Consider the following 57,671-nt stretch of genomic DNA (forward strand, 5'->3'; position numbering starts at 1 on the left):
TTCTTGGCGAGACAAGAAAAGTGAGCGGCTGCCGGGCCGCTCCCGGCGCGTTCTTCCGACCGGAGAGAGAAAATAATTAAGCTAGAGCGCAGGAAGAAATTCCGTGCAGACTACCCCAAACCGTAAAACCAACACCAAAAAAAATACCGCCCAAGGAGAAAACCCAAGGGCGGCACAGAATAATTCCAAAAAAGAATAAATCAGCGCTCCGAAAATGGATGCGTCTTCTTCCAGTGTTCAGCGATATCGATACGCCGGCAGATCCAGACTTTGTCGTGTGACTGCACATAATCCAGGAAGCGCTGCAGGGCACGGAACCGTCCAGGCCGTCCGAGCAAGCGGCAATGCATCCCGATGGACAGCATCTTCGGCGCGTCTTCACCCTCTTCATAGAGCACGTCGAAACTATCCTTGAGGTACTGGTAGAAGTGCTCGCTGGTATTGAACCCCTGAGGCGTAGCAAACCGCATGTCATTGGAATCCAGCGTATAAGGCACCACCAGATGTGGTGCCTTCACGCCACCGCTGGTCTCGACTTCAGTCCAGAACGGCAGATCATCCCCGTAGTAATCGGAGTCATAGGCAAAGCCCCCGTGCTCCACCACCAGCTGCCGCGTATTGGGCGAATCCCGCCCCGTATACCAGCCCAGCGGCGCGCTCCCGGTGAGCTCACGGAAGATCTGCACCGCCTCCTGCATGTGCGCCCGCTCGGTCTCGATATCCATGTTCTGATAATGAATCCACTTCAAGCCATGGCAAGCAATCTCATGCCCCAGCTCCTGGAACGCCTGAGTCACATCAGGCGAACGCTGCAAGGCCGTGGCCACGCCAAAGATCGTCATCGGCAGACCGCGCTTCTCGAACTCGCGCAGGATGCGCCACACCCCCACCCGCGACCCATATTCGTAAATCGATTCCATCGACATGTGCCGCGCCGGATAAGCCGCCGCCCCCACGATCTCGGACAGGAATTGCTCCGACGCCGGATCGCCATGCAAGACGCAGTTCTCGCCGCCTTCTTCATAATTCAGCACGAATTGCAAAGCCACCCGCGCCTGGCCGGGCCAGCGCGCGTGCGGCGGGTTGCGGCCGTAGCCGGCCAGGTCGCGAGGGTAAGTTTGTTGCTGTGACATAAGTTCTTCGTTTGGCTGTCAAGAAAGGAAATCGCAGCGCCCGACCACAGCGCCGCAGGAAAAATCACACACGTGCAAAACCGCTGAGCAATCCATGATAAGCCTTGGGCAAGGGCCGCGCCCACTCACCACCCTTGGCCGTGCCCAGCCCCAGCGCCACCAGCGACTCCGCCAGCTTGACCGCTGCGGTCACGCCGTCGATCACCGGTGCACCAATGTCACGGCCAATGGCCGCACACAGGTCGGCCATGCCGGCACACCCCAGCACGATGGCCTCGGCCCCGTCTTCAGCCAGCGCACGCCGGCACTCGTCGGTAATGCGCGCCCGCGCATCGGAAGCCGGATTCTCCAACTCCAGCACCGCAATCTCGCAGGCGCGCACGTTACGGCAAAAACGCTGCATGCCGTAACGCTCGGCCAGATGCCAGGCCATGCCGCTGGTGCGCGCCAGCGTGGTCACCACCGAGAAGGACGGGGCGACCAGACTGGCCATGTGCATCGCCGCTTCGGCAATCCCGATCACCGGTCCCCGCGCCAGCTCGCGCGCGGCCGACAAGCCAGGGTCGCCGAAACAGGCAATCACGTAGGCATCCACACCCTCGCGCTCGCCCTGCTCGATTTCCTGCAGCAGGCCCGGCACGGCCAACGCCTCGTCGTAGTGGCTCTCGATCGAGGCCGGCCCCATCTGCGGACTCACGCCCGTGATCTCGGTGCCGGGTGCCGCCACCTGACGCGCGCAGGCAGTCATGGCCTCGGTCATGCTCATGGTGGTGTTGGGATTGATCAGCTTGATGCGCATGCTTGTTCCTTGATGCAATGAAGTCCAGGTCGGCGACGCTCAACGCTTGCGCGCGAACATCAGGTAGAACACCGCGCCCAGCGCCGCACCGATGAACCAGGAGAAGTCCGCCGCTTTGCGCAGCTGCGGCAGCATCACGCAGGCCACGCACACGGCAGCAGCCAGCACCAGCGCCTTGACCGCATCACGGTTCACGCCATTGGTGTACCAGTAACGGCCTTCGGGACGCATGGTGTAGAGATCCTCGACCTTCACCTGGCGTTGCTTGACCAGGTAGTAGTCCGACAGCAGGATGCCGTACAGCGGGCCGATGAAGCCGCCCAGTACATCCAGCGTGTAGTGGATCACTTCCGGATTGCCGAACAGGTTCCAGGGCGTGATGAAGATCGAGGCCGTGGCGGCGATCATGCCGCCGGCGCGCCAACTGATGCGGCTGGGCGAGAGGTTGGAAAAGTCGAACGCGGCCGAGACGAAATTGGCCACGATGTTGATGCCGATGGTGGCCGTCAGGAAGGTCAGCGCGCCGATCACGGCAGCAGTCGTGCTGTCGATGCGCGAGACGGTTTCCACCGGGTCGGTGATCAGTTCGCCAAACACGGCAATGGTGGCCGAAGTAGTCACCACCGTGACTATCGAGAAGGCCAGGAAGTTGACCGGCAGGCCCCAGAAGTTGCCACGCTTCACATCGGCGAAAGTATGGCAGTAGCGGGAGAAGTCGCCGAAGTTGAGCATCGGCCCCGAGAAGTAGGACACCACCAGCGAGATCGCCGTGATCATCACCGAGACCGCCGCCCAGCCGCTGTACTTGATCTCGCCCAGGTTCAGGCCGACATTCTGCCAGCCGGCCTTGTAGATCATCCAGCCCGCCAGGATGAACATGACCACATAGACCGCCGGACCGGCAAAGTCGATGAACTTCTTGATGGTCTCCATGCCGTTCCAGAACACCAGCGCCTGCAGCACCCACAGCAGCAGGAAACCGCCCCAGCCCAGCGTGGAGAGGCCGGCGAAGGAGTGCACATGAACATCGGCATAAGGCTTCAGTTCCGGGAAGAACTTCAGCACCACCACCACGAAGGCGGCCGAGGCCAGGTAGGTCTGGATGCCGTACCAGGCCACCGCGATCAGGCCGCGGATCATCGCGGGGACGTTGGCACCCAGCACGCCAAAGGACAGGCGGCTCATCACCGGATAGGGCACGCCATGCGCCTGGCTGGGACGCGCCACCAGGTTGCACAGCAGGTAGACGATGCTGATGCCGATCAGCAGCGAGATCAGCACCTGCCAGCTGGTGAGGCCCAGGGCGAACAGGCTGCCGGCAAACACGTAGCCGCCCACGCTGTGCACGTCGGACATCCAGAAGGCAAAGATGTTGTAGGAACCCCAGGTCTGTTTCTTCAGGGGGGCAAGGTCTTCATTGGTCAGGCGCGCATCGTCGGCGCCGGCGAGATAGGCGCCGGGTGCAGCGGAGGGGGAAGCGTCGGTAGTCATGGCCGGTCTCCATCAGAGAGAAAGGTTGGGTGAAACGAATCACGCCCGGCCGCAGCCGGGCTGTTCAACGGACTTCCTGCATGCTCTTGTCGGCATGGTGGTGGTCACACGGTCGGTATTGCATTCGGCCGCGCGACGTGGCCCTGTTTGTTTCTCACTTCCTTCTTCCATCTTCCTGATCCTCCCTGGCGGGAAAATCAGGGTGTGCGCGCCGGCCCGTGGGTCACAGTCCCTTGCCGAGCACGGCACGCAGATCGAACTGATCATCCGCATCCGGCCGTACCCGGTCCTCGCACAAATGCAAGTGATGTGCCATATGCGACTGGGCTGCGGCAACATCGCCTTTTTCCAGCGCTTCCAGCACGGTCTCGTGTTCATCGAAGGAGCAGGCGTTGTGGCCCGGCGCCTCCGTCTTGGCAATCATCAGTGTGGTGCGCGAGACCAGCTTGCGCAGCGTCTCCACCAGCAGCGCATTGCCGGTCAGCTCCGCCAGCGCCAGGTGGAACTGGGCGGAAAGCCGGATCCAGCGCGGCCGGTCACCGTTCAGATAGCAATCCCGCTCTTCCTCCACCATGCGCCGCAAACCGGCGATCTGGCGCGTGCCCGCCTCGCGCCCCACCTTCTCCAGCACCGCATGTTCGAGGATGTTGCGCAACTCGAACATGTCGCGCACCTCCGCATGCGAAGGGCTGGCGATGAAAGCGCCCCGGTTGGCTTCCAGATCCACCATGCCCTCCGAGGCCAGGCGCGAGAGCACCTTGCGCACCGTGTGGCGGGCCGTGTCGTAGATCTGGCACAGGGTCTGCTCGGTCAGCTTGGTACGCGGCGGCAGGCGGTGTTCCATGATCGCGTCATAGATGTCCTGGTACATCCTTTCCTCGACCGCTCCCGTGCTTTCGCGCTCGCGCGCACTGGCGCGGGCCGGGGCGGCAGGGGGGCGTGCGGTTTTGCTGGCTTTGTTCATGATGCTCATGCTCTGGCTGGAATGACTGTCTGGAAGGTCTTGCCGGTCAACAACGAGGCGCATGGATCGTCAACAATCTGAAAATGGATTTGCAACAAAACGGGGCTCATTCTGCACCAAAAAGAATGCCCTGTGACCCTCTTTGGGTCACCGCCGACGCGACTTTCGATGCTGCGGCGCAGCGCCGATGGGGCAAACTTCCCTTGTGAACAATGGCGTACCGCATGCTGCATGGCGTAATCTTGATTTCAAAAATTGTTGTCAATTCGTGCGTTCGATTGCGGCAAAAACGGGTGGTCAATGGTGCCGGTGGCGCGCTGCAAAAGACGGGCCGGACCGTCGCCAATCCCCTGTAACTCCTATGCAAGAAGCGTGCTTGACCGCAAGGGATATGAAAACGCCCGGCACATGGCCGGGCGCGATGTTGCGAGCTGCGGCAGGTCTAGTGGCTGGCGGCGTACTGTTCCAGCTCCTGGTGCAGGGTGGCCTTGTCTTCTTCGGACAGGAAGCAGGCGTCGATGCCATTGCGGGCCAGCTGCAGCACCTGCTCGCGCGAGAGGTTCAGCGAGCGGGCGACAGCGTGGTAGTTGGCGTTCATGTAGCCGCCGAAATAGGCCGGGTCGTCGGAGTTGACGGTGACGGCCAGGCCGGCATCGAGCAGGCGCGCCAGGTTGTGCTCGGCCATGTCCTTGACCACGCACAGCTTCAGGTTGGACAGCGGGCACACCGTCAGCGGGGTGCGCTGTTGCGCCAGGCGCTGCATCAGGGCCGGGTCTTCCTCGCTGCGCACGCCGTGGTCGATGCGTTCGACGTGCAGCACGTCCAGCGCGCCGATCACGTAGGCGGCCGGACCTTCTTCACCGGCGTGGGCCACCAGGCGGAAGCCGAGTTCACGGCAGCGGGCGTAGACGCGTTCGAACTTCTCCGGCGGATTGCCGCGTTCGGAGGAATCCAGGCCGATGCCCAGCCACAGGTCGGCGTACTGCTCGCGCAGCGGCAGTGCCGCTTCCAGCGTGGCGAAGGCATCTTCTTCGGAAAGATGGCGCAGGAAAGACATGATCATCACGCTGCCGAAGCCGTCGCGACGGCGCGCATCGCGCAGGGCGGCGGCGATGCCGGCGAACACGGTAGCGATCGGAATGCCGCGCTCGGTGTGGGTTTGCGGATCGAAGAAGATCTCGGCATGGCGCACGTTGTCGGCTTGCGCCCGGGCAATGTAGGCGGCGGTCATGTCGTAGAAGTCCTGCTCGGTGCGCAGCACGTTGGCGCCGGCGTAGTAGAGATCGAGGAAGGACTGCAGGTCGCTGAAGTTGTAGGCCGCGCGCAGGTCCTCGACCGAAGCGTAGGGCAGGGCGACGTTGTTGCGCTGGGCCAGGGCGAACATCAGCTCGGGTTCCAGCGTGCCTTCGATGTGCAGGTGCAGTTCGGTTTTCGGCAGGCCGGCGATGAAACCGTCCAGCGCGGCGCCGGTAGCGGAGGAAGAAATGACAGCTGAGCTCATGGAAACGACCCTTCAAAAATGGCAGAAACAGGGAAGGCGGGCGCGGGAACAGACCCGTGGGCGCCGCGCGACACTTCGCCGCGCCAGCATAGCCGCCTTCCGGACCCCGCATTATCACGCAAATCGCAGCCCTGGCTCCACAAAGGTAAAAGCCGGTATGCCGCTGAACCAAAGAGGCTGCGTGAGTTCTGAGCAGCAGTGCTGCGGCCTCTCGCCGGGCGGGACTTTGGCAGGGATGCAACTAAATCTCGCCAGCATCGGGCAAGCCATGTTTAAATGCTAAGCTTCTTGGGGGAAACGAATGCGCAAGTCGATCAGGGAAAGCATGCAGTGGATCGTGGGTGGCACCGTACTGGTGGCCATGTCGGGGTGTTCCATGATGCCGTGGACGGAAGCCGAGGATCCGACGGTGGTACCGTACAAGACGGTCCTGAGCGGTTCCTACCAGGGTTTCCTGAAGAACTGGGATGAGCAGCGCCAGCCGGTTTTCTGTGCCCTGATCCGCAGCCGAGCCGAGTGGGACCGCTGGATGCAGCCGGCTCCGGTGATGAACGACAAGCGTCCCTTCGGTCCTTCGGCCGATCATTTTGAACGCAAGCAATATCTGGTGGTGGCGCGCAGCATGTCCGCGCCGGATGCGGCGGAACGTCCCCATGTCTTCACGCCCTTGTCGCTGCGTCTGCGCGACGGCACCCTGCGTCTGAACTATCTCTATCGCGCACCGGCTTCCGGCGCTTCGTATCGCATCAAGGATTACCTGATGGTGGCCATTCCCAAGGAACGGTTCACGACGGGGCCGGTGGTGTTTTATGAGAATGACCGGAAGGTGTGTGAAGTGGAGCGGTAACGCCCAGGCTGGCCCAATGGTCAGCCACATCCGTGCAGGACCTGAACGAAAAAAAGCCGAAGGCGAGAGCACCTTCGGCTTTTTCATTTCTGACTCCGTCTGACATATGGCGGCTTCAAGCCCCCTGCGTCATCCCGATGAACTGCTGCAATTCCGGCGTCTTCGGATTGCCGAACAATTCCTCCGGCGGTCCGATCTCATGCACCTTGCCCTGGTGCATGAACACCAGCCGGTTGCAGACCTCACGCGCAAAGCGCATCTCGTGCGTCACCATCAACAGCGTCATGCCTTCCTTGGCCAGGCCGCGCATGACGGTCAGCACTTCGTTGACCAGTTCCGGATCCAGCGCCGAGGTGATCTCGTCGCACAGCAGCGCCTGCGGATTCATCGACAGCGCGCGCGCAATCGCCACGCGCTGCTGCTGGCCGCCGGAGAGTTGGTCCGGAAATGCATCAAACTTGTGACCCAGCCCGACCTTCTCCAGATTGGCCTTGGCCGTGGCCATCGCCTCGGCTTCGCTCGTGCCCTTCACGATCATCGGCGCAATCATCACGTTGCGGCCCACCGAGAGATGCGGGAACAGGTTGAACTGCTGGAAGATCATGCCGACCTTCAGCCGCAGGTTGCGCAGCTCCAGTTCGCTCGCCCCCAGCTTGGCACCGGCCACGCTGATGTTGCCCTCGTCGATGCTCTCCAGGCCGTTGATACAGCGCAGCAGCGTGGACTTGCCCGAACCGCTCTTGCCGATGATGGCGATCACTTCACCGGGCTCGACGTCCAGGCTGATACCCTTGAGGACTTCGTTGTCGCCGAAGCGTTTCTTGACGTTGTCAATGGCGATGAGCGGCATTGTATTTCCTTTCTAAAGACTGGCTGTACTTGGACAGCGGCCAGCAAAGCACGAAGTAGAAGGCACCCACGATGGCAAACACCGTGAAGGGGCGGAAGGTGGCATTGGTGATGACGGTGCCGGCCTTGGACAATTCGATGAAGCCGATGATGGAGGTCACCGCCGTCGACTTGATGATCTGCACGCCAAATCCCACCGTCGGTGCAATCGCGATACGGAAAGCCTGCGGCAGCACGATGTAGCGCATCTGCTGGAAGTAGCCCATGGCCAGCACCGATGAGGCTTCCCACTGCCCCTTGGGAATGGCTTCCACGCAGCCGCGCCAGATCTCGGCGAGATACGACGCGCTCCAGCACATCAGCGCCAGTCCCGCCGCCAGCCAGGCCGGCACTTCGATGCCGAACAGCGCAATGCCGAAGAAGACCAGGAACAACTGCATCAGCAGCGGCGTGCCCTGGAACAGTTCGATGTAGAGCCGGGCGACTTGTCGCAGCCAGTTCTGGCGCGAAGTGCGCATGAACAGGATGATCAGGCCCAGCGCGCCGCCGAGTACGAAGGTGACCAGCGACAGGACGATGGTCCAGCGCCACGCCAGCATCAGGTTGCGGACGATGTCCCAGGTGGTGAACGTGATCATGCGGTCCTCCGGGCAGTGATGAAGTGGTTGCCGATCAGGCGCAGCAACTGGCGCAGCAGGATCGCCAGCACCAGGTAGATGGCGGTGGCGACGATGTAGGCTTCGAAGGCGCGGAAGTTGCGGCCCTGGATGTAGTTGGCCGCGAAGGACAATTCTTCCACCGCGATCTGCGAACACACCGCCGAGCCCAGCATGACGATGACCACCTGCGACGACAGAGCCGGCCAGATCTTCTGCAGCGCCGGACGCAGGATGATGTGGCGGAAGATCTGCCCGCGCGACATCGACAGCGATTGCGCCGCCTCGATCTGCCCACGCGGAATCGCTTGTACGCCGGCGCGGATGATCTCGGTGCTGTAGGCCCCCAGGTTGATCACCATGGCCAGGATGGCAGCGGTGATTTCACTGATGTGGATGTTCAGCGAAGGCAGGCCGAAGAAGATGAAGAACAGCTGCACCAGGAAGGGCGTGTTGCGGATGATCTCCACATAGCCGCTGACGATGGGTTTGAGCCAGCCCGGCCCCTGCGTGCGTGCCCAGGCACCGAAGATGCCCACGGCCACGCCCAGCACGCCGCCGATGGCGATGAGCTCGGCGGTGGTCGCCACACCCTTGACGATGACGTCGGTGTAGTCGAGCGTGGAAAGAAAATCGAATTGATAAGCCATGATGTCGTGTCTGCCCTGCCTCGAAAATGCTGCGTTTGCCGGGTTGTCCGCCTGCCTGCTGCCGGGGTAAAACTCGTTTGCTGCTGTACTGCTGCTGTACTGCTGCTGTATTGGTGCTCTCTGGCGACCGTACTGCCATCGCCTTGCTACTGTACTGGTGGATTCCCGCAACTGTCATGCCGCACACCATGAAGGTGTGCGGTCACTCCAGCAAATTACAGGCCAGCCGGCAGCGGCAGGCCCAGCCACTTCTGGGAGATGGCGTTGAGGCTGCCGTCCTTCTTGGCATCGGCCAGGATGGCGTCGACCTTGTCCTGCAGCTTCTTCTCACCCTTGTTCAGGCCGATGAAGCAGGGCGAATCCTTGATCAGGAACTTGGTCTCGGGCTTCTTGGGCGGATTCTTGGCGATGATGGCGGCGGCCACCACGTTGCCGGTAGCCACCAGCTGCACCTGGCCGGAGAGGAAGGAGCTGATGGTGCTGTTGTTGTCTTCGTAGCGCTTCACGGTGGCCGAGGCCGGCACGATCTTGGTCAGTTCCAGGTCTTCCACCGAGCCACGGGTGACGGCAATGGTCTTGCCGGCCAGGTCGGCGGCGCTCTTGACCGGCAGGTCGGCGGGGCCGAACACGCCATTGAAGAAGGGCGCATAGGCAGCGCTGAAGTCGATCACCTTCTCACGCTCGGCGTTCTTGCCCATGCTGGAGATGACCAGGTCGACTTTCTTCGTGGTCAGGTAGGGAATGCGGTTGGCGCTGGAGACCGGGATCAGTTCGACCTTCACGCCGATCTTCTTGGCGATCAGGTTGGCCACGTCGATGTCGAAGCCCAGCGGCTTGAGGTCGCTGTCGACCGAGCCGAACGGCGGGAAGTCGGCCGGCACCGCCACGCGCAGCGTGCCGTGCTTCTGGATATCGTCCAGGGCGTCGGCGCGGGCAGCCGAAGCGGAGAACATCATGGCGCCGGCCATCAGGCCGAGCAGGAGTTTGGTCAGTTTCATAGCAGTTTCCCTTGGGTTGACGTCGTTGACTACGTTGATGAGTGGCCTGTGCGGTACTGTGCTGCTCAAGGCCGTTTGCTTTCCTGGCGCGGCAGTCCGGTCTCGCCCGCAGCCCCCTGCCGCGACACCGATGCCAGCGCCTGTCGCAGCGGTTCCAGCGGATCGCTGCTGCGCACCTGGGTGAGCCCTGATTCCACATGCTGCAGGTGGTCCTGCATCAGTTGCTCTGCCCGTTCCAGATCGCCGCGTTCCAGCGCCTCGACGATCAATACATGTTCCGAACACGAATCCTCGGCCTGCTCCGACGACTGGTGCAGCATGGCCGTCAAGGTGGTGCGCGCGGTCAGGTCGCGCAGCGTTTCCGACAGCAGCGAGTTGCCCAGGCATTCGCACAGACAGACATGGAAGTCCCCCAGCAGATAGCTGCGCGCCCCCACATCGGCCCCGGCGATGGCCGCCTCTTCACGTGCGATGTGATCGCGCAGCTGGCCGATGGCCTGCGCGCTGATCGGCCGCACCCGCGCCTGGCGCAACAGCCCCAGTTCGATCACGCGGCGTGCCTCGAAGGCTTCGCGCGCCTGTTCAGCAGTCGGCTCGATGACGAACCAGCCGCGCCGGGCACTGACGGTGACGATGCCACGCGCCATGAGCCGGGTCAGCGCTTCGCGCACCTGGGTGCGCGAGACGCCGAACAGGTCGGCCAGCTGCTGTTCGCCCAAGCGCGTCCCCGGTGCCAGTTGCTTGGCGAGGATGGCCTCGGTGATGCGGACCGCAATCTGCGACGACGACTTGGCGGAAGGATCGGTGTTCATATCCCCTCATCAGCAAGTTGTGTGCCACGCTGATATACAAGATTGGCATACAACAAGCCGCGACGATTATTGGCGGCCAGACGCCGGTGTGGCAAGGGTTTGCGCGGGGTGTCGCAATGTGGTCACGCTGGCGGGAGGGCGGGTGATGCGGCGCAAAATGGACGAAATGAAGGAGTCGGCGCAGGGCTTGCCTGCTTTTGGTGCGCTTGAGCCCGCCACAGGCGGGTTTGGGCTGCCCTGCTTTTGTGCGCCGCATTGTCGAATATGAATGCATTGGCGTTTTCAGGCAGCGGATTATCTTGGATGGACGTCAAAATATTCACATCAAGAGACATCGAAATTCCCTTCAAGTAATAAACTTGCAGTTGAATCTAGTTAGAATCTGATACAAATTGCTAACAAGCACACAGGGAAAATCCGGCAAATTTAACAAGAACAAGGATGGAAGCTCATCCATGTCAGGATTTTCCGGATTTCCGCAATGCCGCAGCCGTGGTTTCATACGGCCTGCCAAATTGATAACAAATCCATCAGGGAGAGCCCGTGCCGCGCTCTGCAGCAAGCCAAGCCATACAACAAACAGCCGGCCGGACCTGGCGCGCCTTGCGGGCGCTGGCCTGGACCCTGGCCGCCAGCGCGGCGGCGCTGGTGACCGGTGCAGCGCCGGCCCAGAACCCGGCGGCGGCCACGGCGGCCGCGCCCACCTCGATCGCCTTCTATTACGGCCCCAATCCCCCGCTGGCTGACCTGCAGGCCTTTGACGTGGCCGTGGTGGAACCGGCCTTCGTGCGCGACCCGGCCGCACGCACGCGCAGTGCGGCCAACGGGGCGCACCAGCTGTTTGCCTATGTCTCGCTGGGCGAGGTCCAGCCTTCCCGGCCTTACTACAAGCAGATGCCGCCCGGCCTGCTCAAGGGCGACAACGCCGCCTGGGGCAGCCGCGTGATCGACCAGACCGCGCCCGGCTGGCGCGACTTCTTCCTCGACAAGATCGTGGCGCCCTTGTGGGCGCAGGGCTGGCGCGGTTTCTTCCTCGACACGCTGGATTCCTACCAGCTCTTTGCCAAGACCGATGCCGAACGCGCCGCCCAGACGCAGGCCATGATCGCCACGTTGCGCGAATTCAAGCGCCGCTATCCGGAGGCGAAGCTGATTCTCAATCGTGGCTTCGAACTGTTCCCCGACGTGGCACCGCTGACGTATGCAGTGGCTGCCGAATCGCTCTACCGCGGCTACGACGCCGGCCGCCGCAGCTATGGTGCCGTCACCGACAATGACCGCGCCTGGCTCTCCGGCCAGCTGCGCACCATCCGCGACCGCTATCGCCTGCCGGCCATCGCCATCGATTACGTCGACCCGTTCCAGCCCGGTGCCCGCGCCCTGGTGCGCGAGACGGCCAAAAAGATCAGCGCCGACGGCTTCCTGCCCTGGGTGGCCGATGGCACGCTGATGTCCATGGGCGTGTCCAGTGTCGAACTGGTGCCGCGCAATGTGCTGGTGCTGCTGGATGTGGCCAAGGGCGATGACCTGCATACCACCGAGGCCCAGCGCTTCCTCGGCATCCAGCTGAATCACCTCGGCTTGCGCTATGAATTCCGTGAAGTCGGCCGCGAGGGCCTGCCCACCGAGCCTCTGGCCGGACGCTATGCGGGCGTGGTGACCTGGTTCCGCAGCGGTACCGATCACCAGCGCCTGGGTCCGTGGATCGGGCAGCGCATCAAGGAAGGTGTGCCGGTGGCCATCTTCAATGCCTTCGGTTTCCAGATGACCAAACTCAGCGCCGGCATGCTGGGGCTGACCAGTTTTTCCGCCCCTGCGCCGGAACAGCTGGAGGTCACACAAGCCGATCCCGAACTGATGGGTTTCGAGACCAAGCCGCGCGTGGACCGCACGCAGCTGGAACTGGTGCGTCTGACCGATCCTGCCGCCAAGTCGCTGCTGCGCATGAAGGATGGCCGCAACAACATCTACGATGCCGCCGCCATCATGCCCTGGGGCGGTTTCGCCCTGGCCCCGTTCGCCACTACCACGCTGCAGGTGATGGATCCGCCGCGCTGGGTGCTGCAGCCCATGCTGTTCCTCAAACGTGCGCTGCGCCTGCCCGATATCCCGGTGCCGGATGTGACCACCGAGGGCGGCCGCCGCATCCAGACCAGCCACCTCGATGGCGATGGGTTTCCCTCCAAGGCCGAATATCCGGGCTCGCCCTTTGCGGTCGAAGTGCTGCAGCGGGAGATCTGGGACCGATACCGCTTCCCCGTGACGGTCTCGGTGGTGGAGGGCGAGCTGAGCCCGCAGGGCGTCTATCCGCAGCTCTCGGCGCAGACCACGGCGCTGGCGCGCAAGATGTTCACGTTGCCTTATGTCGAGCCGGCCAGCCATTCCTTCTCGCATCCCTTCAACTGGGCCGATGCGATGTATGACACGCGTACCGCGGACATCAACCAGATGGATGGCGATGCCTCGCGCACGCTGGACATCCCCAACTACAAATTCAACTTGCAGCGCGAGATCAAGGGGTCGATGGACTACATCAACAAGACCCTGCTGCCCCCGGGCAAGAAGGCCGAAGTCTTCCTCTGGACCGGCAACTGCGTGCCGCCGCCCGAGGCCATCGCCCAGACTTATCTGGACGGTTTCCTCAACATGAACGGCGGCGACACCATGATCACCAGGAGCCGCAACACCTGGACCGACATCGCCGCGCAGGGGGTGCGCAAGCAGGGCTGGTACCAGGTCTTCGCGCCCAACCAAGACGAGAATGTCTACACCGGCAACTGGACCGGTCCCTTCTACGGTTTCGAGCGCGCCATAGAAAGTTATGAACTGACCGGCGAGCCGGTCCGCTTCAAGGCGGTGGACATCTACTACCACTTCTACGCCGGCACCAAGCCCGCCTCGGTGGCGGCCCTGCACAAGATCCACCGCTGGGCGGAGGCGCAGCCGTTCACGCGGCTGTACGTCTCGCAGTACATCCGCAAGGTCATCGATTTCGAAAATACCAGCATCGCCCGCACTGCCGATGGCACGCTGGTGTATCGCACCGGTGAGTATCTGCGCACGCTGCGCATTCCGGCCGATGCGCCTGACGTGGATTTGTCACAGCCCGGCATCGCCGGGATCGCGCCGGGCCCGAGTGGCCGTTACCTGATCACGTCGGCCGGCGAAGTGCGCATCCGCCAGCGCAGCAGCAGCGAGCCATCCGATGCGTCGCCGGCCTTGCCCATGCTGCTGGAAGCGGCCGGCCAGGTCGGTGATTTCCAGCGCAGCATCAACGGCAACAAGGCCGAGCTGCGGTTTTCGCTCACCGCCAATGGCGTGACGACCTTCAGCGTCAGCGGCGCGCGCGCCTGTACTGCCACCGCCAATGGCGTGGCGCTGGCCAAGGGCAAGTCGGTCAGCATCACCGGCCAGACGTGGTACCGCAATTTCACCGGCAAGACTGCAGTTCATCAATATGACATCGGCTCCGCAACCGCCCCGCTCGCGACAACACGGCACCTGGTACTCGTTCAATGCACCTTATGAACGGGCCAGGCTGTTCTCGCCCTGGACGATCGCCGGCTTCGCGCTGGCAGTCGGGACGGTGCTCGCCCTGGTCTATCCCAAGGTCTCGCTGCAGCAGCGGCTGGAAGTGGCCAATGCCAGCGGCAAATCCGACCAGCTGACGGTCGAGTACATCAAGGTCTTCCTCAAGGCCCAGCCCGGCAATGCGGCGCTGCGTGCCGAGCTGGTCAAGCAGATGATCGACCTCGGCCAGTTCGGGGAGGCGCGCGCGCAACTGGCCTTGCTGCAGCTGGACAGCAGCGCCGCGGCGCGCCTGTCGGCGGCCTGGCTGGAATATCGCATCCGCCAGCAGGAAGTCTTCGCTCTGCCCAAGGATGCGCCCGAGCGCACGTTCTTGCTGGCGCAGTTGCGCGAACAGCTCAATGTGCTGATGACCTATCCGCTCACTGCGCAGCAATGGCTGACGCTGTCGCAGGATGCGCTGGCACTCGGTGACGGCGAGTCCGCACGCGCTGCCTTCGCGCGCCTGCTGGCCGATCGCAGCACGGCCGACATGTCCTACACCGAAGCGGTGCGCCTGGGCCAGCAGAGTCTGGGCGTGGGCGATTATCACAGCAGCGCGGCCTTCTACCTGCTGGCCATGCAACATGCCGGATCGCTGGCGGCGCGCCGCGAGAATTTCCTCGATGCGATGCGGACCCTGCAGGCCGGCGGCTTCTACCAGGAAGCGCTGGCCGCCGCCGAGGCCAACCTCGGTCCGCTGTCCAATGACAAGACCGTGCTGCTGTACCTGACGCGGCTGGCCCAGGCGGCCAATCGCCCGGATGCCGCCGAACGTTACGTGAAGCAGTTGCTGCAATTGTCGATGGCGCGTGCGCCGTCGCCGCTGGCGGCTGCGCGAGCCGGGCAGGGGGGCGTGGTGGCCGTGTCCATGCAGGACTTCCGGCAGTCGCTGCAGCAGATGCAATCGCTGCTGCACCATCCCCGGCGCCTGCACAATGAACTGCAGCGCGCGATGCAGCAGGGCCGCCTGCTGCGTGTGGCCGGGGAGAACCAGCCCTCGGCGGCCGATGTGGCTTCCAGCCGCGCGCTGGCCAGGCTGCCCTTCGATGAGGAGATCTACACGCTGGCCTACAACGTCTTCCTGGCCAATCGCAACCTGGTCGATGCGCGCCTGCTGGCGCAATCGGCGGTGCGCCAGCGCCCCGATGACGCGGCCTGGCGCAAGCGCCTGGCCGAGGTCTCCGAATGGAGCGGTGTGCCGGAACAGGCCACGCCGCAATGGCTGGCCTATGCGCGCCTGTCGGGTGACGAGGCGGCATGGGACAACGTCCTGCGTGCCGCCGCCGGGACCTTTGAACAAGACATGCTGGTCGAGGCCCTGCAGCACAAGATGCAGGTCGAGCCCGGCAATGCGCAGTGGGTCAACCTGCTGGTGGCGCAATACGAAAACATCGGCCAGCCCGAACGCGCCGCCGCCTTGCTGGAAGAGCGTCTGCGCGGCAAGCCGGCCCGCACTCCCGACGCCGCCACCGAGCGCAACGGCACGATGGAAGCGCTGGCCAAGCTGTATCTGCGCATGGGCCGCGATGATGCTGCGCTGGCGACCTTGCGCCGCCAGCGCGAGGAGTTCGGCCCTTCCGCCGCGAACGCCCTGATGACCGCCAATCCCCTGTATCTGCGCGGCCGCCTGGACGATGCGCTGGAAGTGCTGCGCGCTGCCGCCAGGGTGGCACCGGACGGCAATGCCGACTTCTGGCGCACCTATGCGGAAGTGGCGCGCTACATGGGTCTGAATGAAGAGGCGCGCATCGGCTATGACCGCCTGCTGGCCGCAGACCAGGCCGCCGAAGGCGACATGAGCAACATGATGGTGGTGATCCAGGACCGCGAACCACGCGCCGCCGCCGAGCTGGCCGAGTTCGGTTTCCACCGCACCGGCGTGCCCAATTTCGCGGTGCAGGCGCTGACCTATCGCCTGCGTCTCAATGACCTGGAGGGCGCGCGCAGCTTCCTCGCCAGCCTGACTCCGCAGCAGAATGCGGCATTGGAAAAATACGTTCCTTTCCTCAGCGTGCGTTCCTCGGTCAAGCAATTGCAGCGCGATCTCGAGGGCGCGCGTGCCGACATGCGCCTGGCGCTGTCGCTGGCACCGCGCGCGGCCGATGTGCGCGCCGAGACCCTCTGGGTACTGATCGCCACGCGCGATGCCGCACTGCTCAATCGCGCCATGACGATGTGGGCCCATGATGCCGAGACCACGCCGCAACTGTGGGGACCGTACGCCGCCGCCAACATGTCGCTGAACCGGCAGAACCAGGCGCTGCACTGGTTCCGCAAATCCGGCTTCCCGCACGACGATTACCTGTGGCTGATGAGTTATGCCGAGGCGCTGGATGCCACCGGCCAGCCCGACCTGGCCTGGCGCATCCGCCGCCATGCCTGGCTGGAAGTGCGCAATCCGCAACTGCTGCGCAATGTCCCGCCCGGGCAATTGCATGAATGGCGCGATCGTCTGGCGGCGCTGGCACCGCTGTTCATGAGTGCCGATGACAGCGCCCGCGTCATGCGCGCACTGTTGCGCAGCGATGTGACGCTGCCACCGCGGCCGGACGGCCAGTCCAACCCCGCCAACGGCCCGGCCCTGCTCAAGGACATGCAGCAAGCCGCGCGCAGCGATGCCGTCCAGCGCAGCCAGGATGAGGTGCGATCAGCGCAACTGGCCGAGGGGCCGGCAGCACTGTTTGCGCCCACCACCGACACCGGCCAGCGCCCGGGCGATGATGCCCGCTTGTCATCCGGTGCACGCGAACTGGCGCTGGCCTATGCGATGAACCAGAACCAGTCCGACCTGGCCCGCACCTGGCTGGCCACGCGCTTTGCCAGACAGCTCGACAAGCCGCTGTGGGGCGAGCTGGCCATGGCCCTGGGCAACGATGATCGCCAGCGCTTGAATGCCATGCTGGACAACCTGGCCGACTGGCTGCCCATGTATGACCGCGTCGAAGCGGCACGCGTGGCCGGGCGCGTCGGCCTGGCACAGACGCTGGCCTTCGACCAGCTCGAACGCCTGCCCGCTGACGATGAACTGCACGGACGGCTGACCGGCCTGGTGACCGATGAGCCGCCGCGCTTCTCGGCGGGCTACACCGCCACGCGCGAATTCCCGCTGGCCACCAAGCTGTTCACGCTCAACACCGGCGTGGCGCTCACGCCGGGCACGCGCTTCTCCTTCGGCTATACCGAACGGCACCAGACCGTGGACGACACGACTCTGCTGGGCGATGTGCCGGCGGTGGACCGGCTCTTCGAATTCACCCTGCGCCGTCGCATCGAGGATGGCTTCGTCAGCGCCAGCCTGCAGCACCGCGATGCGATGACTTCCTTCAATGGCCTGCGCCTGGAATTCTCGCAGCAGCTCACGCGCAAGCTCACGCTCTCCGGCAATGGCGGGCTGAACCTGGCGGCCATCGATTCGGCCTTGATCCGCGTGGGCGGACGGCGCAGCGGCGGCGAACTGAACCTGAATCTGCAATTGAGCCGTACCGAATACCTGCGCCTGGGCGGCGGCCTGCAGCGCTACCAGACGCAATCCGGCACGGCGCTCGGCAATGGCCGCACCCTCAATGCCGAAATCGGGACGCACTTGCGCGTGGAGTATCCCAACCTGACCCTGCGCGGCTTCGTCAACGATGCCAGGTTCAGTGACCGTGGTGCCAGCGATAGCCAGATCGCGCGCCTGGTCCCGGCCGGCAACGATCCGGCCGGCTTCCGCTACATGCCGTTGGATGCGCGCTCGTGGGGTGTGGCACTGGGGGCCGGCACCGTCATCGAAAATGCCTACACGCGCGCCTGGCGTCCTTATGCGGAGTTCGGCCTGACCCGCACTTCCGACATCGGCTGGGGCCGCAACCTGCGCGCCGGGGTAGCCGGCAGCGTGCTGGGACAGGACGTGCTGTCGGTGGCGGCGCAGAGCACCAGCGCCACGCCCAACACGCCGCAGCGCGGGTTTGAATTGAATGTGCTCTACAAATGGTTCTACTGAATATGAATCTGAAATTGAAACCGCAGGTGAAGGCCTCGCTGTCCGTACCGTGTCGAAATTGATTGATCAATGAAATCGATGAATCAGTCCTCATTAATCTATGGCCGCGAAAGGCCGCGTATTGCTCCAAGGTGACCACCATGACAAACAAGATCCGCTCCACGCTGTTGAAACTCGGCAGCGCTGCCGTACTGACCCTGGGCCTGGCCGCCTGCTCCACCACCGACATCGGCCGCGCGCCGGTGGTGCCGGCCGATGCGCGCTGGGGCTTGCTGCCCTTTGCCAATCACACCGAGACCCCGCAGGCCGGACTGCGTGCCGAGTCGATCTCGGAAAGCATCCTGCGCGCCAATGGCCTGGCCGAGCTGCGCCGCTATCCGGCGTCGCTCAACAATGAAACCCTGTTCGAACCGATGGACCGCAAGCAGCTCGATGCCGCCCTCGACTGGGCACGCAGCGAGAACATCACCTATGCACTCTCCGGCAGCGTCGATGAATGGCGCTACAAGGTCGGCATCGATGGCGAGCCGGCGGTGGGCCTGACGCTGCAGCTGATCGAGGTCTCCAGTGGCAAGGTGGTCTGGGCAGCGGCCGGCGCGAAGAGTGGCTGGAGCCGCGAAGCCTTGTCGGCCGTGGCGCAGAAACTCATGCGCAGCCTGCTGTCGCCCTTGCGCGCGCTGGCGCGGACCTCGGCGGCCGTCAATGCGGCCAATGCCGCGGATGCTGCTGCGCAGGCCGAGTCCGCCTCACCCGAGATGCAGCGCCCCTGATGGGAGAGAACGTGAACGACAGCCAACGGCCCACTGCACCACCGGTCTCCGGACGTCCCGGCGGCGGCCAGCCGTGGGCGGCCAGTCCGCGTCCGGCACCGACGGCGGCGCAGAAGCGCCAGAAGTTTTGGTCACGCCTGTTTACGCGCTTCGATACCGACAGCGGATCACCGCGCAAGGCGGCCCTGCGCATCGTCGAGACCATTGCGCTGGTGGCCGCCGCGCTGGGTGTGGCCTGGTGGCTGGCGCCGGAGGATCCGTTCGGGCTGGAGGCGCAATTCCCCTGGCTGTGGCTGATGCCGGCCATCCTTGCCATGCGCTACGGCAGCACGCTGGGCGTGGTGGCGGTGGCCACCATGCTGGGGGGCTGGTATCTGCTCATGCATGGCCATCATGAGGATGAGGCGCAGGCCGTGGTGTCGGCGGCGCAGGCCTTTCCGCAAGCCTATTTCCTGGGCGGGCTGGTGCTGACGCTGCTGTGCGGCCAGTTCGCCGAAGTGTGGAATGCGCGCAGCCGCCGCCTGCGCGGGGTGAATGCCTATCTGGAAGAGCGCCTGACCATGCTCACCAAGAATCACTTCTTGCTGCGCCTGTCGCATGAGCGGCTGGAACAGGACCTGCTGTCCAAGCCGCTGACCCTGCGTGAATCGCTGGACCGCATGCGCGCCCTCACGCTCACGCAATACCTGCTGGACCCGGGACGCATGCCGGCACCGGATGCCTTCCTGCAGATCCTGGTGCAGAGCTGCCAGGTGGAGTCGGCCTCGGTATTTGCCTGCGATATCCACGGCCACGTCCTGCCTGAGGCGGTGGCCAGCGTGGGCAAGGTCACGCCGCTGGCGGCCGACGACCCGCTGGTGCGCTATTGCCTGACGCAGCAGAAGCTGGGCCATATCCAGACCGAGAGCCTGAACCAGACCCTGCGCAACCAGAGCCGCTATCTGGTCTGTGCGCCCTTGCGCAACTACGAGGGCCGCCAGTTCGGTTTGCTGGTGGTGGAGCAGTTGCCCTTCCTGGCCCTCAACGAAGACACGCTGCAACTGATGTCGGTGCTCATCGACTACTACGCCGACGGCATCGAGATGGGCGACAGCGCCCGCGCCATCCTGCAGCAGCTGCCGACCTGCCCGCCGGAACTGGCGGTGGACCTGGTGCGCCTGCATCGTCTCAAGCGCAGCACCGACATCGATTCCTCGCTGGTGGCGCTGGTGTTCGGTGACGACGAACTCTCGCGCGACATGTACGATCAGGTACGCCGTTTGAAGCGCGCCGCCGATGTGGTCTGGACCTACAAGGCCGGTGGCCGCAACGTGTTGATGACCTTGCTGCCGCTGGCCGGACCGGCAGCGGTGGATGGCTACCTGATGCGCATCGAGACCGCTTCGCACGCGCAGTTCGACAACAAGTCCCTGGCCAACTTCGCCGCTGCGCACACCGCTGCGCTGGGCAGCGATGAGCCGATGCGCCTCTTGATCAACCTGGTGGAACGCTGTGCTGCTTAAACTCTCCGCTGCCGGTCTGAGTTTCGAGACCGCCTCCGTGGCCCTGCTGCTGCAGGGCGGCAACGGGCTGGGCGTACTCTCCGGTTATCTGCTGCTGCACCTGGCCTCCTCGGCGCTGTTCGCGCTGGCCATCGCGCAGGTGGCCCCGCCGCAGTACCGGCGTCCGCGCACGGCCTTGCTGCTGTATTTGTTCTTCTTCAATTTCTTCATTCCCATCGGCGGCGTGCTGTGTGCCGTGGTGGCGCTACTGGTGGCCGTGCTTTGGCCCAAGGACAAACCGGAAGACCATTTCGATACCAGCCAGGCGCCGGCCTTCGTCACTGCGCGCAGGCGCGAGGGCAGCGGTTTTTCCGGCAACCGCGTGCGCGCCCAGCTGGGCAACGTCGCCACCCCTGTGGACAAGCGGCTCAATGCACTGGTGGCGATCCAGAGCACGCCCACGCGCGCCAGCGGCGCTTCGCTGCGCAGCCTGCTGGGCGATCCGGCGGACGACGTGCGGCTGCTGGCCTATGGCATCCTGGATGGCAAGGAAAAGAAGATCACCCAGCGCATCGTCGACATGCGCAACCACCTCAAGACCGTCTCCGACCCCGAGACCCTGAGCATCCTGCATCAGCAGGTGGCCGAGCTCTATCAGGAACTGATCTACCAGAACCTGGTGCAGGGCGACCTGCTGAACTACTCCTACACCCAGATGCGCGAGCACGCCCGGGCGGCGCTGCAGATCGATGCCGCCCAACCGGGCCTGTGGTTCATGCTGGCGCGCATGGAGCTGGCCAACCGCAACGTGGCCGACGCCGCCGAGGCCATGCAGCGCGCCCATGAATATGGTTTTTCGCGCGTGCGTCTCCTGCCTTACCTGGCCGAACTCAGCTTCCTCGAACACGACTACGAACAAGTGCGCAAGCTCTTCATCGAAATGCAATACGATCCCAGCGTGTCCTCGCAGCCGCAGCTGCACCGTTACTGGCGCCATGGCCGGCGCACCATTGCCAACCGGCCTGACACCTTCAGTCCCGCGCCTGCGGGCCGTCCTGGCGGAGGCCGCCGATGAATGCGCCTGTCGTCAAACCGGTCGCCGGCGATGCGTCCTACCAGCGCCGCGCCAAGGACTGCGACGTCATGCTGCTGCTGGAAGGGACCTTCCCGTATGTGAGCGGTGGCGTGTCAAGTTGGGTCAACCAGATCATCCGGGGTTTTCCCGAGATCCGTTTCGGCCTGTGCTTCATCGGCAGCCGGCCGGAAGATTACGGCACCCCCAAGTACGCACTGCCGGACAACGTGGTCCATCTGGAAACGCACTTCATCCACGAACATCTCTCGGCGACGCAGGTGGTGCGTTCGCGCGGCGATGCAGCCGCCTTCGAACGCATCGACGAACTGCATGCCATGTTCCGCGCCTACGATCGCACCGATGCCACCTCGCATTCGGCGCTGGTGGCGCAACTGGGTGAGCTGATTCCGATGATGGAAGATGGGGGCAAGATGGACCAGGACACCTTCCTCTTCAGCAAGCGTTCCTGGGATTACCTCGCTTCGCAATACCGCATCTTCTGCACCGATCCTTCCTTCGTCGATTACTTCTGGACCGTGCGCATCATGCACCAGCCGGTATGGACCCTGGCCCGCGTGGCGCGCCAGCTGATCCCGGCGCGCTGCTATCACACCATCTCCACCGGTTACGCGGGCTTCCTCGGGGCGCTGATGAAGATGCAGACCGGTCGTCCGCTGATCCTTTCCGAACACGGCATCTACACCAAGGAACGCAAGATCGACCTGTTCCAGAGCGAGTGGATTCGCGACAACCGCAACGTCTTCGAAAAGGATGCCTCGCAGATTCCCTACTTCCGCGAGATGTGGATCCGCTTCTTCGAGGCGCTGGGCCGGCTGTGCTACCAGGCGTCCAACGACATCGTCGCGCTCTACGAGACCAACCGTCTGCGCCAGATCCATGACGGCGCACCGGCCGAGCGCACGCGCAATATCCCCAACGGCATTGACCTGCCGCGCCTGTCCAAGCTGCGCGCATTGCGCAGCGAGAAGATTCCGCCGGTGCTTTGCCTGCTGGGCCGGGTGGTGCCGATCAAGGATGTGAAGACCTTCATCCGTGCCATGCGTACCGTGGTCAACCAGTATCCGGAGGCCGAAGCCTGGATCGCCGGACCGGAAGATGAAGACCCGGCCTATGCCGGTGAGTGCCATGCGATTGCCGATGGCCTGGGCCTGACCGACAAGGTCAAGTTCCTCGGTTTCCAGAAGATCGACGAGCTCATGCCCAAGATCGGACTAGTGGTGCTCTCCAGCATCAGCGAGGCCTTGCCACTGGTGCTGCTGGAAGGTTTTGCGGCCGGTGTGCCGGCCGTTGCCACCGATGTGGGATCGTGCCGCCAGCTGCTGTATGGACTGTCGGAAGAAGACCAGGCGCTGGGCGCAGCGGGGGATGTGGTCGGCATCGCCCAGCCCCAGGCGCTGGCCGACGCGGCATTGAAACTGCTGACCGATCCGCAGCGCTGGCACGCGGCCCAGGCCGCAGGCATTGCGCGCGTGGAGCGTTATTACACCCAGGACATGATGTTCGGTGCCTACCGTGAGCTGTACCAGCGTTCGCTGGCGCAGGGTGGGCCGGACAGCGACGCCGCCTCCGGACAGCCGTTGCGCTGCCCGGTGCGGCACTGACGAGGACCGCCATGGCCGGTATCGGTTTTGAACTGCGCAAGATATTGAAGCGCGACAGCCTGCTCTCGCTGATGCAGGCGTATTCCTATGCGGCCCTGATCAGTTCGGGGCCGTGGATCATGTCCATCGTCGGCATCCTGGTCATCGGTTTGGTGAGCTATACGGTGAACATGCCCAAGCTGGCCATCGTGCAATTCCAGGTCAGCATCACCTACGTGATTTCGCTGTCGCTGATCTTCACCGGCATTTTCCAGCTGGCCTTGACGCGCTTCGCAGCGGACCGCCTGTTTGAAAAGGACAATCACGCCATCCTGCCCAATTTCCATTCGGTGTCGATGGCGGTGACGGTGGTGGGCGGCGTGCTGGGCCTGCTGGCGGTGGCCTTCCTGTTCCCGCAGCAGAGTGCGCTGTACCGGCTGCTGTTGCTGGCGGCCTTCATCATCATGTGCAACATCTGGATCGCCACCATCTTCCTGTCGGGGATGAAGCAGTACAAGGCCATCTTCTGGATTTATGCACTGGGCTACACCATCACGGTGGTGGCGGCGCTGCTGTTGCGGCCGCTGGGGCTGGAGGGTTTGATGGGCGGATTCGTGATCGGCCAGGCGGTGCTGCTCATGGCGATGATGGCGCTGATCCTGCGCAATTTTCCGTCGGACCGCTTCATCTCCTTCGAGTTTTATGAGCGCAAGAAACTCTATCCCTCGCTCATGGCCATCGGCCTGCTCTACAACACCGCGATCTGGATCGACAAGGCCATGTTCTGGTACACGCCCGAGACCAGCCAGGCCATCATCGGTCCGCTGCGCGCCTCGGTGATCTATGACCTGCCGGTGTTCCTGGCTTACCTTTCCATCATTCCCGGCATGGCCATTTTCCTGCTGCGCATGGAGACCGATTTCGTCGAGGACTACGATGCCTTCTACGAGGCCGTGCGCACCGGTGCCTCGCTCGAAACCATCGAGAAGCACCGCAACGGCATGGTGGAAACGGTGCGCCTGGGCCTGCTGGAAATCATCAAGATCCAGGCCATCACCACTTTGCTGCTGATGGTGACGGGTGAGTCCATCCTGAAGTGGCTGGGCATTTCCACGCTCTACCTGCCGCTGCTCTACATCGACGTCATCGCGGCCAGCCTGCAGGTGGTGCTGCTGGGCATCCTCAACGTCTTCTTCTATCTCGACAAGCGCCGCATCGTGCTGGGCCTGTGCGGGGGACTGGTGGTGCTCAACTTCGCGCTCACCGCGCTGTCGCTGCGCCTGGGTCCGACCTTCTACGGTTTCGGATTTGCACTGGCGGTGTTCGTGGTGGTGCTGGCCGGTTTCGTGCTGCTCACCCGCAAGCTGGAACTGCTGGAGTATGAGACCTTCATGCTGCAATGAGCGCGCTCATTGCAGCACTCATTGCGGTACTCACTGAGGCAACTCCTGCGCCTTCCATTTTTTCCACAGGCGATGCATGCGCTCGTGGCCATCGTTGACCTGGCCGGCCAGGAAGCCGCGCGCGTAGGCGATGCTCGGGGCCAGGCGTACCTGCTTCTGCTGCAGTTGCTGCAGCAGGGCATCGGCCACCACCAGGTCGTTCTGCAGGCCCAGTTGCTCCTGCAGGCGTGACAAGGCTTTCAGGTAGGGGCGGCTGCTCTTCTCGCCATACAGCGCCTGGAAGAACTCGATGTCGTAGCGCATCTTCTTGGCAGCGATGCGGGTACGGTGGCGAGCGCGGTCGTTTTCTTCGAGATGCGCACCGCGCTTGTTGAGGCGTTTCTCATCCCGCCGCAGCATCTGCCGTGCATAGCGGAAAAGCGCTTGCGAGAGGGCTTCCTGTCCCGCCTCGCCGAGGCCATCGCGCCAGCCAGAGGTCAGCAGCCAGCGGCTGAACTGCAGGACCAGCGCGGTATAGCGCGGCGAAGCCACGGCCTGTACCGCCAGTGCATGTTCCTTGCCGGCTTCCACCAGCGCGGCATGGCGCACCCGTTCCAGATCGATGGCGCCGACGGCGTGCGGTGGCAGCGTGGTCAGCGTTTGCGTGGCCAGTACATCCCAGTCACGTGCATGGCCGATGGCTTGCGAGACCCAGTCGAATTCAGCGGCCAGGGCAGCGGGCAGGGCAATGACGGGCTCGAACAGCGTGAAGGCCGAGCGCAGGCGGCGCAGGCCCACGCGCATCTGGTGCAGGCGTTCGATATCGTCGCTGTCCTGATCAGCGATGTCGTTAGCCTGGATCTGCTCCACGCAATTGTTGACCACCGCCAGGAAAGCCTGCTCCACCGGCATCTTGCGGGTCAGCTGCAGCGGCTTGGCGCGGCTGGCCGACGAGGTCGCGGCGATGCCCTGCTGCGCACGGCGCGCCTGGTGGAACAATCCATAGCCGCGCTGCGCCTTGCTCTGGATGCCGATGCGCAGCGGCAGGGTCTGCAGCAGCTGCAGTGCGAAATCGAAGAGGGCGCTGGCCTCGCCCCGTTTGAGTTCCAGTTCGATTTCGCAGACCTCCGCCTTGAGCTCTCCGTGTTCTACCGTGCCCTGGTCGAGTACGCATTCGACCTCGCTGCCATCCGGCAGGTCCAGGTCCCACACCATGCGCTGGATGCGGGTGCTGAAAATGGGCGTCAACTGCGCAGCGGTCTTGTCGGAGAACACCTTCCTGGCCCAGGCTTCGTCGGAGGCCGCCAGCTCGCGCAGCACCGGCAGGTCAGGTTGTTCACCTTCGACCAGCGACTCCCATTCATTGCGCTGGTGCAGGCCGCCACTGACGCCACCGCCTGCCTTGAGGGTCTGGATATATTCATTTCCGGTCCGACGCACCCGCAGTCCGGCTTCGTTCTGGCGCAGCAGCAGCTCGGGCGTATCGAAGTAGGTGCCGGTCTGGTCCTTGATGCGTGGCGCGGCCTGGGCGTAGCGCTTGATGAGCGGATGACGGATGAAGGCCTTGGTGTGCTCGGGGGCGAGCAGCAGTTTCAGTTCGGTTTCCATGAGGCGTTCCGTGTCGGTTGGAAGTAGGGGGCCGCCGGGCTGGCCGGTGGGGAAGAAGCGGGGCGGGCAAGCGGTGCCTGGCGCTGCGCCATGTAGCGCGCGGGCGGCTTGCCCAAGGTATTGCGGAACATGGTGATGAAGGCACTCACCGATTCATAGCCCAGGTCCTGCGAGACGCGCTGCACCGAGCTGCCCGAGGCCAGCCATTGCAGGGCCAGCATCAGGTGGATCTGCCGCCGCCAGCGGCCGAAGCTCATGCCGGTTTCGGCCTGCACGAAGCGCGCAAAAGTCCGCTCGCTCATCGCATGGCGCTGGCCCCATTCGGCCACCGTGCTGCGGTCGGCCGGTTGTTCGGCCAGGTGGCGAGCAATCGCACGCAAGCGCGAATGCTGCGGCACGGGCAGGTGCAGGGGCAGGGCGTGGCGCTGGCTGTGTTCCAGTTCTTCCACCAGTACCGAGGCCAGGCGCGCGGTGCGCTCGTGCGGGGCGTAGTCCTGGCGCTGCTCGGCGAGGTGGCAGATCATCTGCACCAGCAGGGGCGACAGCGCCAGCGTGCAGCACTGGTCCGGCATGCTGGCTGCATGTGGCGCGATGAAGAGGAAGCACAGCTGGCCGTCCAGCGTGACGCGGTTGCTGTGCGGCACCCCCGGCGGAATCCAGACCGCCGACTGCGGCGGCACGATCCACATGCCCTGCGCCGTCTCGCAAGTGACCGCGCCGCGCAGGGCCACCACCAGCTGGCCCTTGCGATGGCTGTGGAAAGGTGTCTCGCGCTCGCTCTGGCTGGTATGCACGCGCAGGGCCGTGACCGCGGCGTCGAGGCGGTCCGGATCGTGTTCGACCAAGCTGGCGTAGAGAGAGGCCATCGTGAGCAGGGTTGACCGTTTTTAGCAATAGTCTGGCATTGTAGCCAAATTCGTACAGGCTGCGATTGGCTAAGCTGGGCGCTCGCTGCTTTCGATCAATCATTGCCTTCATCACGCCCGCCATGCACGCCACGCATCCTCCTCACGTTCGCCCTGTTCATCGCAGTGTCTGGCTAATTGCAGGCATCCTGCTGATCGCCGCCAATCTGCGCGCACCGGTCACGGCCGTGGGGCCGGTGATGGGGCTGCTGCAACAGACCTTCGCCCTCTCGGCCGGTGCCGCCGGGCTGATGCTGACCTTGCCACTGCTGTGCTTTGCGTTGGTCTCGCCGCTGGCGGCCCGCGTGGCGCGCAGCCTCGGATTGGAGCGCACGCTCCTGCTGGCCTTGCTGTTGATTGCGGGCGGTATCGTGCTGCGCTCTTCGGGATCGGTGGCGGCCTTGCTGGCCGGGACCTGCGTGATCGGCTGCGGGATTGCCGGCGGCAACGTGCTCTTGCCCAGCTTGCTCAAGCGCGATTTTCCCGATGACCTCACGCGCATGACGGCCATCTATGCGCTCACCATGGGCGGTGCTTCGGCGCTCGGCTCGGTCTGTGCGGTGCCGCTGGCGGCGGGCCTGGGCTGGGCGTGGGCGCTGGCTTCCTTCATTGCATTGCCGGTGGTGACGGTACTGGTCTGGCTACCGCAATTGCGGCGTGCTACGCGCCCGGCCACTGCGCCTGCACGTGCGGCGTCGATGTGGCGCCAGCCGTTGGCGTGGCAGGTGACTTTCTTCCTCGGGACCAATTCGCTGGTGTATTACGTGGTGACGGCATGGTTGCCTTCCATCCTCGCGGCCAATGGGCACAGTGCGGTGGAGGCGGGCAACCTGCATGGCCTGATGCAGCTGGCCTCGGCCTTGCCGGGCTTGCTGCTGGTGCCGCTGGGTCCGCGCATGCGCGATCATCGCCCGGTGGCGGTGAGCATGTCGGCTGCGACTGTCCTGAGCCTCATCGGCCTCATTGCGTGGCCGCAGGCGTCCATCATCTGGGTGCCGCTGTTCGGATTCGGGACGGGCGCGGTGCTGATCCTGGGGCTGGCCTTTGTCGGTACGCGCGTATCGACACCACCACAGGCTGCTGTACTGTCGGCCATGGCGCAAAGCGTGGGCTATCTGCTGGCGGCCGCCGGGCCCATCCTCATGGGGCGACTGCATGATGCCAGCGGGGGATGGACGCTGGTGCTGGCGCTGTGTGCCGGCGGTGCAGTACTGATGGGCGTACTGGGCTGGCTGGCGGGGCGGCCGGGCAGGGTGATCGGGGCGGACACGCAAGGACAGTAAAGCGCGACTGGAAAAATTCTGCGGCTTCGCGGATCATGGCGGCTGCATCGTGAACAGGTGGCTTCTTGATCGCCGGTTACGATTCCCCCTTGATCTGCGACGACCAGCGCGACACACACCATGACCGCATCGCTTCTTTCCCCGGTAGACCTGTATTGCGAACGCCTCAGCACCGCCTTCTGGGCTGAGCCCGTCAATGCCCTTTCCAATCTCGCCTTCCTGCTTGCGGCGTATTTCCTGTGGCGCTTGCCGTTGCCGCAGGAACGCGGTGGCGTGGTGATGTCACGGATCCTGACGCTGATGGTGGCCGTGATCGGCGTGGGCAGTTTTCTTTTCCACACCTTTGCGCAACGCTGGGCCTTGTTCGCCGATGTCATTCCGATTTCGGTCTATCAGGTGCTGTTCCTGGCCTTCTATGTGCGCCAGGTGGCGCGCTGCAGCTGGCTGGTGACGATGGGCTGGGTGCTGTTCTTCTTTGTCGTCACGTATGGCGTCGGCATGCTGCCGGATCAGTGGCTCAATGGTTCGGTGGCGTCGTATGGATCGGCGTGGCTGTTCATTGGCGGGCTGGGCGTGTATCACTGGCGTATGCGCAAGGTGGAGCCAGGGATCCTGCTGCTGGCCACCGGTGTATTTACGCTGTCGCTGGTGTTGCGGTCGCTGGACATGGTGGCTTGTCAGTACGTGAGCATCGGGACACACATGTTCTGGCATTTGCTCAATGGGGGGGTGCTGTATCTCACCACGCGGGCTTTCATCTTGCAGACAAGCGGTCCGCGGAGGTAGCAAGACCGGCAATTTCATCCAGCCCTCCGCCGCTTTTGCGGCGTCGTCATTCGTCATTCTTTTGTCAGCATCAGATGCGAGCATGGAAGTGAAAGGAGCTCGCCATGTATCGCAAAAGGAAGACGCAATCCTGGCTCAGCGAAGAGATTCCTCCTGCTGAAAGAACGGACGCCTGGCAAGCGGAGCTGCGCCGATCCTACCGGGAATGGAAGCTGACCAAGCCCGTTTCTCCCGAGTTTCGTGCACACCTTGTCAGACATGAATTCAATGAGCTCTTGCTCATCAATACGATCTGCGGTCCGTGCGAGGGCGAACGCGATTACCAAACGCTCAGGAGGGATGACGATCTCTATATCGGTATCCAGCTTGCAGAGAGTGGTGCTGAACGCTTCGATACAGCAGGTCAGCGTCTGCAAGTGGGCGCGGGTGATCTGATCGTATGGACTACCGCCGATGCGACGCGGTTCGAGGTGATCCAGACCTTGCACAAGGTGACGCTGATGCTGCCATGGCGTCTGTTGAGAGATCGTTTTCCCGAGCACAAGGAACCTCCTGCGGGCGGGCTGCGTGAGGGGCGTCATGGGATCGGCTACCTCCTGGTCAATCAGATGCGCGCGATGGCCAGTGAGCTCATGCATCTCGATCCTCGTGTGGCCGGTGCTGCCAGTCGTTCCCTGCTCGAACTGGTCAATGCCCTGCTTCATCACGATACCCGCGCGGCACTCGATAATGCGTCCGTCAAACTGCAATTGATTCGGGAATACATTCTTCGCCATTTGCATGACGAGAGGCTTGATCCCGGTACCATCGCTGCGGCCCATCGCATCTCCGTACGCCACCTGCATTCTCTTTTTCAGCAGGAGGACATGCCGGTCTCACGCTTCATTCTCCAGAGGCGGCTTGAGGCCTGTCAGAAAATGCTGTCCGATCCCGCTCTCAATCATCTGCGTATTTCGGAAATCGCCTATAGCAAGGGCTTCGCTTCCATCAGCCATTTCTGCCGGGTGTTCAAGGCGGCGTTCGGCCAGACGCCCAATGAAGTGCGTCGTGCGGTGGCGCGCACACCGAGCGGCGAGTAATGTGCGGGCCACCGTCATTTATTGTCATCTTGTGATGTGACTGCGCTGTACGTCAATGCTGATGCGCTCTCGGGCAAGGATTGCGAACGACAGCTGCTACCTTGTTCGGGGGCTCTTCTCCCTGAAGCGAGTGTCTCCTCGTGCAGCCCGGAAGGATAGGTCAACATTGTCTGTTGCAGATGAGAGTCTTGCCGTTTCTCTCTGGGCTTCCGTGAGAAAGGAAGCGATGGAAATGCGGCATCGCGAGCTGGTGCGATCGGTCGCCCGCCTCAAGTGAATCAGTCCCGATTTGGCCATTCATCAATAATTCGGGGGTAGTGTGAAGAAATTTCGTGATCTCAAGATCGCCAAGAAGCTCGTCATCTCGTTCAGTCTGATCTTGTTGTTCACGACGAGTATCGGTCTGTTTTCCATCTGGCAGCTGCATCGTGTCAATGCATCGGCCAACGAACTGGCGACCAACTGGCTGCCCAGCATCAAGACACTAGGTGAGATCAAGCTGCTGCTGGCGCGCCTGCGCAGCAATGAAGCGCAACTGATCGTGTATGCAGGCGATCACGTTCAGGCCAAGAAACTCACCGGGCGCACACTGGATATCCTCAATGATCTCAAAACTGCGCTCAACACCTACGAGGGGCAGATCTCCGAGCCCGAAGAGAAGGACGTCTATCCGGAGGCCAGTCTGCGGATCAAACGATTGCTGCAGCACCACGCTGCCTTCATGGCGGCGCTGGCAGACGGTCGCCTCGATCTGGCCAGCACCATCTTTGCGGGCGAATCTTCGGACATCTATTTCTCGCTGCTCAAGGATGTTGATACGTTGGCGAACGTCAATCGGCGAGGTGGCGATCAGTCCGCCGCTGACACAAATCGTATCTATGGGGAGTCGCAGACCTTGATCTGCTTTGCGCTGCTGACCGTACTCCTGATCGGGGGTGGGCTCGCAATGATCGTCGCGCGGGCCATCTCGCAGCCGCTCATCCTCGCAGCGAGGATCGCCAATACGGTCGCTGCGGGCGACCTGTGCACCGAGATTGCGTTGTCCGGCAACGATGAAACGGGACAGGTGATCGCCGCTCTGCGGCATATGAACGAGGAGCTTCGGCTGATTCTCAATGGCGTCAAGTCAGGTGCCGAGAATGTAGCCACGGCATCACGTCAGATTGCCAGCGGCAACATCGATCTGTCTTCGCGCACGGAGGAGCAGGCCAGTTCGTTGCAGCAGACGGCGGCGGCCATGGAGCAGATCACCAGCAGCATCGTGCAGGCCAGTGCCCATTCGCGCCAGGCAGATGCGCTGGCTGTGAATGCTTCAACCGTGGCGGGAGAGGCGGGACAGGTCGTCACTGAAGTGGTCACGACCATGTCGGCAATCAAACAGGCCTCGACGCGTATCGTCGAAATCATCGCCGTCATCGACGGGATCGCGTTCCAGACCAATATCCTTGCGCTCAATGCTGCGGTAGAGGCGGCTCGTGCGGGTGACGAGGGAAGGGGGTTTGCCGTGGTGGCAGCGGAAGTGCGCAATCTGGCACAACGCTCTGCGACCGCGGCAAGAGAAATCAAGGGGCTGATCGACGATACGGTAGAGCAAGTAGGGGTCGGCAGCCTGCTGGTCCAGCAAGCGGGAGAGACGATGAGGAGCGTGGTCGGCAGCGTCGAGCAGGTTACCGCCATCGTTGCCGAGATTGCGCGCGCCAGCGACGATCAGAGCAAAGGCATCACGGAGATCAACTTTGCGATCGGACAGATGGATGGGGTAACTCAGCAGAATGCGGCCCTGGTAGAGCAAGCCGCAGCGGCGTCGCAGGGGCTGCAGGACCAGGCTGGTCTGTTATCGACATTGGTAGGCCGTTTTCGACTTCCGGCCGATCCGAGCGTGGCGGTGCTTGCGCCGGAGGGGCAGGCGCAATGAGCAAGGATGACCAGCCACCCCGGACAGCGCTGTCGCTGGAAGACCTGCGCAAAGTCGTCAACAGCACCATCAGGCTGGCCGAAGAACTGGATCGGCTCTGTGCGGTTTTTGAATCGGCCGTTGGCCAGGCTGACTCGCCGGCAGCGCATGCGCTGGCGCAAGAACTGAATGATGTGATCAAGCGGTGCTACGGCGAAGCGCAGGATGCGTTCGAGTTTCAGACCTGTGTCGATCTGGTCGGAGAGATCGGTGCCGTTCTTTTCATACAAAAGATCTTGTGGAGCGAGGACGTGACGGAGATGGCCATTGCCACCTCGTTGCAGAGGATCGTACCCGGCCTCAATGTTCTGGTCGAGAGATACCCGGAGATCCTGATGCGCAATGCACATGGGGCGCTGCTGCGGCTCAAGCAGGGCGGGCCTGATGGCTGATTCTGTCATCGTTCGGCGGCGCTGGCCTGCAGGGCGAGACTGCAGGTGGGCGATGACGAGGAAATGGACGTTTTCGGAACATCATCCGCGATGATTGCGATCCATCCGATTTTTTGAGACAGCCTTGCCTGAGATGGATCCGCAGGTGTGGAGAGGTGTCAGCGCAATTGTGATCGGCGGCATTGTCCGTGTGCGAGGCGGGATGAGATCGTTGGTTTCTCTTTCCCTCGCCTCTCTTCTTCAGCCCTTGGCCGCCCGCCCCCGCGCCGCACGTGCCCCTTCCAGCGTGCCTCCCTTGTAAGGCACCCGCCCCGACGGCACCACCACGGCCGCCTTCTGCACATGCCCCTCCTGGTCATCAAAGAACATGTGCGCGCCGAAGGCCTGCAGTACTTCCGCCTTGTTCAGCCCGCCCAGGAAGAAGGCTTCATCCACCGTCACATTCCAGGTCCGCAAGGTATGGATGACGCGCTGGTGCGCCGGGCTGTTGCGTGCCGTGACGATGGCGATGCGCACCGGGCACTGCTTGGGCGGAAACTGTTTCTGGATCGCCGACAAGGCCAGCAGCAATTTGGCGAACGGCCCTTCCTTCATGGCCTTCTTGCGATGGCGCTGTTCATGCCGCGCAAAGGCCTCCAACCCCTTCTCCGCAAAGATGCGCTCGGACTCCGCCGAGAACAGCACGGCATCGCCATCAAAGGCAATCCGGATCTGCTTGTCCGGCGCACTGTAGTCCAGCGGCGCGGCATACAACTGGGCCGCCGCCACGCCGGCATCGATGGCTTCCTGCACGTCGCCGGTATCGCGCGAGAGGAACAGGTCGATCTTGAAGGCCTGCAGATAAGGCGCAGTCGGTCCGCCGCCGGTGAAGGCCGCACGGCTGATGTCGAGCTTGTGGGCGGCAATGGCATTGAAGGCGCGCAGGCCGGTGTCGGGCGTGTTGCGCGAGATGACCACCACTTCCACCAGACGGCGTTCCGGAATCAGTTCATTCAACTGCAGCAGCGCCTTGACCAGCGGGAAGGCCGTGCCGGGCTGCAGCGGATCATTCTCGTGATCACGCTGGTACTGCGCATAAGCATCCACACCCTGCTGGTCGTAGATGGCGTTCTCCACTTCGAGATCGAAGAGGGCGCGGGAAGAGATTCCGATGACGAGCTTGTCCGAGAGATCGTAGGGCATGCGGCACATCCGTGGCAGGAAAGCCCTGATTGTAGAGCCCCCGGCCTGCTGGCGCAGCCTTGGCAGAGATATTCGTATTCTTGATGTCTGGAGCGAACTGCTGCATATATCACGTCAAGTTCCGTCAACTGCGCATATTGTTTGCCAAACGGGGGTGTTACTCCCGGTAAAGAGAAAAAATCGGATTGCCCCGTTCAAAATAAATTTGTATGATGACCGGATAACTTTACGATAACGACCGCGAGACAGCATGTTTCAGAAGATCCCCGCACAGGCGCTCAGCGACACTGTGGCCAGGCAATTGCTGGAAAACATCGACGCCGGTGCCTTCCCCCGGGGCAGCAAGCTGCCCACCGAGGCGGTGCTGGCGCAGCAGTTCGGTGTGAGCCGCACGGTGGTGCGCGAAGCCATCGCGCGCCTGAAACATGAAGGCGTGGTCGAACCGCGCCAGGGTAGCGGCGTCTTCGTGACCGAGCAGGCCGGCATCAAGCCGCTGCGCATCGATTACACCGAGGTCAGTTCGCCCGAGGCGGTGCTGCAGATCGTCGAGCTGCGCCGTGCCATCGAGGCCGAAGTCGCCGCCCAGGCGGCCAAGCGCCGCAGTGCGGAAGACCTGCAGGCGATTGACGCGGCGCTGGTGCAGATCGGGGCCGATGTGGCCGCAGGCGGTGATGGCGTGGCCGCCGATGTGGCCTTCCATCGCGCACTGGCCCAGGCCACGCGCAATCCGTACTTCATCAAGACGCTGGAGTTCCTTTCCCAGTATCTGGAAGCGGCCACGGCGGTGACGCGTGGCAATGAAGCGCGGTATGAGGATTTCTCGCGCCAGGTGCGCGAAGAGCATGAGGCGATCGTCGCAGCCATTCGCGCCGGTGATGAAATGGCGGCCCGCAATGCCGCCCAGACCCACATGTTCAACGCGGCACGGCGCTTGAGCCAGGGACAGTCCTGAAGAGAGTGTCCCGGCTTGAACGGCAGCAAATGATTTGAATGTTTTAAACGATTTAAACGGTTTATAAGTTTTACGAAATTTGAAATTCTGACGCCGGCCTTTGCCGGCGTTGCATCATCAACCCGGCGCAATGTCCTGCCCGTCAAGAGCGGCAGCGGCGTCATCAATGCGGAGGCAATTATGTCCAAGAATGTAGGTGTGATCGGTTTGGGAGCCATGGGTTATGGCGTGGCCAGCTCGCTGTTGCGTGCCGGTTTCAATGTGCATGCCTGCGACGTGCGCAAGGAAGTCCTGGACAAGTTCGCCGCCGCCGGTGGCGTGGCCTGTGCCAACCCGGCCGAGCTGGCCGCGAAAGTCGATGTGGTCATCACCCTGGTGGTCAATGCCGCCCAGACCGAGATGGTGCTCTTCGGTGAAAACGGTGCCGTCTCCGCCATGAAGCCGGGCAGCGTCGTCATCTCCAGCGCCACCGTGGCGCCCGACTTCGCCGTCGAGCTGGGCAAGCGCCTGGCAGAAAAGAACCTGCTGCTGCTGGACGCACCGGTCTCCGGTGGTGCCGCGCGCGCCGCTTCCGGCGAGATGACCATGATGACTTCGGGTCCCGCCGACGTCTACGCCAAGATCGAAGACGTGCTGGCCGGCATGGCCGGCAAGGTCTATCGCCTGGGCGACACCCACGGCATCGGCTCCAAGGTCAAGATCATCAACCAGCTGCTGGCCGGCGTGCACATCGCCGCCTCCGCTGAAGCCATGGCCCTGGGCCTGCGCGAAGGCGTCAATCCGGATGCACTGTATGACGTCATCACCCACAGCGCCGGCAATTCCTGGATGTTCGAAAACCGCGTGCCGCACATCCTCAACGGTGACTACACCCCGCTGTCGGCCGTGGACATCTTCGTCAAGGACCTGGGCCTGGTGCTCGATACCGCCCGCCGCAGCAAATTCCCGCTGCCGCTGTCGGCCGCTGCGCACCAGATGTTCATGATGGCTTCCACCGCCGGTCATGGCGGCGAGGATGATTCGGCCGTCATCAAGATCTTCCCCGGCATCGACCTGCCGCCGGCCAAGGCCAAGTAATCCAGCGTCGTCCCTGCATCTGAATCGAGGAGTTTTCATGTCCACATCCCGTCCCTTGCTCGGTTGTATCGCCGACGATTTCACCGGCGCGACTGACCTGGCCAACATGCTGGTGCGCGGCGGCATGCGCACCGTGCAGACCATCGGCGTGCCCAGCGAAATGCCGGCCGTGGCGGCTGACGCGCTGGTGATCGCACTGAAGTCGCGCACCATTCCCGCTGCCGAAGCCATCGAGCAATCGTTGGCCGCACTGCGCTGGCTGCAGCAGCAGGGCTGCACGCAGTTCTTCTTCAAGTACTGCTCCACCTTCGATTCCACCGACGAAGGCAACATCGGTCCGGTGACCGATGCGCTGATGAAGGAACTGGGCGAGGACTTCACCATCGCCTGCCCGGCCTTCCCGGAAAACGGCCGCACCATCTATCGCGGCTACCTGTTCGTGGCCGATGCGCTGTTGAATGAATCGGGCATGGAAAACCATCCGCTGACCCCGATGACCGATGCCAACCTGGTGCGCGTCCTGCAGCGCCAGACCGAATCCAAGGTCGGCCTGGTGCGCTACGACACCGTGGCACGCGGCGCGGCCGCCACGCAGGAACGCTTCACCGCCCTGCGCGGCGAAGGCGTCAAGATGGCCATCGCAGACGCTGTCTCCGACAAGGACCTGTTCACGCTGGGCGAAGCCTGCGCCGAACTGAAGCTCATCACCGGTGGTTCCGGCGTGGCCCTGGGCCTGCCCGAGAACTTCCGCCGCGCCGGTTTGCTGACTGCTGCCGGTGAAGCCGCGCAACTGCCCAAGGTCGATGGCCTGTCGGTAGTGCTGGCCGGTTCCGCCTCCAAGGCGACCAATGCGCAAGTGGCCGAATGGAAGGCCAAGCGTCCCGCCTTCCGCATCGACCCGCTGGCCCTGGCCCGTGGCGAAGACGTGGTGGCACAGGCGCTGGCCTTTGCCGATGAACGTATCAAGAACGAGCCGGTACTGATTTACGCGACCGCCACGCCCGATGAAGTCAAGGCCGTGCAGAAAGAACTGGGCGTCGCCAAGGCCGGTCACCTGGTCGAACAGGCGCTGGCATCGATCGCCGCTGGCTTGAAGCAACGTGGCGTGCGCCAGTTCGTGGTGGCCGGTGGCGAGACCTCCGGTGCGGTGGTGCAGGCGCTGGATGTGCGCGCCCTGCGCATCGGCCCGCAGATTGATCCGGGCGTGCCGGCGACCGCCACGCTGGATGAACAACCGGTTGCGCTGGCATTGAAGTCGGGCAATTTCGGCAGCGTCGATTTCTTCGAGAAGGCACTGCGCTATCTCGACGGGAAGACGGCATGAGCCGCAACACCAACGAAAGCGCGCTGCGCGAAGAGATCTGCCGCATCGGCGCTTCGCTCTATCAGCGTGGCTATACCGTCGGGTCGGCCGGCAACATCAGCGCACGTCTCGATGACGGCTGGCTGATCACGCCGACCGACGCCTGCCTCGGTTTCCTCGATCCGGCGGCCATTGCGAAGGTCAATGCGGCAGGGGAATGGGTCTCGGGCGACAAGCCCTCCAAGACCCTGGTCCTGCATCGCGCCATCTACGACAACAATCCCGAGATGCATGCGGTGGTGCATACGCACTCCACGCATCTGGTATCGCTGACCATCAACGGCGTCTACAGCGAGCAGGATGTCTTGCCGCCCATCACCCCGTATTACGTGATGAAGGTCGGCCACATCCCGCTGATCCGCTATGCCCGTCCGGGCGCGCCGGAAGTGGCCGAGCAGGTGGCGAAGATCGCCACGCAAGTGCGCGGCGTGCTGCTGGAGCGGCTCGGTCCGGTGGTGTGGGAAAGCTCGGTCTCCAAGGCCGCCTTCGCCCTGGAAGAACTGGAAGAAACCGCCAAGCTGTGGCACCTGGCCGGTGGCCGTGCCACGCCGCTGGAAGAGCCCGCGCTGCAGGACTTGCGCGACACCTTCAAGGCGCGCTGGTAGCAGTAACGGTAGCGCTCAGGCAGCTTCAGCAACCCATAGCAACAACACGTCATGGCGGACGCAGCCAGTCCGCCATGCCCCGCTTGCGCCCAACGGAAGGTGGTGGGTGCAAGTGGCAGTCAAGCCGGCACAAGACCGGCCAATCAATGCCGGCCTGTGTGCCGTTCCGCAAGGAGCGGCACGCGGGTCCGATTGAATCCATAAATTGCCCGTCAGACCACGGGCACCAAGCAACCAGCGGCCGTGCATAGACAGCCGCGACACTCTTAGGGAGATGTAACACCATGACCACCGCAAGCACTTCCGGCGTCGGACTCGACGTCAACGACAAATCCAAGGACGGACTGTACAAGAAAGTCTTCTGGCGCATCATGCCGTTCCTGATGCTGTGCTACGTGATCGCGTATCTGGATCGCGTCAACGTCGGCTTCGCCAAGCTGCAGATGTCGCAGGACCTGGGTTTTTCCGAGACCGTCTTCGGTCTCGGCGCTGGCCTGTTCTTCATCGGCTACTTCCTCTTTGAAGTGCCCAGCAACATCCTGATGCACAAGGTCGGCGCGCGCATCTGGATCGCCCGCATCATGATCACCTGGGGCATCCTCTCGGCGGCCTTCATGTTCGTGCAGAACGCGACCCAGTTCTACGTCCTGCGCTTCCTGCTGGGCCTGGCCGAAGCCGGTTTCTATCCCGGCATCATCCTGTACCTGACCTACTGGTTCCCTTCGCACCGCCGTGCCAAGGTGATCGCGGTCTTCATGTCCGGCATTCCGGTGGCCGGCATCCTGGGCAACCCGCTGTCGGGCTGGATCATGGATGCGTTCCACAACAATGGCGGCCTGGAAGGCTGGCAGTGGATGTTCCTGATCGAAGCCATTCCGGCGGTCCTGATCGGCGTGGCCACGGTGATGTATCTGGACAACGACGTCAAGAGCGCCAAGTGGCTCTCCGATGAAGAGAAGGCCAGCCTGCAAGCCGACATCGACGGCGATGCCAAGGGCAAGGAAAGCAAGCACGGCTTCGGCGCCATCGTCAAGGATGCGCGTGTCTGGCTGATGTGCCTGATCTACTTCTCCTTCGTCATGGGTCAATACGGCCTGACGCTGTGGATGCCGACCCTGGTCAAGGCCACCGGTGTGAAGGGCAACCTGGAAATCGGCCTGCTGTCGGCCATTCCGTTTGGCTGCGCCATCATCGCCATGAACCTGATCGGCCGCAGCGCCGACCGCATGCGTGAGCGTCGCTGGCATCTGGTGATCCCGGCCCTGATGGGTGGCGTGGGCTTCGTGGGTGCGGCGCTGTTCGCCGACAACACCGCGGTCTCGATCGCATCGCTGTCGCTGGCCGCGGCCGGCGTGCTGACCTGCGCACCGCTGTTCTGGTCGCTGCCGACTGCCTTCCTGTCGGGCGCTGCGGCGGCCGTCGGTATTGCCGCCATCAACTCGGTGGGCAACCTGGCCGGTTTCGTCAGCCCCTACCTGATCGGCTACCTGAAGGACCTGACCCACAACAACGCTACCGGCATGTACATGCTGGCAGTGATGCTGGTGGTGGGTTCGATTGCCACGCTGGCCACCAAGCCAAGCATGGTCAACAAGTAATGTGATGTCCCGTTCAAAGCCCGCATGCCTGTGCCTGCGGGCTTTGACGTTTTCTGCACCTTCTGCCTGTGTGGACGCGCGCAAGAGTGTTCGCGCTACACTGGCCCCTTCGTTACCAAGGAGAATCCGATGCTGCGTTTTGCCGCCAACCTGAGTATGATGTATGTGGAACACGATTTCCTGGACCGCTTCGCCGCCGCCGCCAAGGATGGCTTCTCCGGCGTCGAGTTCCTGTTCCCCTACGACTATCAGCCTGAAGAGATCAAGTCGCGCCTGGAGGCCAATGGCCTGACCCAGGCGCTGTTCAATGCGCCCCCGGGCGACTGGGCCGCCGGCGAGCGCGGCATCGCCTCGCTGCCGGGCCGCGAAGACGAATTCAAGCGCAGCATCGAGACTGCACTGAAGTACGCTTCCGTCATCGGCAACAAGACCCTGCACGTGATGGCCGGCCTGATCAAGCCCGAGCAGGATCGCGCGCGTCACCGTGCGGTGTATCTGGACAACCTGTCGTATGCGGCACACCAGGCCGAATCCGCCGGCCTGACCGTGGTGATCGAGCCGATCAACACCCGCAACATTCCGGGCTTCTTCCTGAATCGCCAGGACGATGCCCAGGCCATCTGTGCCGAAGTGGGTGCGCCCAATCTGAAGGTGCAATTCGACTGCTACCACTGCCAGATCGTCGAAGGCGACGTGGCCGTGAAGTTGAAGCGCGATATGCCCGGCATTGGCCACATCCAGATTGCCGGTGTGCCCGAGCGCCATGAGCCGGATGTGGGTGAGCTGAACTATCCGTATCTGCTCAAGCTGATCGACAGCCTGGGTTACCAGGGCTGGATCGGTTGCGAATACAACCCGGCGGGGGCGACCTCGGCGGGATTGGGGTGGTTGAAGGCGCTGGCTGAGCAAGGCCTGACCACGCTGAAGAAGTGATGGCTTGACGGCTCCGGAACCGGAGCTGGCTGAGATGTGAGAATGCCGTCCGGTGTTGAGCCGGACGGCATTTTCTTTGATTGCGCAGGGCTCAAGCGCAGATAGGGTTGCCTTGTTTTCCGCTCTTGGTGGCACGCGTCGTGCCGGGCTTTTTCACCGGTATCATCTTGGTGATGGCGGCGCGTCGTGGTGCCGGTTTCTTTGTTGCAGGAGCCTGGGCTGATGATGTTTTTACGGTGCCGGATCGTTTGGCTTTGCGCACCCCCTGAGGTGCGGCAATGCTCAAGCGCAGGTCGAGTGCTCCGAGCAAGCGAAGGACGGTGCCCAGCCTGGGCTCCGCACCCGGCTTGAGGGTCTTGTAGAGGCTTTCACGCCCCAAGCCTGCTTTGCCGGCCACCTCCGCGATACCCTGCGCGCGGATGACGTCATTGAGTGCGGCCATCAGGAAGTCAGGATCGTTCTCTTCGAGCGCAGTCTGCAGATAGGCTGCCATGGTCTCTTTGCTGTCGAGATAGTTCGCCGGATCAAAGTTGGAGATGCGCACTTCTTTTCCATCGATTTTTCGGTGAGTCACTGAAGCCCTCCTTTAGAGAGAGCAATCATTGTATCCACGTGGATACAGACGACCATACGCCGATGATTTCCTTGGACGAATTTCGTGAATGTACGAAAGGGGCAGCAGTGGCGCGTCTCGGTCCCGAGCGAATCAGAACAAATCGATTTCCCCACCCACCGGCTTTGCCTGCAGCTTGGACGCATATTCACGTTCACGGCTGGCCAGATCGGCAGCGGCATCCTTGATCTTCTTGACCAGCACCTTGCCCGTGCGCGGGAAGAAGTGAACCTTGCGCGGCCAGATGTCGTTGAGGTCTTCGGCCACCACGCGGATTTTCTCGGCCGACAGGTAATTCTTGACGAAGGCGGCATTGCGTTCGCCCACGTTCATGGCGTTCATGCCGCGCAGCACCGCGCCACCGCCGAAGACCTTGCATTCCAGGTTCTCGCGCCGGGCACCGGCCTTGAGCACGTCGTTGATCAAGACTTCCATGGCATAGGTGCCGTAGCGCATCGAGGCCGAGACCGGGCTGTCGGCTTCGCCGCCGCCATCAGGCAGCATGAAATGGTTCATCCCGCCCACGCCGCTGACGCGGTCGCGCAGGCAGGCCGAGACGCAGGAACCCAGCACGGTCACGATCATCATGTCCTCGCCGGTATAGAAATATTCGCCCGGCAGGATCTTGGCAGTGTCGCAATTGAAGGCCCGGTCGTGATACCGATACGACGCGAAATTTTCCGGCTTGTTGATGACGGTTTGCATACGGGCCCCTGATCGTTCTTGTGTGCGCCCCAATGAGGGACGGTGAGTGTTGGCGGTTCATGCATTGTCAGTCAGGCACGGCCCACACGATATCGGGGAATTCCCTAGCCCGGAGCATGCTTGTGCACCATCGTTAATAGGGGATATCCGCAATCGCCTTGGGCTCCCGTCCCGTGGTACGCTGCGCCCCCTCGACATGACCCGATCCCGGTCCGCTCTGACGGAGACGATTTGTACAGGCATTCCCCAAATGCCGGAGACAGGTATCGGACAGGCAGTTGAAACCGGCAGGCACCACCCAGGCTACAGGCCTGTACGTGCGCCGTGGCCCCGCGCGGCCACGCCCGGCCGGGCTTGCATTGATCTGCAAGGCCCACATGACGCAGCGCTTTCGCGCCCGCCCTCCACGGCAGGCGCTGTGGCCTGTGACATGCACCGGTTGTCCGACTCCCCGCCACTGTGCAGGGGAGGCAGCCCTCTCTCATCACAAATGGATTAGACAATGTTGAAAAAATCCTTCCTGGCCCTGCTGGGATTCGTAGTTGCGCTGGTCGTCACGCCCGCTTCGCAGGCGGCGGACGTCAAGAAGGTCGACGTGCTGCTGGTCGGCGGCGGCATCATGAGCACCACCCTGGCGGTCTGGCTCAATGAGCTGGAACCGGGCTGGTCGATGGAAATGGTCGAGCGCCTCGATGGCGTGGCCGAAGAAAGCTCCAACGGCTGGAACAACGCCGGCACCGGCCATTCGGCCCTGGCCGAACTGAACTACACGCCCGAAGACAAGGACGGCAAGATCCAGATCGCCAAGGCCATCGAGATCAACGAAGCCTTCCAGATCTCGCGCCAGTTCTGGTCGTGGCAGGTCAAGAGCGGCGTGCTGAAGAATCCGCGCTCCTTCATCAATTCCACCCCGCACATGAGCTTCATCTGGGGCGATGACAATGTCGCCTACCTGAAGAAACGCTACGAAGCCCTGCAGGCCAGCCCGCTGTTTGCCGGCATGCAGTATTCGGAAGACCACGAGCAGATCAAGAAGTGGGTGCCGCTGATGATGGAAGGCCGCGACCCCAACCAGAAGCTGGCCGCCACCTGGACCCCGCTGGGTACCGACGTCAACTTCGGCGAAATCACCCGCCAGTTCGCCGCCTACCTGCAGACGCGTCCCAACTTCGGCCTGAAGCTCTCCAGCGAAGTGCGTGACATCACCCGCAACGGTGATGGCACCTGGCGCGTGGTCTACAAGAACCTCAAGGATGGCAGCACCACCGAGACCGATGCCAAGTTCGTCTTCATCGGTGCCGGTGGCGGCGCCCTGAAGCTGCTGCAGAAGTCCGGCATCCCCGAGGCGCGTGACTACGCCGCCTTCCCGGTCGGTGGCTCCTTCCTCATCACCGACAACCAGGACATCGCCCTGCGCCACCTGGCCAAGGCCTATGGCAAGGCCTCCGTGGGCGCGCCGCCGATGTCGGTGCCGCACCTGGATACCCGTGTGCTGGATGGCAAGCGCGTGATCCTGTTTGGCCCCTTCGCCACCTTCTCGACCAAGTTCCTGAAGCAGGGCTCGCTGTGGGACTTGTTCTCGGCGACCACCACGCACAACGTCTGGCCGATGGCCCGTGTCGGTATCGATGAATACCCGCTGGTGGAATACCTGGCCGGCCAGCTGATGCAGTCCGATGACCAGCGTTTCGCCGCGCTCAAGGAATACTTCCCCAACGCCAAGAAGGAAGACTGGCGTCTGTGGCAAGCCGGCCAGCGCGTGCAGATCATCAAGCGGGATGAGGCCAAGGGTGGCGTGCTGAAGCTGGGCACCGAAATCGTGGCCTCGGCCGATGGCAGCATCGCCGGTCTGCTGGGTGCCTCGCCCGGTGCCTCGACCGCCGCGCCGATCATGCTGACCGTGCTGCAGAAGGTCTTCAAGGACAAGCTGGCTACGCCCGAATGGCAGCAGAAGGTGCGCCAGATCGTGCCCAGCTATGGCACCAAGCTCAATGACCACCCGGACCAGGTCGCCAAGGAGTGGGCCTACACCGCCGACGTGCTGCAACTGATGCCGCCGCCGGTGATCGCCCCCAAGGCGGCCGGCCAGACCGGCAAGGGTGGCAGCATGGAAAAGCCAAAAGCCAACGCATCGGCCGATATGGCGCTGTGATGGCGGGGTTGCCTGTTTTTCAGGCAATCACGATATGAAGTTTTGTTAGAAAAATGGGTAGCCCGGATTTTCCCGGCTACCCATTTTTTATGGCGGATCGGTCAGGAACGCTTGGCCGCACAAGGCAGGGGCACTGCCAGCAGCCTGGGCCAGAGTTGATCCCATTCGCTCTGGTGCGCCATGCCCTGCACGGTCACCAGTCCGGCGCAGCGGCCGACCTGGTCGACGAAACTGTGCGTGATGGCAGTGGGGATGACGGTATCCTCGGCACCGCTCACATGCAGTTGCGGGATGCGCTCCACCTGCGCCGCCACATCGATGGGATTGAGCGAGCCTGGCATCTGCGAGACCTTGTGCCATTGATTGACGGCCACGTGATCGAGGTTGCCGGCCACCGTGCGGATGGCGCTCACATCCTTGCGCCGCGCCGCCAGCAGCACGGCGATGGCACCGCCGCCCGAGAATCCCACCAGCTCCAGCCGGGCCGGCTGCAGCCGCGCCACATAGCGGCTCAGGGCCTCATCCATGGCACTCACCACCAGCGGGGAATAGCGCAGGCCGGCCCAGTACTCCGGCTGGCAGATCGGATTGCGCGCCATCGGCGTGAACTGGCAGGGCCGCGCCAGATACACCACGTCGCCGCCATCGCTGGCGGCCAGGCGCAGGCCCATGGCGGTATGGGGCGTCGGATCGGGGGAGACCTGATTGCGCGTGATCCAGGCACGGCCATCGCCTTCCAGATACACGCGCAACAGCGGGGCTTTCGGGCGCGCGTGCACGTAGGCCGTCAGCACGAAGGGACCGCCGCGGACTTCCTCGCGTTGCAGGCCGGCAGGTGCGACCAGGGCATCGGCACGTTGCACGAGATCGGGATCGCTGGCGCAGCCGGCCAGCAGGGCGAGGCTGGCGAGGGCCAGGGCAGGGCGGGGTAGCCGGAACCGGGAGAGGAAAGAGGAGCGCATCGGGCGATTGTCGCCGGAGTGAAAAAGGCCCGCAAGCGCAAGCTGCGGGCCTTGTTTCATGGACAGGTCAGCATCAGAACAGCCAGCCCACACGTGCGGTCAGTTGATGCATCAGCGAGCGGTCGCGGACTTCGGCGTCATAGCCGAGCGTGCCATAGCTGCCCTGGGCTCCGTTGAAGCGATAGCTCACGCCCAGTTGCACGGCATCGCGATTGGGTGCGGTGCTGGCGGTGGTGAAGCTGGGGCCGCCGGCCACGAAGCTGGCGGTGACATCGGGGTTGCCCGCCAGCTCGTGCAGGTAGCGCGCACGCAGTTGCAGGCGGTCGCCGTTGTCGCTCAGGCGATTGAATTCCACGCCCAGGGTTGGCTGTACCGAATTGGCGCGGCTGGATTCCACGTTCTGCGCCAGTGCCGCATTGCCGCTTTCGGTGTAGCCCTCATTGCTCAGGTGCGACAGGCGCAGGCCGGCCAGCCAGCGGCCCGACCAGCGCTGGCTGAGGGCGAAGGGCAGGCCGGCTTCCACGCGGGCACCGACCTGCCAGCCGTTGTAGCTGCCGCTGACGGTCTGGCCGAGGAAGCTGATGGCACGCTGGCTGCTGTAATGATTGCCGCCCACCATGAGCGCGCCGTCGAGCGTCCAGCCATCCATGTCCAGGCCAACATAGCCGCCCACATGCACCGCATCGACGTTGACGTCATTGCCGCTGGCGTTGTCGCTGCCACGCGTGCCGGCACGCGTGTAGCCGAGCGTGAGGCCGGCCACTTCGCGGGCGGAGAGGTCGGTCTCCATGCCGGCAGCCATGCCGTAGGCACTGACATCATAGCCATCAGCGCCGGCGCGGGCCTGCTGACGGCCCCAGGCGCCGAGACCTTGCAGCCAGACACGGCCGCGTGCGGCGGCTTCGCCGGTGGCCACGCCGCTGCCACCCTGGCTGGCCACGGGCGCATCGCCGCGTGCGCTGTCCACGCGTCCGGCCACGGCCGAGAAGACGCTGCCCATGGAGACCTGCGCCGCCTGCTGGCTGGCGCGATTGGTTTCCGGTTGCAACTGGCGCACCGCGCTGCGATAGGCGGCGGCCGTGGGCAAGGCATCCAGCGAGGCCAGCAGGTTCTGCACCTGGGCGTTGCTGCTGTTGTTGCCGAGCGCGTCGAGCGCGCGGCCCAGCGGGCTGCCGCTGACGTCGCTCACGCTGGCGGTGCGCCGGGCGGTGAGGATCAGGTCATTGCCCGAGACTTGCAGACCGTAGTCCAGCGTGGCGGTGTCGGCCAGCTGGATCGTCGACACATCGACCGACAGGCCGCTTGCGGCCGAGAGGATGGTCCAGCGTGCGGTGTTGGGGACATAGGTCTTGACCACCGGCTGCAGGGTCGCACTGTTGGCCAGCGTGGCGCTGCCGGCTGCATTGATCCGATCGCCCTGCGGTCCCGCCACGGCCACCTGCAGGGTCCCGTTGCTGCCCACGGAGAGATTGCCGCCGACGTTGACGGTGCGCGTGGCCGTACCCTCCGCCGCCTGGAATACGCCATTGATGGCGAGGTTGCCGCTGGTGCCGAAGGCGCCATTGACCTGCAGTACCGCACCCTGGTTGACGGTCATGTTGCTGACGGTGCCAAGGTCGTAATTGAAGCGTGTGACGCCGTCGCGCACGACGTAGTTTTCAAAGCCCGACAGCACCCCGGCCGCAAAGGTCTGCGTGCCGCCGGTGGTGAGCGTGTCGATGCCTGCGCCGCCGTTGATGGTGCCGATCACGGTGCCACCCAGCAGTTGCAGTGAATCGTCGCCGTCGCCCATGTCGATGGCCAGACCATTCTTGCCTTCGATGCGGCCATAGTTGATCAGCGTATCGTTGCCGCCGCCCATCTGCACCGCCGCGCCCGGTACGGTGCTGCCACCCTGGCCGGTGAGCGTGGCCTGGGCGCCGCCGGTGATGACGCCGCTGGCGTTGTTGATGAGCGTGTCATCGTAATTGCCGACCAGACCGATGGCGATGCCCTTGTTGCCGGTGATGCTGCCGTCGTTGACGATATACGCCTTGGCACCATTGACGCCACTGGCCCCGCCGGTGCCGCGCCCGGTGGTGTTGCCGTTGTTGTAGGTGATGCGCGGATTGCTCGGGTCCTTGGACCAGTCATTGCCATCGTCGATGAGGATGCCGTGGGCATCGCCATAGATCACCGCGCCCGCGTGGTTGATGATGGTGCCACCGCCGGCGGCGATGCCATCGGCACCGTTTGGCTGGCCGGTGGAATCGAGGCCGCCTGCGCCATTGCCACGGATGGTCCCCCAGTTTTCGATGTAGGCGGTGCCGTCGATATCGACACCGTCGCCGTCGCCATTGCTGGTGGTAGCGCCATTGCCGAGCACGTCATACACGCGTCCGCTGCCGGCGTAGTTGCCGATGATGGTGCCGTAGTTGAAGACCACGCCATGGCTGTCGAAGCCCACGCCCGAGCCATTGTTGCCGGTGATGACGCCGCCGGCCTGGTTGATCACCACGTTGTTGCTGATGGTCACGTTGTTGCGCGTGCTGCCATCGGCATAGGTGGCGTCGAAGGTGATGCCGGTAGCGCTCAGGCGCGGCGTGAGCTGGATGGCATTGGCGAGATTGCTGTCTGGTGTGGCGGCCACCGGATCACCGCCATCGATGCCGTGGCGCGTACCGGTGATGCTGCCGTAGTTGACGATGACCGCATTGCGGATGCCGTCGTCGATGGAGATGCCATCGGCCGCTTTCGGCGGCGAGCCGCTGGCGCACGCCGACAGGTAATCCGGACAGGAGGTGTTGACCGGGCTGGTGGTGAAGATGCGTCCGTAGTTTGTCAGCAGGATGTTGGAGCCCATTTTGATCGCGCTCGAACTCGACGAACTGATGGTGGCGCTGCTGTTGCTGGCCGAGCCGTTGACGATGGTATTGCCGGCGGTGGAGTAGTCGCCGTTGGCATTGATGGCGTAGTTCGTGCCGTTGTCCGCATTGGTGGGCGTGGGGCCGGTCTGCGAGATGGTGCCGAGGTTGACGATGGAGAAGGTATCGCTGCCTTTGCCGATCAGGATGGTCGGTGTCTTGGCGCTGCTGGAGGAGCTGGTGATGACGCCGCCAGCGGCGTTGTTGAGGATCAGGTTGACCTTCTTGTGGTTGATGCTGATGGCCGTCAGGCCGCTGTTCTGACCGATGGTGCCGGCGTTGTTGATGGTGACGGTGCTGAGGTTGTCGTTGTCCTGCGAGGTGCGGATGGTGGCCGCGCTGCCGGAAGCCAAGGTGCCGCCGGCATTGACGGTGATGGTATCGGCGCCATTCTTGGTCAGGGTCTTGGCGCTGGTGTCGGTCGTGCCGTTGGCCACCGTGTAGTTGGCCGCCTGGGCAGGGGTATGGATGGCTTGCAGGGCCAGGGCCAGCGGAAGCAGGCGAAGAGGTAAAGAAGAGCGGGCCATGTGCAAAGAAATTGGTAGCAAGTTGTCAAGAACTGAAAGTTTGCTGACAACTTGTGACCGGACCATTACATCGGTCGGCTGCGCGGCGCTTTTCGTCCCTCAGTGTGGTCTTTCTGATAATCTCCTGTCGTGACAAGACGCTGACAATGTAAAGAAGAGGGGGAGCAAGGATGGGAAGGTTCGTCATGCAGACAGGGGCTGTTCATGGATAAATCGCTGTGGAGTTTCCTGCTGCCGCAATGGGATGGCACGGCCTATGGCGGCCTGCAGTGGGTGTTTGCGCTGGTGTTGCTGTTGCTGGTGATCGCACTGCCGCTGCTGCTTTCACGCAGCGCCCGGCCTGCACAGTGGCAGGCGCGGCGGCAAGCGCTGACCGGTGAGCATGGGCCTCTGCCTGCGACGACCACACCGGACGAACTGAGCCAGGCCGTGGCCACTGCGCCGGAACGCTGGGCTGCCGCAATGCCGGGCTTGATCCTGATGCTGGGTTTGCTGGGTACCTTCATCGGCCTGGGCCTGGCCTTGACGGCGACGGCCGGCGTGCTTGGACCACAGGCTGCACCGGGGGCGTTGGGAGCGGTGATCGATGCGCTGGGCAGCAAGTTCAAGATTGCCGCGTGGAGCATGCTGGCGTTTCTGATTCTGAAGTGCTGGATGATCTTGCGCGGGCATGAGCAGGCGCGGCTGGCGTGGAGCATCGGCATTCTCAAGGACGTGGCCACTGCGGCTGCGCAAGCGCAGGCGGTGCAACACGCAGAAGAACAGCAGCGTCTGGTCGACGCCATCAAGCAAAGCGGACAAGCCCTGCTGGCGGCACAACAGGCCGAGGCACAGCGCGCGCATCTGCGCCATGGCGAGTGGATGGAAGCGCTGCAGCGCCAGTCCGGACGTTCTTCCTGAGGCGGCGATGAGTCAATCCGATCACGAATGGGTCGCGGCTACCGGGCTGATGGCGGCGCTGGCGGGGGTATTGATCGTCCTGCTGGCGGTGAGCCGGGCGGGTGGTCCCGAGATTGCGCAGCTGCGTGCGGAGGCACCGCAGGTGGCAGCCGCTTCCACGCCGGCACCGGCTGCCCCCTTGCCTGCTGCAGCACCCACCCCACCGGCGCCTGCAGCGGCTGAAGCTGCACCACCGCCGGCCGCGCCGACGACGGCCCGGCGCGAATCCGACGGACCGGGATTGACGGTCGTGTTGCGCCAGGTGCAGACGGTGTTTGCGCAGCAGGGCGCTTCCAACCTGGTGGCGGTCGATACCGAGGCGGGGAAGATTACGCTGAAAGAGGGGGCATTCCGTCGCGGCAGTGCTTGCGTGGAGCCGGAAGCGCGGGCCGCGTTTGCACAGGTCGAGGAGCGCATTGCGGAGTATTTGCAGCAGCATCCGGCGGGCCGCATCTATGTGGAAGGCCACACGGATGACAAGCCGGTGAAGGCACCGGTGACCGATGTACGCGCGTATTGCACGGTCTACGATGACAACTTCACGCTGTCGGCCGCGCGTGCGCGCGAGGCGCGTTTGCTGCTGATCGGACGCAGTGCGCCGGAAGCAGCGCGCCGCGTGATCGTGGCGGGGTATGGGGATTCGCAGCCGCTGCAGGGATTGACGGCCAGTGATGAACGCAACCGGCGGGTGGAGGTGCGGTTCGTCAATGGGGGTGAGAGGAATTGAGCTGAGGTCGTGATGTTGCGCACGTTGCGATCAGCTCGGTTTTGTTTTTCTGTTTTTGTGTTATCAGCTGGCGTGATGGGTTGTGTTGATTCAAGTCTTTGAAAGTGATGACAGTGAATCCAGGCGGGCGCAATCCCATCGGCCATCAAGGGCTGCCTGGTAGAGCATGCCCAGGGTGATTGGTGGCCTGTCGTAGGAAGCCCGCTTTTTCTTCCAGATCAGCAGCAGGAAAATCTCAAGTGGGCTGAAGCCTTCGGGGACAAAATAATGATCAAAATTGTAGTCCCCGAAGTCGATGGAGAATTCTTCAAAGAAGTGCTCCATGAAGTCAACGGCGTCATCGCCGTTGACATGCAGGTCTTCATCGAGTTGTGTATCGCGGGTGATTGGCTTTTTGGGATTCGTGCCGTGTTCCTGGCGTACCCAAGCTTCCAATCTTTCCCAAGCGATAGCCCGCATCACAAGACCTTGTCTTCCGTTCTGACCCGGCGATTATAGTTCGCAACGGAACGGCTCTTGATCGACGCGACGTTATGGGCCGACACCGCATACCCAACCAGGGGAAGGGCACGACCGACGCACTTGCCGATATTCTTTGTCATCAGCGTGTTCAGCGCTTTGATGCTTTGGTTGTTGAGCGTGGGAAGAATCTTCCTTTTCAAGTCGCCGTTGAGAGATCTGCGTCCCACGATGGACGCCACCGATGTCTGTTTCGTGGCGCCGGAAGGCTTGGTTCTGCCGGGAATCCGATGTCGACCGGCGAGAGCAGCGGCCGCGGCACTGACATCGTCTACGCCAAACTCTTTGCACGTTTCATCGATGAAGACGTAGAAGAGCAGCTCGTTAGGGGAAAGTTGGGTATGCAGGCCAAAGCTGTAGGTATTGTCCATGATTGTCGTTTTCGCGTGTTAAGGGGAACCGCGATCAGACTGAGTGCAAACGACTGAGTTCTGGAATCTGCATCAAGAGGCAAGCGAGTATCGGCAGACTCCATCTCGTGAGTTGTACTGGTTCTATGCACCGATGCCAGGCTTGACTCGGTTGCCGGAGTCTATGCCGGCAACGAATCAGTTCGCTGCTTGCGAGATGGGTGGGGATGTGGGCCGGAGAAGGAGCAAGCCCGAGTGAGCCAAAGAAAGTTGGTGCAGAAACGAAAAACGCCAACCCGAAGGTTGGCGTTTTTCTTGTAACTTGGTGGCCCGGGGCGGAATCGAACCACCGACACAAGGATTTTCAATCCTCTGCTCTACCAACTGAGCTACCAGGCCAAGACGGACAAGTATAGACACTTTAAAAAATTATGCAAGTCCTTTTTGAAAAATAGTTTTCGCCACCCCGTTTATAATCGCCAGCATGACTACCCAAGCACACACCCATACTTCTTCGCCGGCTGCGTCTGGCACTGACATTTGCATCGTCGGCGACGGCGCGGTCGGCAAGACGGCGGCGCTGGGGCTGGCCCAGGCGGGCTTCAAGGTGACCCTGCTGGCTCCCCCGCCTGCGACCGCCACGCCCGATCCCGCCAGCTGGGACGTGCGCGTCTACGCCCTCAACCACACCGCGCACCGCCTGCTGTCGTCGGTGCGCGTCTGGGACGCCATGGATGCCGCCCGCATCGCGCCGGTGGACAACATGACCGTGCATGGCGATGGCCTGCCCGAGAAAGCCCGCCCCGGCCTGCTTTCCTTCGATGCCTATGCTGCCCGCACCGATGCCCTGGCCTGGATCGTCGAGGACCGCAACCTCGACCAGGCGCTCGACGCAGCCCTGCGCTTCGCCCCCAACGTGCGCGTGCTGCACGGCCGCGCCACCGCGCTGGCAGTGGCCGGTGAGACCGCCACCCTGACGCTGGAATCCGGCCAGTCGCTGTCGGCCGCGCTGGTGGTCGGTGCCGACGGCGCCAACTCCTGGGTGCGCGGCCAGTGCGACATCGGCCTCGATTACCGCGCCTATGGCCAGAACGCCATCGTCACCAATTTCTCCTGCGAGCTGCCCCATCGCGGCGTGGCCTACCAGTGGTTCAGCCCGACCGAAGGCGTGATCGCCTTGCTGCCGCTGCCGGGCAACCGCGTCTCGCTGGTCTGGTCCGCGCCCCAGGCGCTGGCCGACCAATTGCTGCAGCTGCCGTTGTCGGCCCTGGCCGAGCGCCTGGCCCAATGGGCCGCGCCAGTGCTGGGCGCGCTCACACCGCTGCAGCCCGAAGTGGCCAAGGCCTTCCCGCTGCGCCTGATCAAACCGCACGCGATGATCGCCCCGCGCGTGGCCCTGATCGGTGACGCCGCCCACGTCGTGCACCCCATGGCCGGCCACGGCATGAACCTGGGCTTCGGCGATGTGGCCGCGTTAATCGACATCCTGCTCAAGCGTGAACCGCAGTACGACTGTGGCGACGAGCGCGTGCTGCGCCGCTATGCCCGCGCCCGCAAGGAAGAAGTGCTGCTGATGCAGATCGCAACAGACGGCCTGCATCGCCTCTTCTCCAGCGAGGCCGAGCCCGTGCGCCTGGTGCGCAACCTCGGCATGAGCCTGGTCAACCATCTGCCCATCCTGAAACGCCGCCTCATTGCCCATGCGCTGGGGCAGTAAGGGACGGTGATTTCAGGTAAGGTAGGGCCTCTGGCGAAGCGCGGCGGTACGATGCCTGTCTTCGCCAGCGCAACACCTTCCCCCTACATTGTTGAAAGACATGTGCGAACCCAGTCCCGGCGCGGCTTTGCGGCCGACGTTCCGAAGATTGGGCGCGCGTTTGATTTGAATCAGGACGAGTATGAAAAAATTTTTGACCGCAGGTGCGAGCTCCTTGCGCCATCTGAGCATGGCGGCAGTGCTGCTGGCTTCCACCGTCGTGGGCGTGAGCGCCCATGCGCAAGCCGAGGCCGCCGACAGCACCGAGGCCACCATCAAGAAGCTCATCGAGCCGCGCCTGGGCAAGGATGCCAAGGTCGATGCCGTCACCAAGACGCCTTATGCCGGCCTCTATGAAATCCAGATCGACGGCGATGTCATCTACACCGATGCCAAGGCCCAGTATCTCTTCATCGGCCGCGTGGTCGATTCGCAGACCTATCGCGACTACACCAAGGAAAAGATCGATTCGCTGAACCAGACGCCGTTCTCGGCCCTGCCGCTGGACAAGGCCATCAAGACCGTCAAGGGCAACGGCAAGCGCGTGATCGCCATCTTCGAGGATCCCAACTGCATCTACTGCAAGCGCCTGCACAAGACCCTGCAGGAAGTGGACAACATCACCTACTACACCTTCCAGTACAACATCCTCTCGCCGGATTCCATCGTGAAGTCGCGCAACATCTGGTGCGCACCCAATCCGAGCAAGGCCTGGAACGAATGGATGGTGAGCGGCAAGGAAGCACCGGCCGCTGCCGCCTCCTGCAACGCCCCGCATGAAGAGGTGCTGGCCCTGGGCAAGAAGCTCAAGGTCACCGGCACGCCGACCATCTTCTTTGCCGATGGCTCGCGCATTCCTGGCGCGGTCGATGCCAAGGGACTGGAACAGAAGCTGTCTTCGCTGAAGTAAGCGGATAAAGAAAAAGGGCGCTCGCATGTCGAGCGCCCTTCGTTCATCTGCCTTGGTTTTTCCCCTACAGGGGATTACTTCCCGGTATGCAATTCCATCATGGCCTGTTCGAACTTGCCCTGCACCAGCAGGGGGATGACGTTCAGGCTCTTGTCCAGCGCCTCGTTGATCAGCGCCTGTTCTTCCTTGCGCGGCCGATGCAGCACGAAGTCGGCCACCGGCTGTTGCAGCCCCAGCGTGCGCGGATGGCCGATGCCCAGGCGCAGGCGCCAGTAGTCTTGCGTGCCCAGGGCCGCGGTGATGTCCTTCAAGCCGTTGTGCCCGCCCGAGGAACCGCCTTTCTTGATCTTGGCCGCGCCCGGCGGCAGGTCCAGTTCGTCATGCACCACCAGCACTTCATCCGGATTGATCTTGTAGAAACGCGCCAGGGCACCGACCGACTGGCCGGACCGGTTCATGTAGGTCTGCGGTTCCAGCAGCCAGACCTCATTGCCGGCGATGCTGGTCTTGCCCGCCAGCGCGTTGAAACGCTGCTCGCGCGCCAGGCGCACCGGACCGGCGAGATTGTCGACCAGCCAGAAGCCGGCATTGTGGCGGGTTTGTTCGTATTCCGGGCCGGGGTTGCCGAGGCCGACGATGAGACGGATGGACATGGAGCTAAAGGACGAGAACGCGCAATGCGAAAGCGCCGATTATCCCGGCTTTGCGGCTGCGCGTCCAATCCGCGTGCAGCCGTGCAGGCACCGGTGAGGCCCGCGCCAAGGCACTTTGGCGTGCAATCGCACAATGTCAAGATTGGCTTGGCTGCCTGAATTGCGTATCATCCAACGCTTGTTTTTCTTCACTGCATAAACGCTTAACCGCTTAATTGCTCAACTGTTGACTGGGTTTCACCATGCTGCCTTCTATCGAACAACGACTCGCCCTCGAACTCGCCGCCAAGCCGGTTCAGGTCGCTGCCGCCATCGCCTTGCTGGACGAAGGTGCCACCGTTCCCTTCATCGCCCGCTACCGCAAGGAAGTCACCGGCGGCCTGGACGATGTCCAACTGCGTCTGCTGGAAGAACGCCTGCGTTACCTGCGCGAGCTGGAAAGCCGCCGCGCCGCGATCATCGCCTCCATCGAAGAGCAGGGCAAGATGACGCCCGTGCTGCTGGACGCCATCACCCACGCGGAAGACAAGACCCGCCTGGAAGACCTCTACCTGCCCTACAAGCCCAAGCGCCGCACCAAGGCCCAGATCGCCGCCGAAGCCGGCCTGACCGAGCTGGCCGATGCGCTCCTGAATGACCCGGCCCTGAATCCGGAAGAAGAAGCGGCCAAGTTCATCAAGCCCGCCTTCACCACCGACAACGGCGACAACCCCGGCGTGCCCGATACCAAGGCCGCCCTGGATGGCGCGCGCCAGATCCTCATGGAGCGTTTCTCGGAAGATGCCGAGCTGCTGCAGAGCCTGCGCGAATACCTCACCGAGCACGGCGTGGTCGAATCCAAGGTGATCGAGGGCAAGCAGGATGCCGGTGAAAAATTCGCCGACTATTTCGATTACTCCGAAACCTATTCCACCATTCCCTCGCACCGCGCCCTGGCACTGTTCCGTGGCCGCCGCGAAGAGATGTTGAACGTCATCCTGCGCCTGGATACCGAAGAAGAGAAGCCGAAGTGGGATGCCCCGCACAATCCCTGCGAAGGTCGCATTGCTTCACGTTTCGGTGTGTCCAACAAGGGCCGTCCGGCCGACAAATGGCTCTCCGACACGGTACGCTGGGCCTGGCGCGTGAAAGTCTTCATGCACCTCGAAACCGAGCTGATGACCAACCTGCGCGAGAAGGCCGAGGCTGAAGCCATCAACGTCTTCGCCCGCAACCTGAAGGACCTGCTGCTGGCGGCACCGGCCGGCCCGCGTGCCACCATGGGCCTGGATCCGGGCCTGCGTACCGGCGTGAAGGTCGCCATCGTGGACGCCACCGGCAAGGTCGTGGCCACCGATACCATCTATCCTCACCAGCCGCGCAATGACTGGAACGGTTCGCTGCATACCCTCTCGCAACTGGCCGAGAAGCACAATGTCTCGCTGATCTCGATTGGCAACGGCACCGCCTCGCGTGAGACTGACAAGCTGGCCCAGGACCTCATCAAACTGCGTCCCGAACTCAAGCTCACCAAGATCGTGGTCTCCGAAGCGGGCGCGTCGGTGTATTCGGCCTCCGAATTCGCTTCCAAGGAATTGCCGGATCTGGACGTGTCGCTGCGCGGCGCGGTCTCGATTGCGCGCCGCCTGCAGGACCCGCTGGCCGAGCTGGTCAAGATCGATCCCAAGTCCATCGGCGTGGGCCAGTACCAGCACGATGTGAGCCAGTCGCAACTGGCGCGCTCGCTGGATGCCGTGGTCGAGGACTGCGTCAACGCGGTGGGGGTCGATGTGAACACCGCTTCCGCACCGCTGCTGGCGCGCGTCTCCGGGCTCAACGCCAGCGTGGCGCAGAGCATCGTGTCCTACCGGGATATGAAGGGTATGTTCAATTCCCGCGCAGCGCTGCGTGAGGTGCCGCGCCTGGGCGACAAGACCTTCGAGCAAGCCGCCGGCTTCCTGCGCGTGATGAATGGTGAGAACCCGCTGGATGCCTCGGCGGTGCACCCGGAATCCTATCCTTTGGTGGAAAAGATCCTGGCCGACATCAAGAAGGATGTGAAGAGCGTGCTGGGCCAGACCTCGCTGTTGAAGGGCCTGTCGCCGGCCAAGTATGCCGATGAGAAGTTCGGTGTGCCCACCGTCACCGACATCCTGAAGGAACTCGACAAGCCAGGCCGTGACCCGCGTCCCGAGTTCACCACGGCGACCTTCAAGGAAGGCGTGGAAGAGATCAAGGACCTGCGCGTGGACATGATCCTCGAAGGCGTGGTCACCAACGTGGCGGCCTTCGGTGCCTTCGTCGACATCGGCGTGCATCAGGATGGCCTGGTCCACATTTCGGCGCTGTCCAACAGCTATGTGAAGGATCCGCACACCGTGGTCAAGGCCGGCCAGGTGGTCAAGGTCAAGGTGCTGGAAGTGGACGAGAAGCGCAAGCGCATCGCCCTGACCATGCGCCTGAACGACACAGCCCCGGCCCCGGGTGCGCGCAATGAACAGCGCGGTGACCGTACCGATTCGCGCCGTTTGTCGCAACACCAGAACCAGCGCGGCCGTGAGCAGGCACCGGCCAACAATGCGATGGCTGCGGCCTTTGCGAAGTTGCGTGGATGATGTTTGTTCGTGATGGTTTGTGATGTCGAGGGTGGTCTTTCTCACGCCTTTCGATGTCATGAAAAATAAGTAAAAAGAGGCTGTCTCTCTTGGGAGACAGCCTCTTTTTTATTAGTTTTTGCGAATTGGCTTTTGCAGATCAGCGCGACTGCAAAGTGCGATTACGCACTGGTACTGATCCGCGTCTGGCTCACCGATACCGAAATGCTCACCGTCGTCTCGCTGGCCGTGATCGTACCGCCCTGGCCATCCGCATTGCCTTCGCTGCCCGATCCGTCCTCACCCTCCTGCTTGCCGCCCTTGACCTTGTTGATGAAGTCGCCCAGCGCCTTCTGCACCAGGTCATAGGTCTTGTCGATGTTGCTGGCGATATCGCCTTGCAGCACGTTCAGGCTCTCCAGGATGCCGCGGGCTTCCTTGAAACCCTGGTCGACGCCTTTGAAGATCAGGTTCATGTAGTCGTCGATGTTGCTGGCGTCTTCCTTGTCCGGATTGTTCTGCTTGTAGAGCTCGAACATGTTGGTGATGAAGGAGACGATACGGCCGGCCGTTGCCTCCGGCGAATTGTCCTGGGTCGATGCGGTCTGGATGGCGTTGTCGCCCAGCTGCGGACGCAGGATATCGTTGATGTTTTCGATGGCGGTCTTGTAGACCAGTGACAGCGGATCGTTCTGCGTCTGCAGCGATACCTCCAGCGAGGATTGCACGATGGAGAGATTGAACTGGGCCTTGGCGCCGCTCACGGTGAGCAGGTTGGCTTGCTTGGCCTGGGCGATCTTGTCGCCGCCGCTGCTGTCGCCGGCGGTGGCGGGCAGCTTGTCGTTGTCTGACGCTGCGGCAGAGGTCGACGAAGTGGAAGAAGGGGTGACGGGCAGCAGGGACTTGTTGTCCACGCCGCTGGTGTTGCCGATAGCCATGACGGTCTCCTGAAAATGAAAGGGGATCCGGGCATCAGAGGGGGAGACGGATCCACGGAAGCGAAACTGCGCACCATGCGCATCCACTCCATTCCTGCATAACGGCCTGTTCAAAGCGGACTTGATATTGACAGAAATTTACACCTGTCAGTTTCTGGGGGACTTC

The 57,671-nt window shown here is 63.1% G+C and carries 46 protein-coding genes and 1 tRNA gene; 25 read left to right on the forward strand and 22 right to left on the reverse strand.

What is annotated here, in order from left to right; translation table 11 throughout:
- Positions 1 to 200: 200 nt before the first annotated feature.
- From puuE to JOD78_RS24260, 5 genes are all read right to left on the reverse strand, one after another.
- Entirely contained in the window at positions 201 to 1,133 is a 933-nt protein-coding gene (gene puuE / locus JOD78_RS24240) for an allantoinase PuuE (RefSeq protein WP_121040601.1), read from the reverse strand.
- A gap of 64 nt (positions 1,134 to 1,197) precedes the next feature.
- Positions 1,198 to 1,932, reverse strand: a complete 735-nt coding sequence (locus tag JOD78_RS24245) for an aspartate/glutamate racemase family protein (protein ID WP_121040599.1) — start codon at positions 1,930 to 1,932, stop codon at positions 1,198 to 1,200.
- Between the two features lie 39 nt (positions 1,933 to 1,971).
- Positions 1,972 to 3,423, reverse strand: coding sequence for an NCS1 family nucleobase:cation symporter-1 (locus JOD78_RS24250; RefSeq protein WP_121040597.1), 1,452 nt, complete (start codon positions 3,421 to 3,423; stop codon positions 1,972 to 1,974).
- 223 nt (positions 3,424 to 3,646) lie between these two features.
- Positions 3,647 to 4,387: a GntR family transcriptional regulator gene (locus JOD78_RS24255; RefSeq protein ID WP_034334381.1), complete on the reverse strand. Its 741-nt coding sequence runs from the start codon at positions 4,385 to 4,387 to the stop codon at positions 3,647 to 3,649.
- Between the two features lie 442 nt (positions 4,388 to 4,829).
- Positions 4,830 to 5,888: an adenosine deaminase gene (locus JOD78_RS24260; RefSeq protein ID WP_134136988.1), complete on the reverse strand. Its 1,059-nt coding sequence runs from the start codon at positions 5,886 to 5,888 to the stop codon at positions 4,830 to 4,832.
- Between the two features lie 301 nt (positions 5,889 to 6,189).
- Between JOD78_RS24260 and JOD78_RS24265 the strand changes: the two genes are divergently transcribed.
- The gene (locus tag JOD78_RS24265) at positions 6,190 to 6,735 is read left to right on the forward strand and encodes a hypothetical protein (protein ID WP_209569373.1); all 546 of its coding nucleotides are present in this window, start codon (positions 6,190 to 6,192) and stop codon (positions 6,733 to 6,735) included.
- Positions 6,736 to 6,850: 115 nt separating this feature from the next.
- Here JOD78_RS24265 and JOD78_RS24270 read toward each other — a convergent pair whose 3' ends face one another.
- The 5 genes from JOD78_RS24270 to JOD78_RS24290 form a co-directional block, all read right to left on the reverse strand.
- Positions 6,851 to 7,585 carry an amino acid ABC transporter ATP-binding protein gene (locus JOD78_RS24270; RefSeq protein WP_088755038.1) on the reverse strand — a complete coding sequence of 245 codons (735 nt, stop codon included), beginning with the start codon at positions 7,583 to 7,585 and terminating at the stop codon, positions 6,851 to 6,853.
- On the reverse strand, positions 7,566 to 8,222 hold the full coding sequence (locus JOD78_RS24275) for an amino acid ABC transporter permease (protein WP_034334373.1): 657 nt from the start codon (positions 8,220 to 8,222) through the stop codon (positions 7,566 to 7,568). The genes JOD78_RS24270 and JOD78_RS24275 overlap by 20 nt, the downstream gene beginning before the upstream one ends.
- A complete protein-coding gene (locus JOD78_RS24280) occupies positions 8,219 to 8,890 on the reverse strand; it encodes an amino acid ABC transporter permease (RefSeq protein ID WP_034334375.1) in 672 nt (223 codons plus the stop codon). Before JOD78_RS24280 ends, JOD78_RS24275 begins: the two co-directional genes overlap by 4 nt.
- 215 nt (positions 8,891 to 9,105) lie before the next feature.
- A complete protein-coding gene (locus JOD78_RS24285; RefSeq protein ID WP_121040592.1) occupies positions 9,106 to 9,888 on the reverse strand; it encodes a transporter substrate-binding domain-containing protein in 783 nt (260 codons plus the stop codon).
- A 65-nt stretch (positions 9,889 to 9,953) separates the two neighbouring features.
- Complete coding sequence (locus JOD78_RS24290) at positions 9,954 to 10,700, reverse strand: GntR family transcriptional regulator (RefSeq protein ID WP_034334379.1); 747 nt, start codon at positions 10,698 to 10,700, stop codon at positions 9,954 to 9,956.
- Positions 10,701 to 11,243: 543 nt separating this feature from the next.
- Here JOD78_RS24290 and JOD78_RS24295 point away from each other — a divergent pair.
- The 7 genes from JOD78_RS24295 (at position 11,244) to pelG (ending at position 24,582) form a co-directional block, all read left to right on the forward strand.
- On the forward strand, positions 11,244 to 14,228 hold the full coding sequence (locus JOD78_RS24295; RefSeq protein ID WP_121040590.1) for a bifunctional glycoside hydrolase 114/ polysaccharide deacetylase family protein: 2,985 nt from the start codon (positions 11,244 to 11,246) through the stop codon (positions 14,226 to 14,228).
- Entirely contained in the window at positions 14,158 to 18,252 is a 4,095-nt protein-coding gene (locus tag JOD78_RS24300) for a tetratricopeptide repeat protein (protein ID WP_245202281.1), read from the forward strand. The genes JOD78_RS24295 and JOD78_RS24300 overlap by 71 nt, the downstream gene beginning before the upstream one ends.
- Positions 18,253 to 18,392: 140 nt before the next feature.
- Positions 18,393 to 19,022 carry a penicillin-binding protein activator LpoB gene (locus tag JOD78_RS24305; protein ID WP_245202282.1) on the forward strand — a complete coding sequence of 210 codons (630 nt, stop codon included), beginning with the start codon at positions 18,393 to 18,395 and terminating at the stop codon, positions 19,020 to 19,022.
- 11 nt (positions 19,023 to 19,033) lie between these two features.
- Positions 19,034 to 20,524 carry a PelD GGDEF domain-containing protein gene (locus tag JOD78_RS28310; RefSeq protein ID WP_310841416.1) on the forward strand — a complete coding sequence of 497 codons (1,491 nt, stop codon included), beginning with the start codon at positions 19,034 to 19,036 and terminating at the stop codon, positions 20,522 to 20,524.
- Positions 20,514 to 21,578: a hypothetical protein gene (locus JOD78_RS24315; protein WP_121040586.1), complete on the forward strand. Its 1,065-nt coding sequence runs from the start codon at positions 20,514 to 20,516 to the stop codon at positions 21,576 to 21,578. Before JOD78_RS28310 ends, JOD78_RS24315 begins: the two co-directional genes overlap by 11 nt.
- A gap of 68 nt (positions 21,579 to 21,646) precedes the next feature.
- Positions 21,647 to 23,200, forward strand: a complete 1,554-nt coding sequence (pelF, locus tag JOD78_RS24320) for a GT4 family glycosyltransferase PelF (protein ID WP_245202296.1) — start codon at positions 21,647 to 21,649, stop codon at positions 23,198 to 23,200.
- An 11-nt stretch (positions 23,201 to 23,211) separates the two neighbouring features.
- The gene (pelG, locus tag JOD78_RS24325) at positions 23,212 to 24,582 is read left to right on the forward strand and encodes an exopolysaccharide Pel transporter PelG (RefSeq protein WP_121040582.1); all 1,371 of its coding nucleotides are present in this window, start codon (positions 23,212 to 23,214) and stop codon (positions 24,580 to 24,582) included.
- A gap of 30 nt (positions 24,583 to 24,612) precedes the next feature.
- On the opposite strand, the gene JOD78_RS24330 is transcribed toward pelG, so the two are convergent.
- Positions 24,613 to 26,169 (reverse strand): CYTH and CHAD domain-containing protein, encoded by a 1,557-nt coding sequence (locus JOD78_RS24330; RefSeq protein ID WP_121040580.1) that lies wholly within the window; start codon positions 26,167 to 26,169, stop codon positions 24,613 to 24,615.
- Positions 26,154 to 27,035, reverse strand: coding sequence for a helix-turn-helix transcriptional regulator (locus JOD78_RS24335; protein ID WP_121040578.1), 882 nt, complete (start codon positions 27,033 to 27,035; stop codon positions 26,154 to 26,156). Before JOD78_RS24335 ends, JOD78_RS24330 begins: the two co-directional genes overlap by 16 nt.
- Before the next feature lie 122 nt (positions 27,036 to 27,157).
- Here JOD78_RS24335 and JOD78_RS24340 point away from each other — a divergent pair, with 122 nt between their 5' ends.
- The 5 genes from JOD78_RS24340 (at position 27,158) to JOD78_RS24360 (ending at position 32,568) form a co-directional block, all read left to right on the forward strand.
- On the forward strand, positions 27,158 to 28,357 hold the full coding sequence (locus JOD78_RS24340; RefSeq protein ID WP_209569371.1) for an MFS transporter: 1,200 nt from the start codon (positions 27,158 to 27,160) through the stop codon (positions 28,355 to 28,357).
- Between the two features lie 120 nt (positions 28,358 to 28,477).
- Positions 28,478 to 29,143 carry a ceramidase domain-containing protein gene (locus tag JOD78_RS24345; RefSeq protein WP_121040574.1) on the forward strand — a complete coding sequence of 222 codons (666 nt, stop codon included), beginning with the start codon at positions 28,478 to 28,480 and terminating at the stop codon, positions 29,141 to 29,143.
- A gap of 104 nt (positions 29,144 to 29,247) precedes the next feature.
- On the forward strand, positions 29,248 to 30,222 hold the full coding sequence (locus JOD78_RS24350) for a helix-turn-helix domain-containing protein (protein WP_121040572.1): 975 nt from the start codon (positions 29,248 to 29,250) through the stop codon (positions 30,220 to 30,222).
- A 319-nt stretch (positions 30,223 to 30,541) separates the two neighbouring features.
- A complete protein-coding gene (locus tag JOD78_RS28315; RefSeq protein WP_134136973.1) occupies positions 30,542 to 32,137 on the forward strand; it encodes a methyl-accepting chemotaxis protein in 1,596 nt (531 codons plus the stop codon).
- A complete protein-coding gene (locus tag JOD78_RS24360; protein ID WP_121040569.1) occupies positions 32,134 to 32,568 on the forward strand; it encodes a hypothetical protein in 435 nt (144 codons plus the stop codon). The genes JOD78_RS28315 and JOD78_RS24360 overlap by 4 nt, the downstream gene beginning before the upstream one ends.
- 240 nt (positions 32,569 to 32,808) lie before the next feature.
- On the opposite strand, the gene JOD78_RS24365 is transcribed toward JOD78_RS24360, so the two are convergent.
- Positions 32,809 to 33,750, reverse strand: coding sequence for a 5'-nucleotidase (locus tag JOD78_RS24365; protein WP_121040567.1), 942 nt, complete (start codon positions 33,748 to 33,750; stop codon positions 32,809 to 32,811).
- A 250-nt stretch (positions 33,751 to 34,000) separates the two neighbouring features.
- Here JOD78_RS24365 and JOD78_RS24370 point away from each other — a divergent pair, with 250 nt between their 5' ends.
- The 6 genes from JOD78_RS24370 (at position 34,001) to otnI (ending at position 40,278) form a co-directional block, all read left to right on the forward strand.
- Positions 34,001 to 34,702 (forward strand): FadR/GntR family transcriptional regulator, encoded by a 702-nt coding sequence (locus JOD78_RS24370; RefSeq protein ID WP_121040565.1) that lies wholly within the window; start codon positions 34,001 to 34,003, stop codon positions 34,700 to 34,702.
- Between the two features lie 180 nt (positions 34,703 to 34,882).
- Positions 34,883 to 35,779: an L-threonate dehydrogenase gene (ltnD, locus tag JOD78_RS24375; protein WP_121040563.1), complete on the forward strand. Its 897-nt coding sequence runs from the start codon at positions 34,883 to 34,885 to the stop codon at positions 35,777 to 35,779.
- Positions 35,780 to 35,816: 37 nt separating this feature from the next.
- The gene (otnK, locus tag JOD78_RS24380; protein ID WP_121040561.1) at positions 35,817 to 37,103 is read left to right on the forward strand and encodes a 3-oxo-tetronate kinase; all 1,287 of its coding nucleotides are present in this window, start codon (positions 35,817 to 35,819) and stop codon (positions 37,101 to 37,103) included.
- Positions 37,100 to 37,747, forward strand: a complete 648-nt coding sequence (locus JOD78_RS24385) for an aldolase (RefSeq protein WP_008332714.1) — start codon at positions 37,100 to 37,102, stop codon at positions 37,745 to 37,747. Before otnK ends, JOD78_RS24385 begins: the two co-directional genes overlap by 4 nt.
- A 284-nt stretch (positions 37,748 to 38,031) precedes the next feature.
- The gene (locus JOD78_RS24390; protein WP_134136971.1) at positions 38,032 to 39,345 is read left to right on the forward strand and encodes an MFS transporter; all 1,314 of its coding nucleotides are present in this window, start codon (positions 38,032 to 38,034) and stop codon (positions 39,343 to 39,345) included.
- Between the two features lie 129 nt (positions 39,346 to 39,474).
- Positions 39,475 to 40,278 (forward strand): 2-oxo-tetronate isomerase, encoded by an 804-nt coding sequence (gene otnI / locus JOD78_RS24395; RefSeq protein ID WP_008332711.1) that lies wholly within the window; start codon positions 39,475 to 39,477, stop codon positions 40,276 to 40,278.
- A gap of 91 nt (positions 40,279 to 40,369) precedes the next feature.
- Here the strand turns inward: otnI and JOD78_RS24400 are convergent, their stop codons facing one another.
- Together JOD78_RS24400 and cheD are read right to left on the reverse strand one after the other, a co-directional pair.
- On the reverse strand, positions 40,370 to 40,852 hold the full coding sequence (locus tag JOD78_RS24400) for an addiction module antidote protein (RefSeq protein ID WP_209569369.1): 483 nt from the start codon (positions 40,850 to 40,852) through the stop codon (positions 40,370 to 40,372).
- Between the two features lie 132 nt (positions 40,853 to 40,984).
- Positions 40,985 to 41,596: a chemoreceptor glutamine deamidase CheD gene (cheD, locus tag JOD78_RS24405; RefSeq protein ID WP_034341503.1), complete on the reverse strand. Its 612-nt coding sequence runs from the start codon at positions 41,594 to 41,596 to the stop codon at positions 40,985 to 40,987.
- Between the two features lie 502 nt (positions 41,597 to 42,098).
- On the opposite strand from cheD, the gene mqo reads away from it, so the two are divergent.
- Complete coding sequence (gene mqo / locus JOD78_RS24410) at positions 42,099 to 43,748, forward strand: malate dehydrogenase (quinone) (protein ID WP_121040555.1); 1,650 nt, start codon at positions 42,099 to 42,101, stop codon at positions 43,746 to 43,748.
- A 101-nt stretch (positions 43,749 to 43,849) separates the two neighbouring features.
- Here the strand turns inward: mqo and JOD78_RS24415 are convergent, their stop codons facing one another.
- Positions 43,850 to 44,710: an alpha/beta hydrolase gene (locus tag JOD78_RS24415; protein ID WP_209569367.1), complete on the reverse strand. Its 861-nt coding sequence runs from the start codon at positions 44,708 to 44,710 to the stop codon at positions 43,850 to 43,852.
- Positions 44,711 to 44,783: 73 nt separating this feature from the next.
- Positions 44,784 to 48,140 (reverse strand): autotransporter outer membrane beta-barrel domain-containing protein, encoded by a 3,357-nt coding sequence (locus tag JOD78_RS24420; RefSeq protein ID WP_209569365.1) that lies wholly within the window; start codon positions 48,138 to 48,140, stop codon positions 44,784 to 44,786.
- 204 nt (positions 48,141 to 48,344) lie between these two features.
- On the opposite strand from JOD78_RS24420, the gene JOD78_RS24425 reads away from it, so the two are divergent.
- Positions 48,345 to 49,040, forward strand: a complete 696-nt coding sequence (locus JOD78_RS24425; RefSeq protein ID WP_204726995.1) for a hypothetical protein — start codon at positions 48,345 to 48,347, stop codon at positions 49,038 to 49,040.
- 7 nt (positions 49,041 to 49,047) lie between these two features.
- Positions 49,048 to 49,806 (forward strand): OmpA family protein, encoded by a 759-nt coding sequence (locus JOD78_RS24430; protein WP_121040547.1) that lies wholly within the window; start codon positions 49,048 to 49,050, stop codon positions 49,804 to 49,806.
- Between the two features lie 90 nt (positions 49,807 to 49,896).
- Here JOD78_RS24430 and JOD78_RS24435 read toward each other — a convergent pair whose 3' ends face one another.
- From JOD78_RS24435 to JOD78_RS24445, 3 genes are all read right to left on the reverse strand, one after another.
- Entirely contained in the window at positions 49,897 to 50,265 is a 369-nt protein-coding gene (locus tag JOD78_RS24435) for a DUF1493 family protein (protein ID WP_209569363.1), read from the reverse strand.
- Positions 50,265 to 50,696, reverse strand: a complete 432-nt coding sequence (locus tag JOD78_RS24440) for an STM2901 family protein (protein ID WP_121040542.1) — start codon at positions 50,694 to 50,696, stop codon at positions 50,265 to 50,267. Before JOD78_RS24440 ends, JOD78_RS24435 begins: the two co-directional genes overlap by 1 nt.
- Positions 50,697 to 50,998: 302 nt before the next feature.
- Positions 50,999 to 51,074 (reverse strand) — tRNA-Phe (locus JOD78_RS24445).
- 85 nt (positions 51,075 to 51,159) lie between these two features.
- On the opposite strand from JOD78_RS24445, the gene JOD78_RS24450 reads away from it, so the two are divergent.
- Positions 51,160 to 52,392: a UbiH/UbiF family hydroxylase gene (locus JOD78_RS24450; protein ID WP_209569361.1), complete on the forward strand. Its 1,233-nt coding sequence runs from the start codon at positions 51,160 to 51,162 to the stop codon at positions 52,390 to 52,392.
- 181 nt (positions 52,393 to 52,573) lie between these two features.
- Complete coding sequence (locus JOD78_RS24455) at positions 52,574 to 53,341, forward strand: DsbC family protein (RefSeq protein ID WP_121040538.1); 768 nt, start codon at positions 52,574 to 52,576, stop codon at positions 53,339 to 53,341.
- A 74-nt stretch (positions 53,342 to 53,415) separates the two neighbouring features.
- Here the strand turns inward: JOD78_RS24455 and pth are convergent, their stop codons facing one another.
- Positions 53,416 to 53,994: an aminoacyl-tRNA hydrolase gene (gene pth / locus JOD78_RS24460; protein ID WP_034331266.1), complete on the reverse strand. Its 579-nt coding sequence runs from the start codon at positions 53,992 to 53,994 to the stop codon at positions 53,416 to 53,418.
- Positions 53,995 to 54,236: 242 nt separating this feature from the next.
- On the opposite strand from pth, the gene JOD78_RS24465 reads away from it, so the two are divergent.
- On the forward strand, positions 54,237 to 56,588 hold the full coding sequence (locus JOD78_RS24465) for a Tex family protein (protein WP_034331269.1): 2,352 nt from the start codon (positions 54,237 to 54,239) through the stop codon (positions 56,586 to 56,588).
- A 161-nt stretch (positions 56,589 to 56,749) separates the two neighbouring features.
- On the opposite strand, the gene JOD78_RS24470 is transcribed toward JOD78_RS24465, so the two are convergent.
- Positions 56,750 to 57,505 carry a DUF5610 domain-containing protein gene (locus JOD78_RS24470; RefSeq protein ID WP_209569359.1) on the reverse strand — a complete coding sequence of 252 codons (756 nt, stop codon included), beginning with the start codon at positions 57,503 to 57,505 and terminating at the stop codon, positions 56,750 to 56,752.
- Positions 57,506 to 57,671 lie beyond the last annotated feature (166 nt).

Origin of the sequence: Herbaspirillum sp. 1130 (assembly GCF_017833835.1) — a bacterium.
GTDB classification, from domain to species: Bacteria; Pseudomonadota; Gammaproteobacteria; order Burkholderiales; family Burkholderiaceae_D; genus Herbaspirillum; species Herbaspirillum huttiense.

What these genes read in the sequence shown, in the direction of transcription:
- puuE (WP_121040601.1), bottom strand. Translation starts at nt 1,133, where the DNA reads ATGTCACAGCAACAAACTTACCCTCGCGACCTGGCCGGCTACGGCCGC.
- JOD78_RS24245 (WP_121040599.1), bottom strand. Translation starts at nt 1,932, where the DNA reads ATGCGCATCAAGCTGATCAATCCCAACACCACCATGAGCATGACCGAG.
- JOD78_RS24250 (WP_121040597.1), bottom strand. Translation starts at nt 3,423, where the DNA reads ATGACTACCGACGCTTCCCCCTCCGCTGCACCCGGCGCCTATCTCGCC.
- JOD78_RS24255 (WP_034334381.1), bottom strand. Translation starts at nt 4,387, where the DNA reads ATGAACAAAGCCAGCAAAACCGCACGCCCCCCTGCCGCCCCGGCCCGC.
- JOD78_RS24260 (WP_134136988.1), bottom strand. Translation starts at nt 5,888, where the DNA reads ATGAGCTCAGCTGTCATTTCTTCCTCCGCTACCGGCGCCGCGCTGGAC.
- JOD78_RS24265 (WP_209569373.1), top strand. Translation starts at nt 6,190, where the DNA reads ATGCGCAAGTCGATCAGGGAAAGCATGCAGTGGATCGTGGGTGGCACC.
- JOD78_RS24270 (WP_088755038.1), bottom strand. Translation starts at nt 7,585, where the DNA reads ATGCCGCTCATCGCCATTGACAACGTCAAGAAACGCTTCGGCGACAAC.
- JOD78_RS24275 (WP_034334373.1), bottom strand. Translation starts at nt 8,222, where the DNA reads ATGATCACGTTCACCACCTGGGACATCGTCCGCAACCTGATGCTGGCG.
- JOD78_RS24280 (WP_034334375.1), bottom strand. Translation starts at nt 8,890, where the DNA reads ATGGCTTATCAATTCGATTTTCTTTCCACGCTCGACTACACCGACGTC.
- JOD78_RS24285 (WP_121040592.1), bottom strand. Translation starts at nt 9,888, where the DNA reads ATGAAACTGACCAAACTCCTGCTCGGCCTGATGGCCGGCGCCATGATG.
- JOD78_RS24290 (WP_034334379.1), bottom strand. Translation starts at nt 10,700, where the DNA reads ATGAACACCGATCCTTCCGCCAAGTCGTCGTCGCAGATTGCGGTCCGC.
- JOD78_RS24300 (WP_245202281.1), top strand. Translation starts at nt 14,158, where the DNA reads ATGACATCGGCTCCGCAACCGCCCCGCTCGCGACAACACGGCACCTGG.
- JOD78_RS24305 (WP_245202282.1), top strand. Translation starts at nt 18,393, where the DNA reads ATGACAAACAAGATCCGCTCCACGCTGTTGAAACTCGGCAGCGCTGCC.
- pelF (WP_245202296.1), top strand. Translation starts at nt 21,647, where the DNA reads ATGCTGCTGCTGGAAGGGACCTTCCCGTATGTGAGCGGTGGCGTGTCA.
- pelG (WP_121040582.1), top strand. Translation starts at nt 23,212, where the DNA reads ATGGCCGGTATCGGTTTTGAACTGCGCAAGATATTGAAGCGCGACAGC.
- JOD78_RS24330 (WP_121040580.1), bottom strand. Translation starts at nt 26,169, where the DNA reads ATGGAAACCGAACTGAAACTGCTGCTCGCCCCCGAGCACACCAAGGCC.
- JOD78_RS24335 (WP_121040578.1), bottom strand. Translation starts at nt 27,035, where the DNA reads ATGGCCTCTCTCTACGCCAGCTTGGTCGAACACGATCCGGACCGCCTC.
- JOD78_RS24340 (WP_209569371.1), top strand. Translation starts at nt 27,158, where the DNA reads ATGCACGCCACGCATCCTCCTCACGTTCGCCCTGTTCATCGCAGTGTC.
- JOD78_RS24345 (WP_121040574.1), top strand. Translation starts at nt 28,478, where the DNA reads ATGACCGCATCGCTTCTTTCCCCGGTAGACCTGTATTGCGAACGCCTC.
- JOD78_RS24350 (WP_121040572.1), top strand. Translation starts at nt 29,248, where the DNA reads ATGTATCGCAAAAGGAAGACGCAATCCTGGCTCAGCGAAGAGATTCCT.
- JOD78_RS24360 (WP_121040569.1), top strand. Translation starts at nt 32,134, where the DNA reads ATGAGCAAGGATGACCAGCCACCCCGGACAGCGCTGTCGCTGGAAGAC.
- JOD78_RS24365 (WP_121040567.1), bottom strand. Translation starts at nt 33,750, where the DNA reads ATGCCCTACGATCTCTCGGACAAGCTCGTCATCGGAATCTCTTCCCGC.
- JOD78_RS24370 (WP_121040565.1), top strand. Translation starts at nt 34,001, where the DNA reads ATGTTTCAGAAGATCCCCGCACAGGCGCTCAGCGACACTGTGGCCAGG.
- ltnD (WP_121040563.1), top strand. Translation starts at nt 34,883, where the DNA reads ATGTCCAAGAATGTAGGTGTGATCGGTTTGGGAGCCATGGGTTATGGC.
- otnK (WP_121040561.1), top strand. Translation starts at nt 35,817, where the DNA reads ATGTCCACATCCCGTCCCTTGCTCGGTTGTATCGCCGACGATTTCACC.
- JOD78_RS24385 (WP_008332714.1), top strand. Translation starts at nt 37,100, where the DNA reads ATGAGCCGCAACACCAACGAAAGCGCGCTGCGCGAAGAGATCTGCCGC.
- JOD78_RS24390 (WP_134136971.1), top strand. Translation starts at nt 38,032, where the DNA reads ATGACCACCGCAAGCACTTCCGGCGTCGGACTCGACGTCAACGACAAA.
- otnI (WP_008332711.1), top strand. Translation starts at nt 39,475, where the DNA reads ATGCTGCGTTTTGCCGCCAACCTGAGTATGATGTATGTGGAACACGAT.
- cheD (WP_034341503.1), bottom strand. Translation starts at nt 41,596, where the DNA reads ATGCAAACCGTCATCAACAAGCCGGAAAATTTCGCGTCGTATCGGTAT.
- mqo (WP_121040555.1), top strand. Translation starts at nt 42,099, where the DNA reads ATGTTGAAAAAATCCTTCCTGGCCCTGCTGGGATTCGTAGTTGCGCTG.
- JOD78_RS24415 (WP_209569367.1), bottom strand. Translation starts at nt 44,710, where the DNA reads ATGCGCTCCTCTTTCCTCTCCCGGTTCCGGCTACCCCGCCCTGCCCTG.
- JOD78_RS24420 (WP_209569365.1), bottom strand. Translation starts at nt 48,140, where the DNA reads ATGGCCCGCTCTTCTTTACCTCTTCGCCTGCTTCCGCTGGCCCTGGCC.
- JOD78_RS24425 (WP_204726995.1), top strand. Translation starts at nt 48,345, where the DNA reads ATGGATAAATCGCTGTGGAGTTTCCTGCTGCCGCAATGGGATGGCACG.
- JOD78_RS24430 (WP_121040547.1), top strand. Translation starts at nt 49,048, where the DNA reads ATGAGTCAATCCGATCACGAATGGGTCGCGGCTACCGGGCTGATGGCG.
- JOD78_RS24435 (WP_209569363.1), bottom strand. Translation starts at nt 50,265, where the DNA reads ATGCGGGCTATCGCTTGGGAAAGATTGGAAGCTTGGGTACGCCAGGAA.
- JOD78_RS24440 (WP_121040542.1), bottom strand. Translation starts at nt 50,696, where the DNA reads ATGGACAATACCTACAGCTTTGGCCTGCATACCCAACTTTCCCCTAAC.
- JOD78_RS24450 (WP_209569361.1), top strand. Translation starts at nt 51,160, where the DNA reads ATGACTACCCAAGCACACACCCATACTTCTTCGCCGGCTGCGTCTGGC.
- JOD78_RS24455 (WP_121040538.1), top strand. Translation starts at nt 52,574, where the DNA reads ATGAAAAAATTTTTGACCGCAGGTGCGAGCTCCTTGCGCCATCTGAGC.
- pth (WP_034331266.1), bottom strand. Translation starts at nt 53,994, where the DNA reads ATGTCCATCCGTCTCATCGTCGGCCTCGGCAACCCCGGCCCGGAATAC.
- JOD78_RS24465 (WP_034331269.1), top strand. Translation starts at nt 54,237, where the DNA reads ATGCTGCCTTCTATCGAACAACGACTCGCCCTCGAACTCGCCGCCAAG.
- JOD78_RS24470 (WP_209569359.1), bottom strand. Translation starts at nt 57,505, where the DNA reads ATGGCTATCGGCAACACCAGCGGCGTGGACAACAAGTCCCTGCTGCCC.